Here is a 57,671-nt window from a genome sequence, read left to right as displayed (position 1 = left end):
GGCCGGGCTTGAATCCGGCAGTTTCCCCGCTTCTTCGTGCGGATGAGGACACGCCTTGCCGGAGGCCGGACCGCGTGGGATGGTAACGCCCTGATTTTTGGGACGTCCGTCCGGTTGAACTTCATCCATCGCAGGTCTGACTGATACTTAGGGGATCGTTTGCAATGCGTTCTTTCCACGCTGCTTTCGCAGTTCGGGCGCCGGAAACTGGCGGGGCCGCTGGTCATGACATGGACCGGACCTGCATCGACACCATTCGCACGCTGTCGATGGACGCCGTGCAGAAGGCCAATTCCGGTCATCCGGGCACGGCCATGGCGCTCGCCCCCGTGGCCTACACGATCTGGCAGGACGTGCTGAACTACGATCCGGCCAACCCGCTGTGGCCAGCGCGTGACCGCTTCGTGCTGTCAGTGGGTCATGCGTCAATGCTGCTGTATTCGTTGATCTGCCTGAGTGGCATCCGCGACGTGAAAGATGGCAAGGTGATGAACGCGCCGTCGCTCACGGTAGAAGACCTTGAGCAGTTCCGTCAGTTTGGCTCCAAGACGCCCGGTCATCCGGAATACCATCATACAGCGGGCGTCGAGACCACGACCGGCCCGCTTGGGCAGGGCTGTGGCAATTCGGTTGGCATGGCGATTGCCGAGAAGTGGCTGGCCGCGCGCTTCAACAAGCCCGGCTTCAAACTGTTCGACCACCATGTGTACACGCTCTGCGGCGATGGCGACATGATGGAGGGCGTGTCCAGTGAGGCGGCGTCCACGGCAGGACACCTCAAGCTGGGCAATTTGATCTGGCTGTATGATGCAAACCAGATTTCCATCGAAGGCTCGACGGACATTGCTTTCACGGAAAACGTGGGCAAGCGGTTCGAGGCATATGGCTGGCAGGTGCTCACGCTGGAAGACGCCAACGACACCACCGTGCTCAAGAAGCTGCTGGCGGAGGCGAAGGCCGAGACGCAGAAGCCGACGATGATCGTTGTGCACTCCGTCATTGCGTGGGGCGCACCGCACAAGGCCGGCACGGCGGCAGCGCATGGCGAACCGCTGGGTGTGGACGAGATCCGCGAGACCAAGCGCGCCTATGGCTGGCCGGAGGACAGGTCCTTCTATGTGCCCGAAGGCGTGATGGCGCATTTCCAGCAGGGTCTTGGCGCACGTGGTGCGGCGGCGAGCAAGGCGTGGAACGATCTGTTCGCGGCTTATCGCAAGGAATACCCCGATCTGGCGGCGGAGCTGGACCTGATCCTGTCCGGCAAGCTGCCTGAGGGTTGGGACGCGGACATCCCGAGCTATCCGGCGGATGCAAAAGGCATCGCGACCCGCGCCAGTTCGGGTGAGGTGGAGAATGCGGTTGCGAAAAACCTGCCATGGCTGATCGGTGGTTCGGCGGATCTTGCGCCCTCGACCAAGACGCTCATCAAGAATGGCGGTGCGTTTCAGCCGGAAGGGTGGGGCGGCTCGTATGCGGGGCGCAACTTCCATTTCGGCGTGCGCGAGCATGCGATGGGCGCCATCGTCAACGGCATGGCGCTTTCGGGCGTGCGGCCTTATGGCGCGGGCTTCCTGATCTTCTCGGATTACATGAAGGCGCCGATCCGCCTGTCGGCGCTGATGAAACTGCCTTCGATCTTTATCTTCACGCACGATTCCATCGGTGTGGGCGAAGACGGTCCGACGCATCAGCCCATCGAGCAGCTTGTGCAGCTTCGCGCGACGCCGGGCGTGGTCACGATCCGTCCGGGCGATGCCAACGAAGTGGCGGAGGCGTGGCGCACGCTGATTCCGTTCCGTGATCGTCCGGCGGTGCTTGCTCTGAGCCGCCAGAATCTGCCGACGCTGGATCGCAGTAAATATGCCTCTGCCGCTGGTCTGGCGAAGGGCGCGTATGTGCTGGCGGACAGCGGCAAGACGCCGGCCGTCATTCTGATTGCGACGGGCAGCGAGCTGTCGCTGGCAGTCGAAGCTTATGAGAAGCTGACCGCTGAGGGTGTGGCGGCGCGTGTGGTGTCCATGCCGTCGTGGGAACTGTTCGAAGAGCAGCCGCAATCCTACCGTGACGAGGTGTTGCCACCCTCCGTCACCGCCCGCGTGGCGGTGGAGGCGGCTTCTCCCATTGGCTGGCATCGTTATGTCGGTCTGACGGGTGAGGTCGTGTGCATGCACGGCTTCGGGGCATCCGCACCGGCGTCGGCCCTGATGAAAGCGTTCGGCTTTACGGTGGAGAATGTGCTGTCCGCCGCTCGCAGGCAGGCGGGCATCTAGGAGGCTTCAAGCTCCGCATTCCGACCGGGGTGCGGGGCTTATGCTTTGTTGAGTAAAATTGTTCGGCCCGGACCATGCGCCGAACCCTGAGGAGAGTTGGTCATGAATGCCTCGTCCGTTGCCGGGAAAAGCCCGTTATGTGCACTGGAGAAGTCTGGACAGTCTCCTTGGCTGGACTTCGTGCGCCGGGGCTACACGCGCGACGGGTCGATGGCGGCCCTGATCGAACATGACGGTGTGACGGGTGTGACGTCCAACCCGGCCATCTTCCAGAAGGCCATGGGCGAGGGCACGGATTATGACGCGCAGTTCCACGACATTCTCGCGCATGAGATTGTCTCGGCCGGTGCGTTGTATGAGCGTCTGGCCATCACCGATATCCGCGAAGTGGCCAAGCTGCTGCGTCCGGTATTCGACCGCACCAAAATGACGGACGGCTATGTCAGCCTGGAGGTTTCGCCCTATCTGGCACGCGACACCGAAGGCACGATCGAGGAGGCTGGACGCCTGTGGAGTGCCGTGGCTGAGCCGAATCTTATGATCAAGATTCCGGGCACGAAAGAGGGCCTGCCCGCGATTGAGCGCAAGATCGCGGACGGCGTGAACATCAACGTCACGCTGCTGTTCTCTCTGGAGCGCTACAAGGCGGTGGTGGAAGCGTGGCTTTCGGGGCTTGAAAAGCGCCACGCCGAAGGCAAGCCGGTGGCGGGTGTTGCCTCTGTGGCCTCGTTCTTTGTCAGCCGCGTGGATGGTAAGGTGGACGCGGAGATCGACCGCCGTGTGAAGGCGGGTGATGCGGAGGCTGAGGCGCTCAAGGCCCTGCGTGGCAAGGTGGCGATCGCCAACGCCAAGATGGCCTATCAGCACTGGCTGGATGTGATGAAAAGCCCGCGCTGGACGAAGCTGAAAGACGCTGGAGCCCAGCCGCAGCGCCTGCTCTGGGCCTCAACGGGTACCAAGGACAAGGCGTATAGCGATGTGCTGTATGTCGAAGAACTGATTGGCCCGGAGACGGTCAACACCATTCCGCCCGTGACGCTCGATGCCTTCCGCGATCATGGCAAAGTGCGCGAATCTCTGCTGGAAAACGTGGACGATGCCCACAAGGTGATGGCGGAGGTGGTGCGCCTGAAGATCGATCTGCCTGCGATCACCGCGCGTCTGGAAGATGAAGGCGTGGTGTCGTTCGAGGAAGCGTTCGACGGTCTTCTTGGCTCGGTGGCGAAGAAGCAGGCGGCGTTTCTTGGCAACAAGCTGACCGAAACGAAACTCTCGCTGCCAACCGAATTCGACGCGGCAGTGAAGGATGGTCTTGAGACGTGGCGTAAGGACGGCACGATCCGTAAGCTGTGGGCGCGCGATGCCTCGGTGTGGACCAGCACGACGGAAGCGAACTGGCTCAAATGGCTGGACATCGTGGATGATCGTCTGGAGCATCTGTCGGAACTGGAAACATTTCAGAACGAGGTGAAAGCGCGCGGCTTCAAGCAGGTGCTGCTGCTGGGCATGGGCGGTTCTAGCCTCGGGCCGGAAGTGCTGGCCATGACGTTCGGCAAGCATGAAGGCTTTGGGCATCTGTATGTGCTTGACAGCACAGACCCGCAGCAGGTCCGCACGTTTGAGGGCAAGATCGATCCGAAGGAGACGCTGTTCATCGTCTCGTCCAAATCCGGCAGCACGCTGGAGCCCAACATCATGCTGTCCTACTTCTTCGATGTGGCGAAGAAGGCGATTGGCGAGAACGCGGGCCATCATTTCGTCGCCGTGACCGATCCGGGATCGGCGCTGGAAGCGCGCGCAAAGAAGGACGGCTTCTGGAAAGTCTTCCACGGCGTCAAACAGATCGGTGGCCGATATTCCGTACTGTCGAATTTCGGCATGGTGCCGGCGGCGGCGTCCGGTGTGCCGCTCAGGCTGTTCCTTGAGGATGCGCTGCGGGGCGTGCGGGCGTGCGACGCAAGCGTGCCGCCCGCCGTCAATCCGGGCGTGTTGCTTGGCACCGTGTTCGGTGTGGGCGCGACAAAGTTCGGACGTGACAAGATCACCATTATTTCCACGAAGCAGGTGATGGATTTCGGCGCATGGGCCGAGCAGCTTGTCGCGGAATCCACCGGCAAGCAGGGCAAGGGGCTGATCCCCATCGATGACGAGACGCTGGCTGGGCCCGTGCACTACGGCACGGATCGCCTGTTCGTCTATTTCCGTCTGGCCACCGAGCATTCGCATGAGCAGGACGAGGCTGTGCGCACCCTGATCGACGCCGGTCAGCCGGTGGTGACGATCAACCTGCATGAGCGCCGCCAGATCGCGCAGGAGTTCTTCCGCTGGGAGATCGCGACCGCTGTTTCGGGTGCGTTCCTGCACATCAATCCATTCGATCAGCCGGATGTGGAAGCCAGCAAGATCGCCACCAAGAAGCTGACGGCAGCCTATAACGAGACCGGTGCGCTGCCTGCGGAAACGCCGTTTGCGGTCGATGGTGATCTGGCTTTCTTTGCAGATGCGAAGAACGCGGGCGCTGTGAAGGGCGCGGAGGCGAAAGCCATCCTGAAAGCGCATTTCGACCGTGTGAAGGCGGGCGATTACGTGGGGCTGCTGGCTTATATCGAGCGTGACCGGGCGAGCATCGAGTGGATTCAGCATCTGCGTCTGGCCATTCGAGATGCAAAGACCGTGGCCACGGCCGCCGAGTTCGGGCCGCGTTTCCTGCACTCCACCGGACAGGCCTACAAGGGAGGCCCTGACACGGGCGTGTTTCTTCAGATCACGGCGGATGATGCTCACGATCTGCCGGTACCGGGTGAGCGTTACAGCTTTGGCGTGGTGAAAGCGGCGCAGGCGCGTGGCGATTTCGACGTGCTGGCCGAACGCGGGCGTCGTGCGTTGCGGGTTCACATCAAGGGCGATCTGAAGGCGGGACTTGCGCGTCTGTCCACGCTCATCCGCGCCGCACTCTGAGAGACAAGAGGAAAGACAAGCACATGCAGATCGGAATCATCGGTCTTGGCCGCATGGGCGGCAACATCGCCGTCCGCCTGACCCGCCATGGGCATGATGTCGTGGTCTATGACCGTGATCCCGAGACCGTGCGTGCTGTCGTGGGGCGTGCGGAGGATGGACGTGCTGTCGGTGCATCCAGCGACACCGATCTGGTGAGCAAGCTTACGGGTGAGCGCAAGATCGTGTGGCTGATGTTGCCAGCGGGCGAGATCACGGAAGCCGCCGTAACATCGGTTGGCGCGTTGCTTGGGAAAGGCGACATCCTGATCGATGGCGGCAACACGTTCTACAAGGACGATATTCGCCGCGCGGCCGAGTTGCGGCAACGTGGTGTGGAATATGTCGATGTCGGCACGTCCGGCGGCGTGTGGGGGCTGGAGCGCGGCTACTGCATGATGTTCGGCGGCGAGAAGGACGTGGTCGAGCATATCGATCCGATCCTGCGTGCGCTGGCGCCGGGCATGGGCGATATCGCGCGTACGCCGGGACGTGATCGCGAAGGTCTCGATCCACGGGCCGAGCAGGGCTACCTTCACTGCGGTCCCGCAGGGTCGGGTCATTTCGTGAAGATGGTCCATAACGGCATCGAATACGGAATGATGCAGGCCTTTGCGGAAGGTTTTGACGTCATGAAGTGCAAGGACTCCCCGCTTCTGGCGGAGGATCAGCGCTATAGTCTGAACATGGCCGATATCGCGGAGGTCTGGCGTCGCGGCAGCGTTGTGTCATCGTGGCTGCTGGATCTGACGGCGGAAGCCATGGCGAAAAATGGCGAATTGTCGGAGTTCTCCGGTCAGGTGAAGGATTCGGGCGAGGGACGCTGGACGATCGAGGCGGCGATCGAGGAATCGGTGCCGGTGCCGGTAATGACGGCGGCGCTGTTCACGCGCTTTCGTTCGCGCTCGGGCAACACCTATGCCGAGAAAGTGCTATCCGCCATGCGGTTCGGATTTGGTGGCCATGTGGAAAAGGGAAACTGAGTGACGGCCTGAAAAGCCGCCTTCAGGGGAGAGTTGATGAGAACCGACGAAGAAGCCCGCCACGACGCCAAGGCCCCTCCGACGGACGTGGTCCGGCTGGTCGTCAGTGACATGGACGGCACACTGCTGACGCCTCACAAGCAGGTCACGCAGGCGACGGTAAAAGCCATTGCTCGTTTGCGTGAAGCGGGTGTGGCCGTGTGTCTGGTCAGCAGTCGCGCCATGCCGGGTGTGACGCGCTATCTGGATGCGCTCAAGCTCGAGACGCCCTGCGCGGCGCTGAACGGCGCGTTGATCCATGATGCGCAGGGTCGCACGCTCTCTTCCCTGACGCTTCCCAAAGATGCTGTACAGGAAACGCTGGATATGTTCAGCGTGCATGACGTCGAGCCGTGGCTGTTTGTCGGCACGGACTGGATCGTGCGGGATGCGACCACGGGGTATGCCCCGCAGGAAGCGAAAACGCTCGGTATTACGCCCAAAGTTGTGAGTGATTTCGGTCCGTTCGAAGATAAGGTGGGTAAACTTACCGGCTCCAGCGCGGATTATGATCTGCTGATCCGGCAGGAAGCCGAGATTGGAGAGTTGCTGGCGGGACGCGCCAGCGTGGCGCGGTCGGCGGATTATTACCTCGATATTACGCCGCTTGAGGCCAACAAGGGGCATGCCTTGCGTGAGTTGGGCAAGCTGATGGACGTGCCGTTGCACGAGATCGCGTGTCTGGGCGACATGCCCAACGACATTCCGATGCTCGACATCGCGGGGCTGGCGATTGCTATGGGCAATGCGACGGACGAGGTGGCGTCGCACGCGCATGTCATAACCGACACGAATGAGAACGAAGGTTGGGCCAAAGCGGTCGAGACCTTCATTCTGCCGCGTGTTCCGGGAGCCACCATGACATGAATGCCTCCCGCGTGCCCGCTGCTGATCCTGCCTCCGTCCGTCTCGTGCTGGCCGATGTGGACGGCACGCTGGTCACGCGGGAGAAAGTTCTGACCGAGCGCGCCATTGCAGCCGTGAAGGCGCTGCGTCGTTTGGGTATTCTGTTCGCCATCACGTCGGGCCGTCCGCCCAAAGGCATGGAAATGCTGTTCGGGCCGCTTGAACTGGACACACCGATTGCCGGATTTAATGGCGGCCTGATGGTGAAGCCCGATTTCTCGGTCATCCAGTCACTCACCTTGCCGCCGGATGTGGTGAAGCAGACGGTTGGGTTGATGCGTAAGCGTGGCGTGGATGTCTGGCTCTATCGTGGCAATGAGTGGCTGGTGCCCGATCTGAACCATCCGCATGTGGCGCGTGAACAGTGGACGGTGAAGTTTCCGCCCATCGTGTGTTCCGATCTGGATACGATCACGGACGGCATCGTGAAAATCACCGGTGTGAGCGATGATCTGTCCTTGATGAAAACGCTGGAAGGCGAAGTGCAGAAGGCACTGGGCAAGCAGGCGTCTGCGGCACTGTCGCAGCCCTATTACCTCGACGTGACGCATCCGGATGCCAATAAGGGCTGCGTGGTGCACACACTTTCGCGCCTGCTCGATGTGCCGCCTGCGCAGATCATGACGCTGGGCGACCAGCCCAATGATGTACCGATGTTCCATGCGTCCGGTGTTTCCGTAGCCATGGGGCAGGCGGTGGACAGTGTGAAGGCGGAGGCCACCTTCGTGACCGCGTCCAGCGAAGATGAAGGCTTTGCCCGTGCGTTGGAAGATCACATTTTGGGAGTAAGGTCATGAATGGGCATGACGTGATGTCGGCTCAGGAAGTCGTGTTGGAGAATGCGGATGCGGTGGCGCGGCATGTCGCCGCGTTTCTGCTGGAAAAAGCCTGTGAAGCACGTAGAACATTTCGCATTGCGCTCTCAGGAGGTTCCACGCCGAAGAAGCTCTACACGCTCATGGCCGCTCCATCTTACGCCAGCCTGTTTCCGTGGAAGAAGGTGCAGTTCTTCTTTGGCGATGACCGCTTTGTTCCGGCGGATTCCCCTGACAGCAACCGGGGCATGGCGCAGGACATTCTGTTCTCGAAAGTGAAAGTGCCAGCCGCTAATATTCATCCCATGCCCGATCGGGGCGATCCGGATGAGGCAGCACGGGCCTATGAAGCCGAGTTGAAGAAGGTTTATGGCGCAGACCGTCTCATGCCCAACAAACCGCTGTTTGACATGGTGCTGCTGGGACTGGGCGAGAATGGACATACGGCGTCCCTCTTTCCCCGCCAGCCGGTTCTGGAAGAGAAGACGCGCTGGGTGGCGCCGTGTGTGCCCGATGACGCACCGCATACGCGCCTGACATTGACCTATCCAGCCATTGCGTCGAGCCGCTATGTGCTGTTTCTCGTCACCGGCACCTCCAAGACGGAAGTGCTGGAGCGGGTGCGGGCAGGCGATCCGGCGGAACCGGCCAGCCGCATTCGTTCGGACGGACAGATCGAGTGGATTGTGGACAGGCAGGCGGCGGGCCAGCCGCAAGAGTGAGCAAGGATAAGAATAATGACAGCACTCACGTCGGAAATGGCAAAGGAACTGAAACGGCAAGCGGCTGAACAGGCGGCAGCACTGGTCGAGGATGGCATGGTCGTGGGGTTGGGCACTGGCAGCACGGCGGCGTTCGTGGTGGCCGCATTGGGACGGCGTCACGCGGAAGGGCTGCGCTTTCTCGGTATCCCGACATCGGTCGCGACCGAAACGCAGGCGCGGAGCCTTGGGATTCCGCTGACGACGTTTTCTGAACATGCGGTGGTGGATCTGACCATTGATGGCGCAGATGAGATCAAGCGTGGCTCGCTGGATCTCATCAAGGGACTTGGTGGGGCGCTGCTGCGTGAGAAGATCGTGGCTGCCGCTTCGAAGCGTCTGGTGATCGTAGCTGACGAAAGCAAGCTTGTGGATCATCTGGGCGCGCACACGCTTCTGCCGGTCGAGGTCACACCTTTCGGATGGGAAAGCACAGCGCGTCATCTGGAGAAATTCGGTGCGCGGATTTCGCCACGTCGCAATCGTGAGGGAGCGTTCTTCGTCAGTGATGGTGGCAACCTGATTCTCGATTGCACCTTTCCAGTGATCGACGATCCGGCGCAGATGGAGCGCGATATCCGCTCGGTGATCGGTGTGGTGGAGTGCGGTCTGTTTGTCGGACTTGCCACGGAGGCCATCGTGGCGGGTTCCGATGGTGTCACCCGGCTGGCGGTGGTCTGAGAACCGATCCAAAAAGGAAGAGAGGCCATCATGGAGCAGCCGGTAGCCCAGGGTATTACGCCGCGTATCGTGGTGTTGATGGGTGTGACCGCCAGCGGCAAGACCATGGTGGCCGAAGGGCTGCACAATCTACTCGGCTGGCCTTTTCAGGAAGGGGACGATCTGCATCCCAAAAGCAACATCGAGAAGATGGCGGCGGGTATTCCGCTGACGGATGAGGATCGTCTTCCGTGGCTTCAGGCCTGTCGTGCGTGGATCGACGCCCGTGCGCGGGAGGGCGGGGGCGGTATCATGTCCTGCTCGGCGCTCAAGCGGTCTTACCGGCAATTGCTGGCCGCAGACGGTGTGGACATCACGTTTCTGCTGCTGAACGTGCCGCGTGATGTGCTCGAACAGAGACTGAAGGGACGCAAGGGGCACTTCATGCCGGCAAGTCTTCTGGACAGCCAGCTTGCCACTCTGGAGCCGCCGGGCCCCGATGAGCATGTGTTGATTTTGAATGCGCTGTCTTCTCCAGCTAGGACGATTGCGCGTGCTTTGGAACTGCTCCGGGTGGATCAGGCTTAGTCTTGCGTGTTGATGTTATAATGTTGCGCTTTGACACACTATAATATTTTTTGTCGATTGCTTTGGTGTAAAAAAGAGAAGAAGTATTTCGGTTTTGGAATGTCCAAGTAAGTGCTTGGATATCTGAGGCTGGAATCGCGTATGGAATACCCGGATAAATCACTGAGTCGTAAAACGATTTTGGTCGGATCTGGCGTTCTTTTTGTTATTCTGACGGCTCTGGCTCGGTTTCATGTGGGATCGGGCGATTACGCCATTGTTAAAGCTTTAAATACGCTGGCAAACCGATCTTATATTATCGATGCACTCTTGTACTGGTTTACATCCGATGGTGTGACTGTGGCTATTGTTGTCGCGGTCCTATTCGGTCTGTGGTTTGCGCATCCCTCTCGGACAGACCGCGGCATCATTTTGTATGGGCTCGTTTTTTCCATGCTGGCCGGTATCCTAAGCCGGTTGGCGCAGCTTGCCGTGCGAGGTCATGTGCGGCCCTTGCATGATGCAGATATACATGTGGTGCTGCCTTTGCCGGTGGATCCGACATCCCTGACAGGTTGGGGATCGTTTCCCAGCGATCATGCCGCCTTGCTTGCCGGTCTCGTGCTGTCTGTATGGCTGATTTCACGTCGTATTGGTCTGGTGCTGATAGGCTTTGCCATTCTGGTCAATCTTTGCCGAGTCTATTTCTGCATACATTATCCTACCGATGTGCTGGCGGGTTCGGCATTGGGCGTTTTTGTTGTGGAATTAGGTCTGCCTCTGATCCGGTCATACCCTGTTCAGGCGGCTCTGGATTTTGAACAGCGTAGGCCTGGCGTTTTTTATGGCCTTTTCTTGTACGCTAGCTTCTCCGTTGCCAGCATGCTGCTCAGTGTGCGTGATGAAGCCCAGACCATCAAACACGCGATCAAAGCCACGCTTCATATTCCAAGGCATCATCATGGTGAGTTGGGCGGGAAAAGTGGCGGCTGCGAAGGTGTCATATCAGAGGAGAGATAGGGGACGTTTCTCAATCCGCTGATGGTCGTCTTTTCACCGCAAAGCCTAGCCTCGTCATCCTAGATTGTAGGTGTCTGCGTTGCTCTCGAGTATCGATTCAAGAATAGCAAATTATCGACAGTCCACCCCGAGTCCAATGCACATGATTACGGCTGTCATGTGCATTTTTTCATTCATCCTTCAATTTTAAAATTACATCATCTTCAGATAAGACAATAAAATCAACACATTATGGTAAAATATATTTTAGTTTCGGGATAAAAACATTTTTATGTTGCAATGGTCGGGATTCCACCGGAGAATGAGTAATACGATTTTCCTAATTCGTATTACCGGAGTCTGTCCATGCGCCTGCTCTCATCTCTTCGCAAAGCCCTGTTTGCTGGCGTCTGCGCTGTTGCGACTCTCGCCTCAGCGTCCGCCGCGACATTGAAGATCGGTTACAGCGATTGGCCGGGCTGGGTGGCATGGCAGGTGGCTATCGATAAGGGGTGGCTGAAAAATGCAGGTGTAGATGCGGACTTTCAGTGGTTCGATTACAGCGCTTCGCTCGATGCGTTTTCCGCGCACAAGCTGGATGCCGTCATGGCCACGAATGGCGACGCTCTGGTGACGGGCGCGAACGGCCATAAAGGCGAGATGATCCTCGTTACCGACTATTCCGACGGTAACGACATGGTGGTGGCCCAGCCAGGAATCACCGATATGCAGGGCCTTAAGGGTAAATCGATCGCGGTCGAAGAGGGCCTCGTCGACCATCTCCTTCTGCTTACGGGTCTGGAAAAGGCCGGTATGAGCGAGAAAGATGTGAAACTGGTCAACACCAAGACCAATGAGACACCGCAGGTTCTCGCTTCAGGCGAGGTTGCGGCAGTGGCTGCCTGGCAACCTAATGCCGGACAGGCCCTGCACATGGTGCCTGGCGCGCGTCCGGTGTTCACGTCGCACGAGGCGCCCGGTCTGATCTACGACACGATTGTCGTGGATCCACAGTCCTTGCATGACAACCGGGATCAGTGGCAGCGACTGGTCGGTGTATGGGATCATGTCGTGGCCTACATTAACGATCCGAAAACACAGCCTGAAGCCTTGCGTATCATGGCGGCCCGCACGGGTATCTCTCCTGATGCTTACAAGCGTTTTCTTAAGGGGACGCATCTGTTGACGATTGCGGATGATAAGACTGTTTTCACAAAGAAGGACGGTCTGGGTTCGCTCTATGGTTCCACAGCCGTCTCCGACTCCTTCAATGTTCGTTATGGTGTCTACAAGACGTCGCAAAATGTAGATAGTTACATCGACCCGTCCTTCGTAGAATCTGCGAAATAAGGCTGAGGCAGGAGACCGCCATGCAGGGCTTTTCCGCCTCGTGGAGATTGTATGGTCGGACCGATCGGACAGCGCGTGGCGTGTTCGGTGTTCTGGCGGTGCTCCTGCCTTTACTCGCCTGGAGCGCTGTGAGTTACCTGCCTTTCGTGTGGCATCCACAGGTGCTCATCACTGATCCCGGCGGCGAAGATTATCTCGAATCCGGCATGCGGATGAATCGTGCGGATTTCAGTCGTGCCGTGGGCGAGATGCGAACAAAAAACCTGCCTGTTCCGCAGGGAGTTGCGACAAATCCCGTCTATCTTCCTTCTCCGGGTGAGGTGCTGACGGCTTTTGGTCGCGCCTTCACGTCTTCGGCTCCAACGGGTGCGGAGCATTCCATCACGCAGGCCTTCGGGCACAGCATCCAGATCATTTTCTGGGGGTTCGTCATCTCTTCACTGATCGGTGTGCCGCTTGGAGTGCTTTGTGGCGCTTTGCCTGCCGTGGCGCGCCTTGTTGAGCCGTCGGTGGATTTTTTCCGTTATCTGCCAGCTCCCGCCTTCGGTGCGCTCGCAGTGGCTATTCTTGGTATCTATGACGCACCCAAAATCGCCATCATCGTTATCGGCACGCTGTTTCAGCAGATACTGGTCATTGCCAACACCACCCGTAAGCTGGATTTCGCGCTGATCGAAGCGTCTCGCACGCTCGGTGCGAAGGGCTTGAAACTGCTCTTTCGTGTGGTGATACCGGGCATTCTACCCGATCTTTACCGCGACCAGCGTATCCTTCTTGGCTGGGCATGGACATATCTGATTGTGGCGGAACTGATCGGCACGTCTTCGGGTATCACCTGGTTCATTACTCAGCAGGCACGTTACCAGCATTTCGACAATGTGTATGCCGCCATGGCCCTGATCGGCATTGTCGGGTTGGGCACGGACATGGTGCTTGGTTTGCTCGCCCGCAGACTGTTCACGTGGAAAAGGGAGAGTGACGGATGACTGAGCATTGTCTCCCTGACTATCGCGTGTTGCCAACGGATGTCGCCGAGCGCATGGCGCAGATCAGGCAGCGCGAATGTGTGCTGGAAATCGATCATGTTGGAAAAGTCTTTGCACAGAAGCGCAATAAGACCATAGCGCTTGAAGATATCGAGTTCGGTGTTCATCGGCGCGAATTTGTCTGTGTTGTCGGCCCCTCGGGTTGTGGCAAATCGACCTTGATCCGTATCCTTGCCGGACTGGAAGATGCTACCTCTGGCCGCATCCTCGTGGATGGAAAGCCAGTAAATGGCCCCGGCCCTGATCGGGGCATGGTGTTTCAGAAATACACGCTGTTTCCATGGTTGGATGTTTGCCGCAACGTGATGTTCGGCATCGAAATGGGCGGTACGGATCGTGTGGAAGCGCGACGTCAGGCCATGCAATGGCTTCAGATGGTGGGGCTGGAACAATTCGCCACGTCTTTCCCGCATCAGCTTTCTGGTGGGATGCAACAGCGTGTGGCCATTGCCCGTGCGCTGGCGGCACGCCCCCGCGTGCTGTTGATGGATGAATCGTTCAGCGCTCTGGATGCTCAGACGCGGCTAAAGATGCAGAACTATCTGATGGAGATTTGGCGCAAGATCGACATCACCATTGTTTTCATCACGCACGATCTGGACGAGGCCATTTATCTGGCGGACCGGATCCTTGTGCTCAAGCCCCGTCCCGGTCGGGTGGAGGAGGTTATCGAAGTACCGCTTTCACGCCCACGTCGAGCGGCGCAGATGACCTCGGACGAATTTCTCGCGACGAAAGCCCATCTGGAGGCGCTCATCCGATCCTTTGGTGATACCACCGAGGAAACGGATGAAGGAGGGGAAGATTTCGATATTCCGCTCCTCACCCTCGTGACAGACAAGGCGGAGTAGGAAGCGCAGCAATGAGCAGTCGGGAAACAAAAGAACAGGTCAGCCGTGTCAGCATTTCACTGCCGCCGGGGATCCTGCATGAACTGGACGCCATGGTGGCGGAGAAGGGCTATGCCAGCCGTTCACAGGCCATCCAGAACATCCTGCATCAGGAACTTATGGCGTCGCGTAAAGATAGTGCGGATGAACTGATGGCGGGTGTCATCATTCTCTTCTACAATAACGCGGCAACCGGACTTTCCCAGAAGCTTGCCGAACTGCAATACGAGAATCTGGCCGAGGTTATTAGCTCTCTGCACGTCAACCTTGTGCGTCGTCAGACGCTTGAAGTTCTTCTCGTGCAGGGAAAGGTGAGAAAACTTCAGGAAATCGCAGATCAGTTCATGACGCAGTCCGGCGTTATTTCGGGAAAGCTTCATCTGATTGCGTCCCTGATTCCACCTGTCCATGAGAAGGGGCGTGCGCCTGCCCTCGACATGACCCCGTTCTGACAAACGTGTTTTCAAATTACTCCGTAATATAGGAGCGTTCCATGCAAATCGACCAACAGACTCCCGAGTGGTATCGCGCCCGCTACAACCAGCTTCGCGATCAGGCGCTTCTTGCCGAGAGCAGCACACGTCCGGCCTTTACACCCATTGAGATGACGGAAAGCCGCGTTCTTCATCGCGAAACCATTCCGGGTGGGTGGTACTGGAGCACGATCCTGCCGCGTGGACAGGCTCTGCGCCTGATTAACACGTCTGGCAATAAGGGTGTGTCTGTCGCACTCTGGAATGCAGACGATCACAGTGAGCGATACAATGCGGGCGACACCATCAAGCTGCAATGGACCACCTGTCTGACGACAGGCCGTGTTCTGTTCTCGGACATGGGGCGTGTGCTGGCCTCCATCATTGGCGATTCCTGCGGATTCAGCGATACGCTGGTGGGGGGGAGCACCCCCCAGAGCAACGCACGGAACTTTGGCCATGCCGGTCTCCGCAACACGCGCAATAATCTGCGCTTGGTCGCGGGAAAGCACGACATGGCGCAACATGATGTCACCTCCTGCATCACCTTTTTTTCGCATATCAGCACGCAGGCGGATGGCAGTTTCCGTTGGATTGAAGGCGATGTGCGGGCGGGTGATCATGTCGATCTGCGTGCTGAGATGAATCTTCTCGTTGCTGTCTCGAACTGTCCGCATCCTTTGGCACCGGAAAAAGCGTTCGAGCCCGGTCCGATCGATGCCGTGCGCTGGCAGGCTCCTCCCTTCAAGCCGGATGATCTGTGCCGGACGTTTTGCGAGGAAGCCCGTCGCGGTTTCGAAAACACCGATCCTCTCTTTATTTGATCCGAAAGCCAGATCCATGCCCGAATATGACATCAGCAAGGTTTTCTCGACCGTCACTCTCGATCAGATTGTAGCGGCTCGTGTGCCGTGGTCAGGAGTGGTCCGCAAGGGACAGGTGCTGCGCATTATCGATCTTGAAAGCCAGCAGGCGGTGGACGCCTTGTTCTACAATGCTCACGCTTATCATGAACGGTACAGTGCGCAGGATACGCTGGTGAATCAGGGGGCTGCCTATATCGGAAAGGGTGGGCGTCTGTTTTCCAATGAGGGCAACGTCCTCATGACCGTTGTTGAAGATACCTGCGGGCGGCACGACACTCTGGCAGGAGCGTGCAGTTGTGAATCCAATACGGTACGCTTCGGTCATGAAACGAAATACATGCATGCCTGTCGTGAAAACTTCCTTCTGGAAGTAGAAAAATACGGTATGAGTAAGCGTGATATCGTCAACAACGTCAATTTCTTCATGAATGTTCCCATCATGCAGAATGGTGAACTTGTGATTGATGACGGTCTTTCCGCTCCCGGTGGTTTCGTTGATCTGCGCGCGGAAATGGACACGCTCGTGGTGCTGTCGAATTGCCCACAGGTAAACAATCCCTGCAACGGCTTCACGCCCACGCCCATCCGCGTGGTCATCGGTGATCCCGCTACCAACTGACACACCGGAAGATCCGCCATGTTCACCAAGGTTCTCATCGCCAATCGTGGAGAAATCGTCCGGCGGGTCAGCCGCACGCTTCGGCGCATGAACATCGCATCCGTCGCGGTGTGTTCGGAAGCCGACCGTTTCACGCCTCCCGTGCTGGAAGCCGATAACGCTGTGCTGATCGGGCCGTCTGCGGTGACGGACAGTTATCTGAACATGGACGCCATTCTGGATGCCTGTGCCAGCACGGGAGCGCAGGCAGTCCATCCCGGTTATGGTTTTCTGAGTGAGCGCGCGGAATTTGCCGAAAAACTGGCTGAGCGCGGTATCTGTTTCATGGGGCCGCGTCCGGAGCATATGCGCGCGTTTGGCCTCAAGCACACCGCGCGCGAACTGGCCCGCCAGAACAACGTGCCGCTTTTGCCGGGTTCCGATATTCTCGACACGGCCGATGAAGCCGTAACCGAGGCCGCGCGCATCGGGTATCCCGTCATGCTCAAGAGCACGGCAGGCGGTGGCGGCATCGGCATGCAGGTCTGTCACAATGAGGCTGAACTGCGTGACTGTTTCGCAGCTGTCTCGCGCATGGGGGGCAACAATTTTGGTGACGCCCGCGTCTTTCTGGAGAAATTCATAGCTTTTGCACGCCATGTCGAAGTGCAGATCTTCGGTGATGGAAAGGGGAATATTCTCACACTGGGTGAACGCGACTGTTCGCTTCAGCGCCGTAACCAAAAGGTCATTGAGGAAATTCCGGCGCCCGGTTTGTCGGATGCGACGCGCAAAGGGTTGCGTGAAGCCGCCCGCGCTCTCTGCGCTGCTGTTGCGTATGAATCCGCAGGCACGGTGGAGTTCATCTACGATACCGAAAGCGGGGAGTTCTATTTCCTTGAGGTGAATACGCGCCTTCAGGTCGAGCATTGCGTCACGGAAGAGGTGTTCGGGATCGATCTGGTGGAATGGATGGTGCGTCAGGCGGATGGCAGCTTGATCCTGCCATCGCAGGACAGCCTTATGCCGCAAGGTGCGGCGGTGGAGGCCCGCGTATATGCCGAGAACCCAGCGGAGAACTTCCGTCCGTCAACAGGCCGTTTGACAGAGGTACATTTCGCACAGGATGTGCGTGTGGACGGATGGATTGAGACCGGCACGGAAATTACGCCTTATTACGATCCGATGCTGGCCAAGGTCATTGCGCGTGGCGCTACACGCGAGGAAGCATTTCGCAAACTTAACGAGGCGCTCTCAGTCACCCGTATCGGTGGCCTGGAAAGCAATCTCGATTATCTGCGCGCCATCACTGCTGCTCCCGCCGTGCTTGAGGGTCACGTTTTCACCGGTCTGCTCAACAGTTTTTCTTATACGCCGACAACAATCGAAGTCATTGCTCCGGGTCTGCAATCCACCGTGCAGGATTGGCCGGGTCGTATCGGATATTGGGATGTGGGCGTTCCGCCCAGCGGACCGATGGACGATCGCAACTTTCGACTGGCCAATCGCATTGTGGGCAATGCAGATGGTGTGGCGGCGCTGGAGTTTACGGTTTCCGGACCGGTTCTGCGTTTTAATGCGCCTGCCACCATCGGTCTTGCGGGGGCGTTCATGCCCGCCACACTTGATGGACGGGAGTTGCCTTACTGGGAGCCGATTGAGGTTCTTGCCGGTCAGGTTCTGGCTTTGGGGCAGATCAAGGGTGCGGGACACCGCACTTATCTGGCCATTCGTGGTGGCATTGATGCGCCGCTTTATCTTGGATCGCGCGCTACGTTCATGCTCGGTCAGTTCGGTGGTCATGCGACCGGTCAGCTTCGCACGGGAGATGTCCTGCGGCTTGCGGCACCTCAGGCTGACGCTCTGCCAGTCACCACCATTCCGCTGGAAGACCGTCCGGAACTGACACGCACATGGGAACTGGGTGTGCTGTACGGCCCTCATGGCGCACCGGATTTTTTTCGTGATGAGGACATCGCGGAACTGTTTTCCAGCGCATACGAAGTTCATTTTAACAGTGCACGCACAGGGGTGCGGCTGATCGGTCCCAAGCCACGCTGGGCTCGCACGGATGGCGGTGAGGCAGGGCTGCATCCTTCGAACATTCACGATAATGCCTACGCTATCGGCGCAATCGACTTTACCGGTGATATGCCCATCCTGCTCGGTCCCGATGGTCCGAGCCTGGGTGGCTTTGTCTGCCCCGCCGTGCTCACGCGCGATGAGTTGTGGAAGATGGGGCAGCTTCATCCGGGCGACAAGGTGCGTTTCCGCCGAGTGCAGCCGCAGCCGGTGAGTGTCGCTTTTCTGTCCACGCCGATTGTGGGTGACAGTCCCATTCTGTTCCGCTCCAAGGGCGAGATTCCGGTTGTGTATCGTCGCGCGGGCGAGAACTATCTTCTGCTTGAATTCGGGCCGCCGGAACTTGACGTTACGTTGCGTCTGCGCGCCCAACTGGTGCTCGAACGCCTGAAAACCGAGGCGGTGAAAGGGATCATCGATCTGACGCCCGGTATCCGTTCGTTGCAGATTCACTATAACCCCGATGTCATCTCGTTGTCCTCGCTTCTGGAAATCCTGCACACCATCGAACAGGCACTTCCTTCCGGCGACGACGATATCGTGGTCCCAAGTCGTATCGTGCATTTGCCTGTCTCGTGGGATGATGAGCAGGCGCGACTGGCCATGCAGCGTTATCAGGAACTCGTGCGGCCCAATGCGCCGTGGTGTCCCTCCAACATCGAGTTCATCCGACGTATTAACGGATTGCCTTCCATTGAAGCGGTTAAAGAGATCATCTTTAACGCTTCTTATCTCGTGATGGGTCTTGGAGATGTTTATCTCGGCGCGCCTGTCGCCACACCGATCGATCCGCGCCATCGTCTGGTGACAACCAAATACAATCCGGCTCGTACATGGACGCCGGACAATGTGGTGGGCATTGGCGGTAGCTATATGTGCATCTATGGCATGGAAGGGCCGGGCGGTTACCAGCTTTTCGGCCGCACCACACAGGTCTGGAATACATGGCGCACGACCGATGTGTTTCACGAAGGTAAGCCGTGGCTACTGAGATTTTTCGATCAGATCCGTTTCTATCCTGTCTCGCATGATGAACTGATGGAGGCCCGCGCGGCGTTCCCATATGGCCGTTTTTCCGTAAAGATCGAGGAGACGCAGTTCAGCCTGCGCGATTATCGCGCTTTCCTTGAAGCTAACAAGGAGGAGATCGCCGCTGCTCGTGCCCGTCAGCAGGCGGCCTTCGAGGCGGAGCGACAGGACTGGATTGCGAAGGGACTCGATACCTTCGAGGAAGAAACGAACGACAATCAGGCGGATGAGTCCATCCTTCCTGAAGGGCATATGGGTGTGGACAGTCCGGTGCCCGGCAGCGTGTGGCAGCTTCCCGTAAACGTGGGAGACCATGTGAAGGTGGGGGACACGGTTGCAATCATCGAGTCCATGAAGACGGAGATGAAGATCGTCTCGCCGGCAACCGGCGTCGTGATCGAGATTCTCTGCCGTAAGGGGCGAGAAGTACGGGGCGGCGAACGGATCATGGTTGTCCGCACGAACTGACTTTCTATGAGTGGATCTGGGCTGAGAGAACAGGAAAACATCATGAACCTGCCAAACATGTTGCAGATAGAATCCCTTCTTTCCGCCTGTCGTGCTGGAACGCTTACGCCCACAGATATCGTGCGTGAAGTTGTTGCGCGTATCGATGCCTATGCCGTCAAGGATACCGCCGTCTGGATTAGTCGTGTTCCGACAGAACGGCTGTTGTCTCGTGCCGCCGAACTGGAAAGACAGTCTGCCGCTGATCTGCCGCTTTATGGCATCCCGTTTGCTGTGAAAGACAATATTGACGTTGCGGGTCTGCCGACAACGGCAGCCTGTCCTGCGTTCGCTTATGAGCCTAGTGAAAGTGCCGAGGTTGTGCGGCGCCTTGAAGCTGCCGGAGCCATTGTCATCGGCAAAACCAATCTTGACCAGTTTGCGACCGGTCTTGTTGGGATGCGTTCGCCTTATGGTCAACCGCATTCCGTGTTTAGTCCTGAATATGTCTCAGGTGGTTCAAGTTCCGGGTCAGCTGTGGCCGTTGCGGCCGGATTGGTGTCGTTTGCGCTTGGAACGGACACGGCGGGTTCGGGACGGGTTCCGGCGGCGTTCAACAACATCGTCGGACTCAAACCGTCACGCGGTATTCTCAGCACGTATGGACTCGTCCCCGCTTGTGAATCTCTTGATTGTATATCGGTTTTTTCGGGTTCTACGTCCGATGCATGGAAAGTGGAGCGGATTGCGGGAGCGCCAGACGAGCGGGCACCTTATTCACGTGCGCTGTGTTCGCGTCCTTTGCCGCTCACGACATTTCGTTTCGGGATTCTACGGAAAGAAGATCGCTTTTTTGATGGCAATGAGGCAAATGCCGTCCTCTACGCCCGGGCCATCAGTCTGCTTGAACAGCTTGGGGGCACGCATGTCGAACTGGATTTTGCGCCTCTCAAGGATACGGCAGCGCTGCTCTATAATGGACCTTTCGTCGTCGAACGACTTGCGGCCATAAAGGATTTTCATCGTACACATCGAAAGGATATGGATCCCACCGTTGGCACCATCATTGACGATGCTGAAAAATATACCGCCACAGATGTCTTTGATGGGATCTATCGTCAGCATGGTTTTCAGCAAGTGGCGCAGCGTATGTGGGCTGATTTTGACGTCATGCTGCTGCCGACCGCGCCGCGTATCGTCACGAAACAGGAAGTCATTGATCGGCCCATTGCGGCCAATAGTCTGCTTGGGGCTTACACGAATTTCGTGAATCTTCTCGATATGGCGGCCTGCGCTGTTCCTGCTGGCTTTGCGCCGGATGGCCTTCCTTTCGGTGTGACATTCGTGGCTCCGGCTTGCACGGACGAGGATCTGGCGGCACTGGCTGGACGTTTTCACGAAGCTTTGGGTGAAGCCGTTGGGGCAACGCGCACGGATCGCCCCATGGGGGAAAAAGCGGAGGATATCCCATCCCGCGAGCGTGTGCTTCTGGCTGTGGTTGGGGCTCATCTGAAAGGATTTCCCCTGCATTGGCAGCTTGAGCACGAGCACGCTGTCCTGCGAGCCACTACGCGCACTGCCCCGGACTACCGGCTTTTTGCGCTGCCCGAGACCACGCCACCCAAGCCCGGTCTGGTGCGGGAGCGAGGTTTTGCGGGGAAAGGGCTGGAAGTTGAGATCTATGAACTGGATGCCGCAGGCTTCGGACGTTTTGTCGCTTCCGTTCCGCAACCGATGTCCATCGGGCGGATTACCTTGGCGGATGGAAAGGAAGTCTGCGGGTTCCTCTGCAGCGAAGCCGTGGCTCGCAGTGGCACTGACATTACCGAGACGGGTGGCTGGCGGTATTACATGACGGAGCGGTGATCCTGCCGTGTGGTTTGAAGGGTTATCTGTGGTTTTGTGTCTGATTCATGAGATCAAGATGGATGATTGCCGCACGCGAACCGGATACGTTTGATCGCAGTGTCGATGATCCACATCGCCGTGGCAGGCGGTATGCTGCGGCGATATACTTTCATGGACTGATTCGAAGTTTCCTGCCTGTCAGGACGTCAGGACATCTTGATCGGCTGTAGTCCGCGTCACCAGAAGCTGGTTGATGCGAAAGCCTTCGACGTCCACAACTTCGAAACGGAAACCGGCCGCATCTGTATGATCGGCCTTTCGGGCCATACGCCGCAGGCGGTGCATGACGAAACCGGCGATGGTGTCGAAATTGGTGCTATCGGGCAGATCCGTCACACCAAGTTCGCGAATGACGTCTCCAATAGGAGCCGCGCCGTCGATCAGCCACGAGTTGTCATTGCGCCGGACGATGAGCTGTTCCTCGAACGGTGTGGCCAGACCGTCCGTCAGCGCTCCCATGATGTCCTTGTAGGTGATGAGACCCACGACGGTTCCGTATTCACTGATGATGAGCGCGAAGCCCGTGCCCAGTGTATCGAGTTGCGCCAGCGTATCCCACAGGTTGAGTGTTTCGGGCACGGACAGCACATCGCGGCGCAGACGGGTGAGAGGGGCAGCGTTGGCGTCGGTCGCGGCCGCAACGATGATGTCCTCGATACGGATGGAGCCGATGACGTGGTCCAGACCGCCTTTGCACAACGGGTAGCGTGAGTAGGGATGCTGGAGCGCCTTCGCGCGTTGGCTTTCCACGGATTCGAGAATGTCGAGATAGACGATTTCGTCACGTGGCGTCATCGCGGAGCTGACGGAGCGGTCCTGAAGTCCCAGCACGTTCTGGATCATCAGGTGCTCCTGTTCCAGCAGGACGCCCGAGGCGGTGCCGGCCGCAAGGATGGCGCGGAGATCTTCGGGCGTGACTGGCTCTACGGCAGACGCCGCGGGAATCTTGAGCGCCCGCAGTAGCGCGTCGGAGATTTTCGAGAAGACCCAGACGAACGGAAAAAGCAGATGCAGGGCTGTCGCGGGAAACCAGCCGATGGCCAGAGCAATGCGATCCGGTGCGTTCATGGCGATCCGCTTTGGTAGCAGATCGGCAAAGATGACGAAGGCGGCGGTGATGAAAATGAAGCTTGCGGTAGAGCCAAGACTGTCGGCGGTCGTGGCGGAGAGGCCCCAGCCGGAGAAGATCGCTGAAATGGCTGGGCTGAGCATATCCGAACTGATGATACCGCCCATGATGCCCACGGCATTGAGCAGGATCTGGAGCACTGTCATGACCTGACCGCTGTTGCGGCGCAGGGCGAGGAAGGCAGTTGCGCGTTCATCTCCCGCCTCGGAGCGGGATCGCAGTCGGACGTCGCGGGCGGCGGCGAACGAGATCTCGGAAAGCGAGATGAGGATGTTGATGGCAATGAGCAGGACGACAGCGAGGACGCCCATCAGAAGCAGGAGCAAGGGACACCGGTTTTGTTGGTGATCATACCCCTGTGGAGTGTGATCTGTGGGACACCCTATACTCTGTCACGAGCACAGATTTCCAGTTCTCCTTTTTGTGCCCGGTATTTTTTGCAGGAAGGTAAACGCGGGGTGCGTGTGGAAAGATAAGCCCGAGTGAAATGCGCGGTGCCGTGCGCCGGGCCATGGCAAAACGCCCGTCATGCTCCGTTGAGACGTTGCTGCTCTTTCTGCCGAGCGTGGACGAATGTTGGGGTGTGTTCGGTGACCATTTGAGGACGCGCGCGAGAAACCGGCTTTTTATCGAGACGGAAGCCCCGATGAACTGAGGTCGTGCAGGCCTCAGTTCATCCACCGTTTATGGCATCGCAAGTGGTAACTTTTTCGCAAAATATGCGCGTGTCACCACTGACCCAGAAGGGAGTTCGCCGAATCCCGGGTGGCCTTGAGCTGGTCTTTCTTCTGTTTCCATGCATCGGTTGCAGCCTGCTCACGGTTGGATACGCCGTCGCGATAGCTGTTGATGCGATTGTTCACGCTATCCTTGTCCTGCTGCCAGGAGTTGGTGGCCGACTGCTCACGCTGAATCAGACCGTTACGATAGTCGTTGATTCGATTGTCCACGCCCGAAGTGGTGTTCTGCAGATTCTGGCGCACCGCGTTTTCACCGGACTGACGCGCGGCATCGAACATGGATTGACCGATTGACTGCCAGCCACCTCCGCCATCCGAGGTCTGGGCGCGCAGATCGGTCGCTGTGACGGCCAGGGTCAAAAGGGTAAGGGTGGTGAGACCTATCTTTTTCATCAGCAACATCCTGCTGTTATTCCAAGGCATAGTTTGCGAGACCGTATCGGCTGGTAATACGGCATACCCGTTTCAAAGTGTAAGAATGAACCGTTTTTTGTTGGAAAAACGGCGACCTTGCGTTTCAGGGCACGTCCCGTGGAGCGGTAAGGGTGGAGATTACACGGGCATCGAGCTGCTGGTTCTGGGCCGCCCATTGCATGGAGGCGCCGGAGGCGTCGAAGGACGTGTCCACGCCATCTGGCGTCAGCAGTCCGAAGACCTGAAAATATTGCAATTTGTCAGGGCGGATGGGCTGACCGTTCCAGACCCAGGTTTCCGAACGCCCCACCATGGCCGCCACTGTCGCGCAGGGTTTTGCCTGCGTGAGAGAGGCAGGGGCGGTAGTGATGAACGCCTCGGTGCGTTTCTCGCCCTCGACCGTGTTGCTGGCCAAGGCAGTGGGCGGTCCTTTCGAATAGCCTGCGAATACGAAAATCGTATCAGCCGGAACTCCAATCGGTCCGTTGGCGAAAAGCTGATGCCACGCGGCCGCATCGATCGGATCCTGCTGGGCGCAGATACGGACCTGCTGCGCTGTGGCTGTGCCAGAGAGAACGAGCAATCCCACCATCGCTGTAACTGCTCGGTGCATGCCGCTTTTTCCTCCTCCGCTGCCCCTTGGGTTCCGCTGCAAGCAAGCATGATGAGACGTGTGCAGGAAGCGGCTGACGCACATGGCTGGTGGACGGGTGACCGAAGCTTGTCCGTTCAGCAGGAGGCGGAGTGAAGGAGGGAGAGAATGTCCGTGGCGGCGGCATCCGCCGGATCCAGATGGCCCGGTCCCTGAAGGCCGCGCAGAAGTTCGGTAAATCCCGCTTTCTGACGTGCGCGCTGGACGGGGTCCGTCATCAGTTGCACCACAGTTTCGGCCAGTCGGTCGGGACGGCAGTCCTGTTGCAGAAGTTCGGGCACAAGAGCGTGACCCGACAGCAGGTTCACCATCGCGACATAGGGCACGCGGATCAGCCGGCGGGCAAGAAAGGCGGTGAGGGGATTGACCCGATAGGTCACGGCCATGGGCACGCCCGCCAGCGCAAGTTCAAGAGTGGACGTGCCGGACTTGGTGAGAGCGGCGGCGGCGGCGGCGAAGGCGTCGTGCTTGTCTGCCAGATCGGTCACGATTATCGGACGGACGGGCCAGTCTGCCGTGGCCTTCAGCACCGTTTCGGCCACGACGGGCGAAACCGGAATGACCGGCACCACATCCGGCAGACGCCGGCGCAGAAGCGTGAGCATCGCGCCGAAGACCGGCAACAGGCGTGGCGCTTCCGAACGGCGGCTTCCGGGCATCAGCACCAGCACGGGCGCCTGTTCGGGAATGTGATGGCGGGCGCGAAAGCGGGCGGCGTCTCCCGTGTCTGCGCCGGACTGGAGTACGGGATGCCCCACGAAGCGGGCCGCGAGACCATGATGACGGAAGAAGTCTTCTTCAAACGGTAAAAGCACCAGAAGCCGATCCCACAGGCCGGGAAACTTTTTCACCCGGTGTTCGCGCCAAGCCCAGACCTGTGGGGCCACATAATGCACACGGGGGATGCCTAGATCCTTGATGCGGCGCAGCAGGCGCAGGGCGAAACCGGGACTGTCGATGGTCACGACAAGATCTGGACGTTGGCGCTCGATGTCGGTCACAGCCTGATCGAGGCGACGAGACAGATGACGGATGCGCGGCAGGATTTCGACCAGCCCCATCACGGCGAGGTCGCGCATGGGAAACAGGCTGTGCAACCCCGCCTGCTCCATGCGTGGACCGCCGATGCCTGTGAAGCGGGCCTGCGGGCAACGATGCCGGAGTGCTGCCATCAGGCGTGCGCCCAGCACGTCACCGCTGGCCTCCCCCGCGAGAAGCCAGATCAGTGGAGCCTCGGGGGGAGACATGGGGGTGGAAATCAGGGGCAGCGGGAAGCGGCGAAGGTGGTCTTGGACGGGCCAAGCACATGGAAGCGCAGGCGCGCGGCGGCGGCGGCCAGTCGTGCTCCGTGGCTTTTCACCTGAAGATGGATTTCAGTGCCGTCGCTGTTCTGCAGCGCCATGCGTCCGACGCCGCTGCCTGCTGTTGCCTCGGAGGCCACGGCCCAGAAAGTGGTGTCGAATTTATCCAGAGATCCCAGATCGCTGATGGTGCCTTCAGCACAAGCGCTGGAATAGCCGATGGCCGGCCCACCACCGCCTTCGACACGGATATCGTAATCCTTACCGCGATAGTGCAGCAGGCCGCGACCCCATGCGTAACCCGGTCCCAGATTGGCCTGACGAATGTTGAAAACGAGTTTGTCCTCGGAGTCGGTGGAGGCAAGAGTGCTGCCTGCATCCTGCGCGCCCGGCGTGGCGGCCAGAGCGGTGGTGTCCGCAAGGCCTGCAAGACCGCTGACGGTGATCGCAACGGTTGCGGCCAGAAACTGTCGGGTCAAGGCGGAACTCCTCATTTCGCATCGTCCGATGAAACGATGGTGGCCCGTCCGGACGCGTCCGACCGCAATGGTCGTGCCTGCCGATTTCGGGGAATCCTCTTGTTTCATCTCTTTCCTTCTCCTGCAAGAATGTCTGTGCGTGGAAGGGGTTCCTTGCACCGTCGCCATGGTGCTCTCGACAAACGTGGTCATGGAGGGCAGGGGAGGGAGAGACGATCACCCCTGCGGAGACGGCCATGCCTTGCGCCTATGATTTCAGCCTGCCTGCCCTGACGGGCGGAACCGTCGATTTCGCGGGCTGGAAAGGCAAACCTCTGCTGATCGTCAATACGGCATCCCGATGCGGTTTCACGCCGCAATACGAAGGCTTGCAGGCCCTGTGGCGGGAGATGGAGGGAGAACTGGTGGTCGTGGGGGTGCCCAGCAACGATTTCGGTGCGCAGGAGCCCGGCAGTGCTGCGGACATCGAGACGTTCTGTCATCGCAATTACGGCGTGAGTTTTCCCATGACGGAAAAATGCCATGTGCGTGGTCCGCAGGCCACGCCGCTCTTCCGGTGGTTGGCGGCGGAAGGCGGCTTTTTCGCTCGTCCGCGTTGGAACTTCTTCAAATATCTCATCAATCGCCAGGGTGAGCTGACAAACTGGTATTCCAGTCTCACCCCGCCATCCGCTTCCCGGCTGCGTGACGCCGTGGCGCGAGTGCTTCTGGAGGACTGACCGGCGGGAGTGCGCGGTCACAAAACCGCCATGAGGGGCGGTCAGAAAGGCCCGACACACAGGCTCCCTGATGGTTTTCCTCACACCGCCACAATCTGACGGACACCGCCCTTTCGGGGACGCCAACGGGGGCGACGCTGCCCCGCGACGATGCTAGAGAGCCGTTCATGACAGTCCGTTTGCCCTTCTTTCGTCCTGCCCTGTCCGTGGTAACGCCCGATATGGGTGTGTTTGCCGGTGTGCCTGCACTTGTTGGAGAGGGGGCCCAGACTATCTGGATGGCGGATTCCTTCGGCGGGGGAGATCTGCGGGCGACGGGATCGGACCGGCTGGACGGTGGTGGCCATGATGCCGGTGGCGGTTCCGGAGGAGGAGCGTCGGGCGGAGGAGGCTCCGGTGGGGGCTGGGGCGGACCGCCCCGTCGCCCGCGTTTTCGCATGTGGCGTCGTTTTCTCGGCTCCACCTTGGCGGTCCTGCTGCTTGGGACGGCCACGGCGGCTGTGGTGGTGTGGTATAAATACACCGGACTGGTTTCGGACTTGCCCACTGTGCAGGGGCTGCAATCCTATCAGCCGCCGGTGATGAGCCGCCTTTACTCCAACGATGACCGGCTGATCGCGGAACTGGCGTCCGAACGCCGTATTTTCGTGCCGTACTCCGCCATCCCCGATCGTGTGAAGAACGCTTTCCTCGCTGCGGAGGATCAGAAGTTCTGGACCCATAAGGGCGTCGATCCGGTGGCCATCCTGCGCGCGGGCCTGACCGATCTTGCGCGTGGTCATGGGCGGCGCCCGATCGGTGCGTCCACCATCACGCAGCAGGTGGCGCGCGTGATGCTGCTGGGGTCCAACGCCGTTTCGATCGAGCGCAAGGCCAAGGAGGCGTTCCTTGCCCTGCGTATTGAACAGGTGCTGCCCAAGGAGAAGATTCTCGAGATCTATCTCAACGAGATCTATCTCGGGAACGGTGCCTATGGCATCGGCGCGGCTTCGCAGGCCTATTTCGGCAAGCCGCTGGATCAGCTTGACGATGCCGAGGCCGCTTTCCTCGGCGCGCTGCCCAAATCCCCCACCAATTACAATCCGTGGCGCTTCCCCGATGCGGCGCGCGGGCGACGCAACTGGGTGCTGGAACGGATGGAGGAGCTTGGCTGGCTGCCGTCCGATGCCGCGCAGGCCGCCATGCAGGAACCGCTGGCCGCGCACAGTTTCCGTCGTCCGGGGCCGGAACCGGGGTCCGAGTGGTTCAGCGAGGAAGTGCGGCGCGAACTGATCGAGCGCTACGGCACGCAACAGACCATGCAGGGCGGACTGGACGTTCACACCAGCCTCGACCCGGCGCTCCAGACGACGGCCACCAACGTGCTGCGTGATGGTCTGATGGATTATGACCGCTCGCATGGCGGCTGGCGCGGACCGGTTCATCATTTCGAGGGCTTTACCCGGACCAGCGCGCAGGACGATGCGGCGTGGGTGCCTGCGCTGACGGCTCTGCCGCGTCCGGCAGGAATGCTCGATCGCTGGCGACTGGCTGTGGTTCTGGATGCCACGGGTGGCGTGGGCTGGATTGAGGGAGGGGCGCCGCGTCGCGCGACTCTTCTACCGCGTGATCTCGGCTGGATCCGTCGCTGGCGTTTGCCGCGCGTGGGGGATGTCGTGATGATCGAGCCGCAGGCCGAAGGTGGCCATGTGGCATTGCGGCAGGTGCCCAAGATCGAGGGCGCGATCGTCACGATGGATGTGCGCACCGGGCGCGTGCTGGCCATGGTGGGTGGCTGGTCTTTCGAGGCCTCGCAGTTCAATCGGGCGACACAGGCGCTTCGTCAGCCGGGATCGTCCTTCAAGCCGTTCGTCTATCTCGCGGCCATGCAGCAGGGCATTTCGCCCTCGCAGCAGTTTCAGGACTCCGCCGTCTCGTACGGTGACTGGCACCCGAACAATTATGAGAAGGATTTCTGGGGACCGACGACCCTGCATGACGCGCTGCGGGAATCGCGCAACCTCGTCACCATTCGTCTGGCCGCGCATATCGGCATGAAGACCGTCGCGCAGACGGCGCAGGACATCGGGCTGGTGCAGGACATGCCGCATGTGCTGCCTGCGGCCCTCGGTGCCGTGGAGACGACCGTGCTGCGTGAGACCGGAGCCTATGCCACTATTGCCAACGGTGGTCGCAAGGTCACGCCAACGCTGATCGATGATGTGCAGGACCGTGACGGTCACGTCATCTGGCGGCCCGAGGGGCTGACGCTCAGCGCCACCCGCGCGTCGGATTCGCAGGTGCCGGATGCGGGTGGTCCGAGCGCCGTGTTCCCGACGGCCGATTCCGGGGGCGCGGCCGGGCCTGCGGCACCCGCTGTTCCACCCGGAGCAGCTCCCCCGGCCGTGGCAGCACCGACCGGGCCGGGCAAGGACGATCTTCCCGTGCTCAACGACAGCCGACCGCGTGTGAGTGACGCCGCCAGCGCGTTCCAGATCACGACGATGATGCAGGACGTCATCCGGCGTGGCACCGGTGTGCAGGCGGGGAAAGGCATAGACGCGCCCATCGCGGGCAAAACCGGTACGAGCCAGAATTTCAACGATGCGTGGTTCGCCGGATATTCCGCCGATGTGGTGACAGTGGTGTGGATCGGTTTCGACTCACCCCAATCGCTGGGCAAGAATGAGACCGGCGGCGCGATTGCCGGGCCGCTGTGGAACCGGGTGATGAAAGTGGCGCTCGCGGATCGTCCCAAGGTGGATTTCCGTGTGCCCGATGGCGTGACATTGGTGCGCTATGACACCGGGCGCGGCATGGCGATTGACGCCTTCAAGGCCGATCAGGTGCCGGGTGAGAGCGCAAATCTCAATGGTTCGGCAGGCACAGGGGAACTGACAGCGGCGGATACGGGGGCTGAGAACCTGCCGGATTCCGAAACGGACATGTCCGAAGGTGGTGGAGCAGCGGCCGCAAACGGTGGGGCGTCATCCGGCGGAGGAGCGCCTGCCGCGGGTGCGGCACCATCCGGCCCTCCGCAGCCGGCCAGTGGCGATATTGGCATGGGTGGGCTTTACTAGTTCAGGCCAAAAAGGAATCGGGATGTGAATAAGAGTTTCCGGAATTTTCTGGGGTTATTCAAAAAAGATAGAACCCTTTCGCCCGTTCCTCCTGAATCTTCCGCACAATCCGTGGTGTTTTGCGGCAGGCGTTTTCAGTTTGATGAGTGTGGTGGTAGCGATCAGGTTGGGCGGGCCATTCGCAATGGTAGTTTTGAACCTCCTTTGCCACAGTTTATCCTGACCTGTCTTTCTGAAGCTCCCGGTGTTTTCATGGACGTTGGGGCGAATACCGGGATTTATTCAATTCTCGCCTGTGCGGCCGATCCCAGAGTTCATGTGAAAGCGTTCGAACCTTTTCCTGAAATTCTGAAAGTGTTGGAACACAACATTGCACTGAATGATTTCGGTGATCGGATTGCTGTCTATCCCGTGGCGCTGAGTGACCGCTCTGAGCAGGTTGCGTTGTATGTCCCGGAAAAGACGGAAGGTGTTCTGGAAACCAGTTGCTCTCTTGAGGCATCGTTCAAGGGTAACTGCCCGTCCCATGTGGACGTGATGGCGCAGACTCTGGACTCATTGAAGCTGAAAGAACCGATCTCCCTTGTGAAGGTGGACATAGAGGGGCATGAGCACGCCTTTCTGGCAGGCGGATACCAGACCATTCAGAAGGACCGTCCCATCCTTCTGGTGGAAGTGTTGCCTCCGGCGCAGTTTCAGGGATTGCAGGATTTTCTTTCGTCCAGTGGATATCGTGACTTCAGGCTGAGGCCACAGACGGTGATTGAAGCACAGGAAGTTACCTATGATGCAGAAGCTTGGAATCATGCGTTTGTGCCACCAGAGAGAATGTCGTTCTTTTTGAAATGTTGTGAAATCTGTGGATTGCAGGTGCAACGGATAGGTGCGTGATTTTTGAGCGCCGCCGGAACAAGGAGTATAGGTTTTTAAGGAGTGCCTCTGATCGACGCTTCGGAAGCGTGGCGTTCCAGTAAAACGATATTCTGATAAGATGAGTACCGGACAATCATGGGACACAACTACGCCAAACCCGCCACTCTCGCGCAACGCTTCGAGCGCGTGATGAGCCGTCTTCCTGAGCAGTGGGCGGTGAAGATCGAACGTGCGGAAGGTAGTGGAACATGGCGTGCTCTCGTTCATGCGCCGGGTGTCGAGGGCCGATGGGCCGAAGGTGACCCCGACGCGGTGACGGCGCTGGAAAACGCCTGGCGCCTCAACCGTCCGCCAGCGGGGTGAGTGCCGCTCAGAGCGCGGCGACGCCTTTCCAGATGATGAAGACGGCAACAGCGAAGATGATGCAGGCCAGAATGGTGGTCAGTCGTCCCGTTGTGCCGGCCAGACGGCAGGCCATGCGGCTTCCGGCCAGTGTGCCGATCAGGCCGCCCACGATGAACAGAACGGCAAGCTGCCAGTCCACATAGCCCGACATCATGTAACTAGCTGCCGTGCTCAACCCAAAGGCGGCGACGGCGACGAGCGATGTCCCGACGGCGTTGAGCACTGGCATGTGGGTGGACGCCATCAGGCCGGGCACAATGAGAAAACCGCCCCCGATCCCAAAAAAGCCTGACAGGGCACCGGTTCCGGTGCCGTAGAGCATCACCTTGCCGACATTCTCGCGGTTGCAGGAGGCGCCTTCGCAGCCGACATTGTGGCGGCCGCGCAGGGTGAGAACGCCCACGATGATCATCAGGCCCGCGAAGAGCAGAAGCAGTTTCTGTCCGTCCACGATCTTGCCCAGATGCGCCCCCAGCAACGCGCCCACGACGCCGCAGGAGGCATAGATGGCGGCGCACCGCCATTTCACCGTGTGGCTGCGGGCGTGTTGCACAAGGCCGCCCAGCGCGTTGACGGCCACTGTCAGGGCGCTGGTACCGATGGCCACATGCGGGTCGGGCACGCCCACGACATAGACCATCAGCGGCACGGCGAGAATAGACCCGCCGCCGCCGATCAGCCCGAGGGTGAAGCCGACCAGCCCGCCTGAAAGCAGTCCCAGAACGGTCTGGGCGAGATCGGGTGTCATGTCACGTCCTGGAGATTTTTTCCGGTTCCACCATGAACTCATGCCCGCGCAGCATCTCGCGGTAAAGCGGTGGCATGACATCCTTCTTGAGGAACCACGCCAGACGGGTGGCGTGCTGTCCATCGAGAATCCAGCGCGGGAGAGTCGGCATCAGCTTGCCGCCATAGCCGAACTCGGCCAGCACGATCTTGCCGCGCTCCACGGTGAGCGGGCATCCGCCATAGCCGTCATAAAGGGCCACAGGCGGCTTGCCGTCGAGGGCCGCTGCGACATTGAGCGCCACGACGGGCGCCTGCTTGCGCACGGCGGCTGCGGTTTTGGCGTTGCTGGTGCCCGCACTGTCGCCAATAGCGAAGACATTCTGCCGCGTGACATGTTGCAGCGTGCCTGGATCGACCGCAACGAAGCCGGAAGCGTCCCCCAGCCCACTCTCACGGATGAAGGCAGGGGCGATCTGTGGCGGCACGACGTGCAGCATCTCGAAGGATTGCTCCACACGCTCGGTCTTGTCACCTGTTGTGCGCTCAAAGGTGGCAATACGGCGTTCGCCGTCCACGGCCACGAGTTTGGAGTGGAACTGAAGCGCAATGCCGTAATCGCGCACATAGTTCATCAGGGCTGGCACGAAAGCCTGCACGCCGAACAGCGCGCCGCCCGCGTTGTCGAACTCCACGTTGATGGCGTCCAGCACGCCGCGTTTCCGCCAGGCATCGCAGGCGAGATACATGGCTTTCTGCGGCGCGCCCGCGCATTTGATGGGCATGGGAGGCTGCGTAAACAGCGCGTTGCCGCGCGAGACCTTTTCCACCAGCTCCCATGTGTAGGGAGCCAGATCGTAACGATAGTTCGACGTTACGCCGTTGCGCCCCAGCGTTTCGGGCAGACCTGCAATCGCGCCCCAGTTGAGCGTGATACCGGCCGCGATGACCAGAACCTCGTAGGAGAGCACGCCGCCATCCGCGACGGTGACTTCCCGCGTGTCGGGGTCGATATGGGTGACGGTGGAGCGGATCCAGTCTGCGTTCTTGGGCATGACGGAGGCTTCCGGCATGCGGGTCTTCTGGGCTTTGAACACACCGCCACCCACCAGTGTCCAGCCGGGCTGGTAATAGTGCGTGTCGGAGGGTTCCACGATGGCGATGGTCGTGCGCGGACGACGGCGCAGAAGGCTGGCTGCCGCCGACAGCCCGCCCGCGCCACCGCCGACGATCACGACGTCAAAGCGTCGGCCGGGACCGGCATGGCTGGTTGTGCTGGTTGCGGCTTCCTGCTTCAGCAGCGGGACGAGTGGTGAGAGATCGACGCCCGCCTTGTGGCCGGCAGCCAGGATGTCCTCGACGGGAAGCGTGCCTGCCTGCGCCAGCGCCCAGAGCTGGGCGGCGCGGTTGCCGCTGCGGCAATAGCCCAGCACGGGGCCGCCCGCGCCTTTGAGCACGACATTCAGACGATCCACGTCCACTTGCGGAGGTGTCGCTCCGGCCGCAAAGGGCACGGCCTCGAAAGTCAGCCCGACCTCGGCGGCTGCGCGTTCCATGTCCTTGATGGTGGGCTGGCCACGTTCCTCTCCATCGGGGCGGGCGCAGACGATGGCGCGGAAGCCCTGCCGCGCGGCGTCCGCCACGTCGGCGATGGAAAGCTGGGGGGCAATGGCAAAGGTGTCGGTGAGATAACGCGGTGTCATGGGATGTGTCGGCTCCTCGTGGAAAGGGTAGGGCAAAAGGGCTTACAGACGGTTGATGGGAATCTTGATGTAGCTGACGCCGTTGTCTTCGGGTTCGGGCATATGGCCGCCCCGCATGTTCACCTGCACGGACGGCATGATGAGGTGGGGCAGATCCAGCGTTTTGTCGCGGCTAGTGCGCATATTCACGAAATCGTCTTCCAAGACGCCTTCATGGACGTGGACATTGTGTTCCCGCTCTGCGCCCACGGTGGTTTCCCATGCGAAGGTGTCGCGTCCGGGCGCCTTGTAGTCATGGCACAGGAACAGCCGCGTCTCATCAGGCAGGGACAGCAGCCGCCGGATCGAGCGGTAGAGCCTGCGTGCGTCGCCGCCGGGGAAATCGGCGCGGGCGGTGCCGTAATCCGGCATGAACAGCGTGTCTCCGATGAAGGCGGCATCACCTATGATGAACGCCATGTCGGCCGGTGTGTGGCCCGGAACATGCAGCGCAATGGCGGGGATGTTGCCCAGCGAGAAGGTTTCGCCATCGTGGAACAGGCGATCGAACTGTGAGCCGTCACGGGCAAAGGCGGTTCCGGCGTTGAAGATTTTTCCGAAAACCTCCTGCACCCGCGTGATGTCGGCACCGATGGCAAGCTTGCCCCCCAACTGCTCCTGAAGCCATGGCGCGGCGGATAGGTGATCCGCGTGGGCATGGGTTTCGAGCTGCCATTCAACCTTCAGCTCATGTTCGCGCACATAGGCAACGACGGCCTCGGCAGAGGCGAAATTGGTGCGTCCGGAAGCGGCATCGTAATCCAGCACGCTGTCGATGACGGCCGCCGCGCGGGTGGCAGGATCGTGCGCGACATGTGTGGCCGTGAAGGTAGCTTCATCGAAGAATGTGCGAACGACTGGCCGCAGGGCTGGATCGGCTATGGCTGCGCGGATCTGCCGGGTGGCGGCTTCGAGAGCGGAATCGGGCATCTGCCCCTCCATTACTTTCATAGTTTAGTAATTTAATTAAATATGTGACTCCCTTCTCCGCCGAAAGTCAAGCTTTTCCCCTCAGCAGGTGGCGTCAGGCTCGATGCTTTCCCTTCTCCCCGCTCTCCCTTATGCAGAAGGGATGAGTGACGAAGACTGGACTCGCGAAGACCCGATCGATGCCGAAGCGGACGCATGGGCAGACTCTCTCGATGCGCGGACGGGCATTGCTGAACCAAAAGAGCCGCGCGGGAGTTTTCTTTCGACCGTTCTTTTCCCGCTGCTCATCGGCGGCGTCGTGCTTCTGTTCGGCTTCTGGTGGGCGTGCGGAAAACTCGGACTTTTCTGAGCGTCCAGCCAAAAATCCATGACATGACAACGCTACTTGGGAAGATTGGCTGCCCCGAGAAGTGACGGTTACGTGTGCATGGTTCACGGGTTTCTGTTTTGGGCGGCCGTGTTCCTTCGGCCACAATATGACGTGAAACATGCTCTGAAGACGGCGCCGAGGATTGGATTCAGACGGCGCGCTTGGTAACGCCGATGAGTCCCGAGTCGGAAAAAGACAATGAAAAAGAACAATATCCGCCGTACTCAGGTCAGCACGCGCATGTCCCGTCGTCTTCCGAAAGGAAGCGGTCGTGTCGTGACGCTTGCGGCCATGCCTCTTCTGTTCGCGTCTGTGGAGGCGCGCGCTCAAACCGCGCCTGTTGCGCAGGCTTCTCCCCAGTCAGGGTCCGTCAGCACGGTGAATGTGCGGCCCATTCTTCATTCGGCCGCCAATCCACCTAAACCCACCAAGATCCCTTCGGCGCAGACGCTGGAGACGCTCTTCAATACGGAGAGCATTTCGTCGCTGCTCAACAGTTCCGACGATGCGTTGCGTGAACGCGATCTCTCCGCCGGTTACTATGTGCCCGCGCAGACCTTCGGTAATCTCGTCCCGCAGCTTGCCGGTCCGCGTAAATGGCTGGCGGACAAGGGATTTAGCTTCCAGCTCTCCTACAAGGGAGAGGGGGTTGCCAATGTTGGGGGCGGCAAGCGCAAGGGCATGGATTATGCCCATGAAGTGACGCTCACCACACGGTTCGATCTGGGAAAGCTTATCGGCTGGCAAGGGTGGATGCTGCATGCCGTCATGATGGAGCGTGCCGGTCGGCAGGTTTCGCATGATTATGTGGGTGAGCAGCGCATCCTGCTGTCGGAGGTCTATAGCCTCAGCGGTGGTGCTGCGGCCCATCTTGCCGATATCTATCTGGAGAAAAACTTTTTCCACGATACGGTCAATCTCAATATTGGCCGCATTACACTGACACACACCTACGCCACGTCCGTGCTACTCTGTACCTTCATGATCCAGTGCTCCGCTCCTGTGGCGTTGAAATCGCAGCAGGGTTGGAGCGTGTATCCGAAAGCGACATGGGGTGGCACGATCCGTGTGCGTCCCACACGCGATTTGATCGTCACCACAGGCGTTTACCAGTCTGCGCCATTGACTGAGAACCCGTCAGGCTGGGCCTGGGGCGCGGAGCACGGCACGGGTGTCATGCTGCCTATCGAGGTGACGTGGCAGCCCTTCTTCGGCCCGAAGAAACTGCCGGGTCATTACAAGGTGGGTTTCGGTCACGACACCACCCATTATGATGACGTGATCGGCAGTGTGCCGGCGGCCTATCGCCATAGTGTAGGCAGCCATCTCGGTGGTGCGCGCGATACGTTCTATTTCGAAGCGGACCAGATGATCTACCGTAAGGGAGGTGATCACCAGATGGCAGGTGGTTACCTTATGGCGGGTTACATTCATAACACGCCTAGCACGTCGATCTTTTCGGATCAGGTGTATTTCGGCGCGTCGCTGCTGGGTATTTTCCCCGGTCGTCCGTTCGATCGTTTTGGTGTGATGTATTCCTATTACCAGATCAGTCACAATCTGACTCTGGGGCAAAGGCTGAAGGTGGATGCGGGCCTCTCGCTCGGGCCATTGGTCAATGGCCCACAAACGCATGCGGCCACATTGGAAGCGTATTACGGTATTCCGGTCATGCCGGGTCTCGTGATGCAGCCGGTGTTTGAATACATGATGCGGCCGGGCGAGACGTCCAAGATTCCCAACGCCATTCTGACGGGGCTGAAGGTTCTGGCGGCTCTTTAGAGTGGTATGCGGGTTCCTTTCATGAAAGTGATCGGAACCCGCAGGATGTTTCCGCTTTCCTTTTCGGAAGGGAGGCGCGGATGACTTTGTATCGTAGACTCGGCATTGAAGTGCCGATCATTCAGGCGCCCATGGCGGGGGTGGCGACACCGGCTCTGGCGGCGGCAGTCAGCAATGCAGGCGGTCTCGGCTCGTTGGGGCTGGGTGCATCCAGCGTTTCCGCTTCGGCAAAGATGATTCATGAGGTGAGGCAGGCCACAGACCATCCTGTCGGAGTCAATCTGTTCGTGCACGAAACACCCATGCGCGATGTGGTGCGCGAACGGGCATGGGTGGATGTTCTTGCGCCGTTCTTTGCCGAAAATGAAATGGCTACACCACAGCAACTGGGTGTGCCTTACACGAGTTTTCGTGATGATCCGGATATGTTGGCGATGCTGCTTGAGCTTCGTCCTCCCGTCATCAGTTTTCACTTCGGGCTGCCGTCAGCCGATATCGTATCGGCCCTGAAGGGCGTCGGGATTATGCTGTTGGCCACGGCCACCAACCCCGCTGAAGCACAAGCCATCACGGAGGCCGGGGTGGATATGGTGATCGCGCAGGGGATCGAGGCCGGTGGACATAGGGGAATGTTCGATCCTGACGCACCGGATGATGAACTGACCACCGCTGTGCTCACGCGGCGTCTGGTGCGTGAAGCGAGGATGCCGGTCATCGCGGCAGGCGGTGTGATGGATGGTGCGGGTGTCGTCGCGGTATTGAAACTTGGGGCCGTGGCGGCGCAACTGGGGACGGCTTTTATCGGTTGTGTGGAATCAGCGGCGGATGAGGGTTATCGGGCGGCTCTCGCGGGACCGGCGGCGGAACATACGCGGATGACACGTCTGATTTCCGGACGACCGGCCCGCGCGCTTGCGAACCGTTTCACGCAAATGGACACGAACGGTGTGTCTCCTCCAGTCTATCCGGTGGCCTACGATGCTGGAAAAGCCCTGCATGCGGCGGCAAGGAAACATCGTGAACAGGGATTTGGCGCCCACTGGGCGGGACAGGGTGCGCCCTTGTGTCGGTTTCAGCCTGCCGCGCAGCTCATGAAAACACTGATTGAAGAAATGCGTGCGGCAGGCTGGAAGGACGCTGTCGTCAGTTAATCGTCATTCCGATGTCGGTCTTGCCGTGCAGTTCGAAAGGCGCAGGCGGAGAAGAGGGCATCGTCTCCAGACGGTTCCCTGCCGCACGGGCGTTCAGGATGCGCACGGCCTTATCCACGATCACGCTGCCCGCTTCGATCGGTGGCAGGCCGCCGGCATGAATGTTGGAAACAACCGAGTATTCATAACGGATATTGGCGTTTCCACTGAAGATGGCGGCTTCCTGTCGCACGTCTTCATCGTCCAGACGATAGGCGAAATAGGCGGACAGACTGCGTGAGGCGTTGGCATCCCCGCCCGGTCGTTCGCCGATAAGGCTGATGATGAGACGCGGCATCAGTCTGTCGCCGATCTCTTCGGCTACTTTCACGCGCCCATGTGGCAGGAGGATGGGCTGCCCGATGCTCAGGCCATGTGCCTGCAATCCGTCCATGAGCACGGGCAGAAGGTCGGGCACGTTGTAATGAACGGCCTCGGCACTCAGTCCGTCTGACACGATGATCTGCACATCCATGCCTTCGGGCGTAAGCGCGCTGGTGCTGTCTTCGGCCAGCGCAGCCCCTGTGTCGGGATGGCCGAGATGGGTTTCCTTGTCGGGCGCGCGCGTGCGCAGATTGCGAAAAGACAGGCCGGGCAGGCGCTTTCTATCGAGTTCCGCCTGAATGGCCTGTCGCCCGATGGCGAGATTGGCGCGTACCTGTCGTGAGACGCTGTTGCTGGGGCGTGGGCCTGCGGAGTCCAGTCCGTAGGCTGCGGGAACGCGCTCAAGGAGTGTGAGCAATTCTTCTTTCGAGGACACGAAGAGACGCGGATTGCCCCAGTTCGGTCCACGTGTGATCTCACCTGTTTCATCCTGAGTGAAGATGCCACGTGCGAGCGCCCATTGCAGGTATTCCGGCGCGGGCTGGGCGTTGTGGATCTCGCGCAATGTCTGGTCATCATGACCGGAGGTGTCGAAATAGGCCAGCATCCGGTCCACTGTCAGGAACACATCCATGAAGTAATTCGCACCCGCCGCCGCCAGAAGCTCTGTTGCAATCTGATGGCCTTCCATGGAGATTTCGGAATGCAGGGTATAGCAGGGAGCCATGCCCATCGGCAGTCCCATCAGCTTGCCCATGAAATGATCCTGAAGGTTCGAGACGATCATCTCGAAATCACTGCGATGGGTTTCGGGGCCGATAAACCCGGTGACGTTGTTGACCATGAACGGGTCATAGCGGCGTGCCAGTCCATAACAGAGAGCCTCGCAGGTGGTCATGTCCATGCCCTCGTGCTTGGCATAAGTCAGTTCACTGCCCTGACCTGTTTCGAAATACATGAACTGCCGTGCCACATCGCGCAGCGGTCCTTTCTCCTGCATCAATCGATAAGCATCGTCGAGCACATCCACGGTCACATCAAACTCATCCGTCAATGTGCGCTCAGTGCCGGCGAGGCTCTGGAACATGATCTCCACAGGCGCGCCCGCCTTCAGGCAGGCCATCTGTGTCTTGACGTGCGCAAGGACACAGATCTGTGTCGGCACCTCTGTCTCGCGCCGCAAGCGGTCAAGATGGGTGAGCAAGGCGGAGACGTTCTCAATCGTGTCGATGGCGGGATTGATGCCTAGAAGCGCATCGCCCGAACCCATGGACAGCCCGGTATAGACCAGCGCCGAGACGCAGGAGAGATCGTCCGTCGGATGATTGGGCTGGAGGCGGGAAGAGAGGGTGCCGGTCTGGCCCACAAGCGTGCGGGCTTTGGCCGAACGCTTGGCCTTGCGCGCCACGAGGATCAACTCATGCACATCCATCAGCTTGGCAAGGGCAGCGGCCATCACACCTGTCAGACCGCGCCCAAGTCGCCGGACCTCCGCGGCTGGTGTGCGAAGCAGGTGATCCTTGAGGGCGCCAAGCGTCATATCCGCGATGGCGTCGAAAGCCACGTAGTCGATGTCGTAATTCACGCGCATGACGGCATCCACGCAGCCATCCTGGGTGGTTAGGGGACGATCATACAGATGCCGCACTGTCAGGCCTGAGAGGATGGCGCGCGCGGCTTCGCGTTCCATCTCGTCCGTCGCGGTGAGAGTGGCTACGCGATCACCGGCTTTCGAGATATCTGCTGCTGCGAGCAGGCGTTTCAGACCGTGGAAAGTGAAATCACGGTCCATCAGACGGAGCGTGTAGGATTCGTCCGGACGGGGAGCAGGGACAGTGATCTCGGCAAGCGGTGGCAAGGTGGCGGTCATGGTGATGGTTCCTCTCAACCGAGTGGGTGATTCATGCCGTAAAAAGACACGGGCAGGACGGTGTTGCGGGGGCGGCCTACGCGGACGAAGCGGGCGTCACGGCCCGGAACTTCATCCAGCACGATCAGGTTGACGGGCAGCGTGCGCCATCGTGTGGCGTAGTTGCCCAGCGTGCGGCCGATATTGCGGTTGGTCAGGATCACAACGGGCAGTTCGGGTGGCAGAGCGCTGGTTGTGAAAACATTGGCCAGACGACGACCGAAATCCCGCAACTGGGCCAGTGTCGGCGGGGCGGGGCCGTCGAGCCTCAGGCAGCCACCGGCCGGGTGGCGGGCAATCATGGCAAAGACGTCGGCAAGACGCCGGGGTGTCGTCTCGAAATCCACGCAGGCCAGCACGGGCAGGTCGCGCAACGGTAGGTGGCTCTGAGGGGACAGAAAGACGGTGGAGCCGGAAATATCGGTTCCATGCACGGTCAGGCCGCATACGGTGGCACGGCCCCGGTTGCGGGGAACAGTCGTCCGTAGATCGCGTGACAGAAGCGGCGAGGCCATGATTGCGCGCGCCAGATCGGTGCCCAGATCGCCATAGAGAGAACGAGGAGGCAGGGGGGTGCCGTCGAGTGCGGCATAGATCATCTCGCCCACGCCGCCCGAAAATGTGATGCGGGGTGGTGAGGGTAGAGCAGGTGTGAATGGCACCTGTTCGTGCATGCGACCGTAGGATTCGCGAAAAATCTCACGCTGGCCTTGAGCGATGGCTTCGAGTGCCTGCACGTACCATGCGATCACACGTGCGATCGCATCCGGCTCCATGCGTTCGCCGGGGCTGTGAGAAAGACCGAGATGGGACAGCAGAGCCTGACCAAACTCCGAGAAGCCCCTCAGCGTTTCGCCATCTGGTGCGAATTGCAGATGGCGCGCACCGATGAAGTGGCATCCAGCCGCGATGACCTGGCCTTCCACGCCCAGCGCGGCGTTGGTGGTGCCGCCTCCTATATCGAGATTGAGCACCGGCGGCTCACCGGGTCGCACGAGATCCGCACAACTGCCCATGAAGGCGAGCCATGATTCCAGCACCGGGTCACGGGCTGTGGCCATGACCATGTTTCCGATACGGCGTTCGACCAGTTCCGTCAGGGCGTGGGCGTTGTCGCGCTCCGCCGCCAGCCCGGTCACGATGGCGCCGCCGGAAAACAGAATGGTTGGGTCTATGTTGCCTTCAGTCAGCCACAGATCGAGCAGATTGGAGACGGCGTTGAGATCGAGGCGGCTGTCGTCCTGAAAGGGCGTAAAGCGCGGTTCCGAACGATAGAAGATATCGGGTTGGCCGAACTCCATGCGGCCAGTGACGCAGTTGAGATCCAACCGGGCGCGCGCAGCCATGGCGCTGCATGTGGTCGAGCCGAAATCGAATCCGGCGAGCAGCACGGTTTCGCCCGAAGGCGTCCTTCGTGCGCTGTCTGGGTGCATGGCCTGCGTCTCATCTCCCTGTCAGAAGGGAGGGTAAGGGTACCGTTTCGTAATCGCAACATTAAACAGGGCGCAGCGTTGACCGGATTTGAACTTCCCGATGGCAGTGGGGTAGGAAGTCCGCTCCCTTCAGAACAGTTCGCGTGGTTCATGGCTCTTCCTCTCTCTGCTCTTGCGTCCGATTCAGCCGGTGATGTCGCGCATCTCATCGAAACCGCGCTGACCCCGGTTTTCATGCTCTCAGGTGTCGGCACGCTGCTGAATCTGCTCAACACGCGCTCTGCACGGGTGGCGGACCAGATTGAGAAAGCTTCGGATCTGTTGGGCGATGAGAGCGATGAGGCCTCGCACAAGCATCTGGTGAGTTATGTGGAACGTCTGACCAAGCGCACGATGGTGCTCGACATTGCCATCATGTTCGGCGGGATGGCCGGGGCCATGACCTGCGGCGCGGCCTTCGTTCTGTTTCTTGGCAGCGTGCGGGACGCTTCGATCGCGTTGTGGCTGGTGGGATTGTTCGGGGCCGCGCTGCTGTGCACGGTGGCGTCTCTCGGCACGTTCCTATGTGACTGTTTTCTGTCGTGGAACACGCTGCGTCTGGAGGGGCCGCTCCCGCGCACGGTAAAACAGAGTACGAAGAGCGGCTGAAAGTAAAAAGGCCTTCATCCTGTTGAAATGAAGGCCCGTTCCGTCACTCGTAGCGATTGCCGTTCACGGTAATGGAGCCCGGCACATCCCATTTGCGGCTCGTGCCGCGATGGGTCCAGTCGATGCCCTGACGGCGCGGAGAGTCGTAGTAGTAACGCCCGATCACATCGGCTTCGTCACCCTTGTGGACCCACGGCCACGCGGGGGCGTTCATCTCATCGAGATTGGAGACGATGCGGATCGACACGCCCTGTCCGACATCGACATAGAAATAGCCATGCACGCCGCTGCGGGTGCGGTGTGCGCGAGGCGAGACGGCGATCACCCGGCCGCAGATATGTACGGCCCTGTCGCCATGCGCGCCGCCATTCTCGAAGTCGGATTGCGCGGCGAGAAAGCTCGCGTTGTCACAGCTTGCCGCAACCTCGCGCGCCTGAGCGGGAAGGGTGGGCGCAAGCGCAAATGCGGCCAGTGCGGGCAGCACGCGCAGGAAGAAACCTTTGACTCGGGTCATTCACTCTTTGTCCGGATTGGAAGGAAAACATAGGCCACAAAATCTCAGCCGATACCGGGCCCGGAGGCTGCGAAGTAGCGATCGATGGCGTCACGCATTGCCCCTGCCACCATGGCGCGGTGCCCGGCCTGCCGGAGAGCTGCCTCGTCTTGGCGGTTGGACATGAAGCCCATTTCCACAAGTACGGAGGGAATGTCGGCGGCCTTGAGCACGACGAAAGCAGCGTGACGATTGGGATGTTGCAGCAGAGCCACGCGCTGACGGAAGGAGGAGACGACGGCGTTGGCCATGTGTGCCGAGCCGCGCCGTGTTTCTTCCGAAACGAGGCTGGCGAGGATTTTCTGCACTTCGGGGGACGTGGCGTGGACATGCGGACCACCGAACAGGTCGGCGCTGTTCTCGCTGCTGGCAATAGTGGCGGTCTGGGCGTCGGACGCGGTGTTGGCCAGCGTATAGACGCTCGCTCCACGTACCGAAGGGTCGTGCAGGGCGTCCGCATGCATGGAAATGAAGAGCGCGGCCTTGCGGTTTTGGGCCATCTCCACACGTCCTTCGAGCGGGATGAAGCGATCCGCCGTGCGGGTCATGGCCACACGGTAGCGCCCTGATGAGAGCAGTTGCCGCTCCAGTTCGGCAGCGGCGGCTTCCGAGACGTGTTTTTCATACGTGCCCGACAGGCCGATGGCGCCGGGGTCTTTTCCCCCATGGCCGGGGTCGAGCATGACCAGCGGCGGCAGAGGGGCCGCTCCGCGGATGATGGCGGGAGCAGCCAGCGCGTGGTGGTGGGGCGCACTTTTCTTTGCTGTATGTGTTGGCGCGCGGGCAAGGGCGGAGGCGCTGATAAGCGGTGTGGCCAATCCGGCGAGCAGGAGATGGCGGCGCTGTGTGGTGCTGTAGAGCAACCCATCGGTCCCGTCCGAGGGAAGCGGTCCTGCGGTCTGTGTCACGTTTCCTTGTCGGAAAACCGCCCGCGATGGCGCGGCGATATGTTCTTTCGCGCTGTCCGCTTTCGGCTTCCGCGTCATGACCTCATCCTGTTGCCAGATCCTGCGGGCGCATCCTGACATGCAGTCGGTTGCAAGTCATTAACGCTTTGCTCTCCAACGCACTCTGGCTGTGGGCGCTTGCGCGGCGCGACTCTTTGCTCCATGTTCGCTACAACGTGGTCCGTCCGAAGACGACCGTCCACGTCGCCCGGGCGGAGCCGTGGCCGTGTTGCCTCAAGTCAGGGACGCGGGCGCGCTGCGGACGGAGCGCCACCTACGCTTGATCGACAGGGACGGATGAGAGCAGTTACGGCGACACGACAGAAAGCGAAGGCAGGCCAGTCAGGTCCGGCCCGTTTTGCTGTCATGTCCCCCTCATTCAGCCTGTGCCCTGTCGCGCTGCGGTGTGCGCTCATCTCCCCGGATCAAGCCATCAATTCGCCCGCAGCGTTCCCGCGTGGCGCCCGGACCGTCTGGGTCCGGCTGCGCCCGGCTGGACGAACGCCGGGGCGCCGGAGTTTTTTCCTTAATGACCAAACGCATGCTGATAGATGCGACACACGCGGAAGAAACGCGCGTCGTCGTGATGGACGGAAACCGTCTTGACGATTACGACGTCGAGGCCTCCAACCGGAAGCAGCTCAAGGGCAATATCTATCTTGCCAAGGTAATCCGCGTCGAGCCGAGCCTGCAGGCCGCGTTCGTCGATTACGGCGGCAACCGCCACGGTTTCCTCGCCTTCAGCGAAATCCATCCTGATTACTATCAGATCCCCGTCGCGGATCGCGAGAAGCTCCTCGCGCTGCAGGAAGAAGACGCCGAAAGCGCCGAGTCCGAGGAGGATACGGCAGCGGAAGGTGAGAGCGACGTGGCGGACGAGACAGTCGCGGACGACAATGGCGCGACCGAGGCCAAGGACAGCGCCCCCGAAAGCGTGGGGGGTGAGACGGATACGGGTGAAGAAGCCCTCGTCCAGAAGCGCATGGCCCGCTTCCTGCGCAGCTACAAGATTCAGGAAGTCATTCGTCGCCGACAGATTCTGCTGGTGCAGGTGGTCAAGGAAGAGCGCGGCAACAAGGGCGCGGCCCTGACCACTTATGTCTCGCTGGCGGGGCGTTACTGTGTGCTGATGCCCAACGCGCTGCGTGGTGGCGGCGTGTCGCGCAAGATCACGTCGGTCAACGACCGCAAGCGCCTGCGCGACATTATTTCCGAGCTTCAGCTTCCGCGCGGCATGGCCATGATCGTGCGGACCGCCGGCGCTCAGCGTCCGCGTCCGGAAGTCATGCGAGATTGCGAGTATCTCCTGCATCTGTGGGATGAAATTCGCGAGCACACACTGAAATCCGTCGCTCCGGCGCTGATTTACGAGGAGGCGAGCCTCGTCAAGCGCGCCATTCGTGATGTGTACAGTCGCGACATCGAGGAAATCATCGTCGATGGTGAGCCGGCGTGGCGTGGCGCGCGCGACTTCATGCGGATGCTCATGCCGCAGAATGCGGGCAAGGTCCGCCTGTGGCGCAAGGAAAGCCAGCCGCTGTTCAGCCACTACCATGTGGAGGGGCTGCTGGATGCGATGCTCTCGCCCACGGTGCAGCTCAAATCCGGTGGCTATCTCGTCATCAACCAGACCGAAGCGCTGGTTTCCATCGATGTGAACTCGGGCCGCGCGACGCGTGAGCGAAACATCGAGGAAACGGCGGTCCGCACCAATCTGGAGGCCGCCGATGAAGTGGCTCGCCAGTTGCGTCTGCGCGATCTGGCCGGTCTGATCGTCATCGACTTCATCGACATGGAGTCCCGCCGCCACAATACGCAGGTGGAGCGCCGTCTGAAGGACGCGCTGCGCAATGATCGCGCGCGTATTCAGGTGGGCGGAATCTCGCATTTCGGTCTGCTGGAGATGTCGCGTCAGCGGCTGCGCCCGTCCGTTGCGGAATCCGCCTTTGCCATGTGTCCGCACTGTCAGGGCACCGGCATCGTGCGCGGGATCGAAAGCTCGGCGCTGCATGTCCTGCGCGCCATCGAGGAAGAGGGGGGCAATCGCCGCGCGGCCGAAATCAACGTCCATGTCGCGGCCGAGATCGCTCTCTACATCCTCAACAACAAGCGCGACTGGCTCGATTCCATCGAGCGGCGGCACCACATGACCGTGATCTTCACGGCCGATGCGACGCTCCCTCCTCCCGAGATACGCATTGAGCGACGGCGTGCGCAGACGGTTCGTCGTGACGCGCCGGAGCCCGCGACCGTCACCAGCGATCTGCGGGTTGAGCCGGAAACGTCCAACAACGATGTGACGCCAGTTGTTGAGGATGAAGCCACGAACCGTCGTGTGATCGCCATTTCCGACACACCGCCAGAAACGGCGCGGGAAACCGGTAATGGCGATGAAGCGCCGGTGGAAACGCAGGATGAGGGCGAGAATGGCGTGCGTCGCCGCCGTCGCCGCCGTCGCCGTCGTGGCAACGGAAACGGGCAGCGCGAAGAAAATGGCATCGCCGCTGAGACCAACGGTAACGCCGATGGTGCTGCCGCTGCCGTGAACGGGCGGCCTTCTGCACCGGTGTCCGAAGAGGCTGCGGAAGAAAATCTTGTGCCGGGACGCACGCGCACCCGTCACTCGCGGAAGGTTCCGCAGACGGACCGGCAGGTGGCCTCTGCGCCAGCACAGGCAGCAGCGCCTGCGCCGACCCCGCGGGCGGCCCCTGCTCCGGCAGCGCGCGAATGGCGTGGTCCGACACCGGCCGATCCGTTTGGAGGCAGCTTCGATATCTTTGATATCATGGAGCAGGCAGACCTTCAGGCCGATCGCGGCGCGGTGTCCGCACCCGCCGGCACGGACCTTGTGGCCGAGCCGGATGAGGCAATTGCTACAGTTGCGGAAACCAGTGTGATGGCACCTGAAGCCGAAGCAACGGAGGAAAAGCCGTCACGGGGTCGTGGGCGCGGCCGCCGTCGCCGTCCGGCAGCAGAGGAGGCGGTTGCTCCCAGTGAGGAGACACCTGCCGTTAAAGCGGACGTGACGACATCGGAAGAGGCCGCTCCTGCACCGGAGGAGGAAGAGCCTGCAAAGCCGCGTCGCCGCACGCGCACCCGGCGTAAGGCCGCGGAACCGGAAGCGGAGGTAAGTCCGGCTGAGGAGGCTTCCGTGCCGGCGGAAAAGCCTGTTGAGGCGAAAGCTAAGGCTGGTTCCAAAATGGACAAAGGCAATGAGCGCAAGCCGGTCATCATGGTCGAGCCGACCGTGATCGAAGATGATGCGCCGCCCGCGGCCCCGCGTGCAGGGTGGTGGCGCCGCTGATCGACTGCACCGTCCGGGTGGCTTTATGCCATCCGGACGGGCTGCCGCTCTTGCGGTCTGACCTTCGACACGCCATTTCAGAATGATGGCATCCAGCGCACGTCCCGTTTCCGGCAGCACGCCGGCTCTCCTGTTCCAGCCCGAACGTCTTGCCCCGCGCGAGAAGAAGTTCCGCATGAAGGTGGTCTCGGAATACGAGCCCGCAGGAGATCAGCCGCAGGCCATTAAGGAACTTGTGGCGGGAGTGGAGCAGGGAGAGCGCGATCAGGTTCTCTTGGGCGTGACGGGTTCGGGCAAGACCTTCACCATGGCCAAGGTGATCGAGGCGACGCAGAAACCCACGCTCATTCTTGCTCCCAACAAGACGCTTGCAGCGCAGCTTTACGGAGAAATGAAGCAGTTCTTCCCTGAAAATGCGGTGGAATACTTCGTCAGTTACTACGATTATTATCAGCCTGAAGCGTATGTGCCGCGTTCGGACACCTATATCGAAAAAGACAGTCAGATCAACGAACAGATCGACCGCATGCGCCACGCCGCTACGCAGGCGCTTCTGGAGCGCAATGACGTCATCATCGTGGCGTCTGTCTCGTGCATTTACGGCATTGGTTCGGTCGAGACCTACTCACGCATGGTTGTGCGGCTGGAAGTGGGAGGCGAGATCGACCGCGACCGGCTCATTAAAGCGCTTGTGGAGTTGCAGTATCGCCGCAACGACGCGGCGTTCGCGCGTGGCGCGTTCCGTGTACGTGGCGAGAGCATCGATATCTTCCCTTCCCAGAACGAGGATCGGGCGTGGCGCATCTCCCTGTTCGGGGACGAGATCGACCAGATTATTGAGTTCGATCCGCTGACGGGCGAGAAAACCGCCGATCTGGCGGAAGTCGGCCTGTATGCCAACAGCCATTACGTCACACCACGTCCGACGCTCAATCAGGCCATCATCGGTATCAAGCAGGAACTGAAAACCCGGTTGGACCAGTTCGTGACGGACGGCAAGTTGCTGGAGGCCGAACGGCTGCAACAGCGCACGCAGTTCGATCTCGAAATGATGGAGACGACGGGCGTCTGTAAGGGGATCGAGAACTATTCACGCTATCTCTCGGGCCGCAAACCGGGCGAACCACCGCCGACGCTGTTTGAATATCTGCCTGAAGACGCGCTGCTGATTGTCGATGAGAGTCACGTCACCGTGCCGCAGATCGGCGGCATGGAGCGCGGGGATCACGCGCGCAAATCCGTGCTGTCAGAGTTCGGTTTTCGTCTGCCATCCTGCCTCGACAATCGTCCGCTCAAGTTTGGGGAGTGGGACGCTTACCGCCCGCAGAGTCTGTTTGTCAGCGCGACGCCCGGACCGTGGGAAATGGAGCGGACCGAGGGCGCGTTCAGCGAACAGGTAATCCGCCCGACCGGGTTGATCGATCCTGTGACGGAAGTGCGCCCTGTGGAACGGCAGGTCGATGACCTGCTGGCGGAGTGTCGCGAGACCATCGGCAAAGGTGGGCGTGTGCTGGTCACGGTGCTGACCAAGCGTATGGCTGAAGACCTGACGGAATATCTGGATGAGGCCGGTATCCGTGTGCGCTATCTGCACTCGGACATCGACACGCTGGAACGTATCGAGATCATTCGTGACCTGCGACTGGGCGCGTTCGATGTGCTGATCGGCATCAATCTGCTGCGTGAGGGACTGGATATTCCCGAATGTTCGCTCGTCGCCATTCTGGATGCGGACAAGGAAGGTTTCCTGCGTTCACGCACGTCACTGATCCAGACCATCGGACGTGCGGCGCGAAATGTGGACGGCCGCGTGCTGCTCTATGCCGACCGCATGACCGACAGCCTGAAATACGCCATCGAGGAAACCGCGCGGCGGCGTGAAAAACAGTCCGCGTGGAACGAGGCGCACGGCATCACGCCGCAGAGCGTGCGCAAGCAGATCGGCAACATCGTCGGCTCCGTGTTCGAGCAGGACTACGTCACCGTCACACCGACGGAAGGCGCGGAAGCCGACGAGTTCGTGGGCAAAAATCTGGATGCCACGATTGCGGAACTGGAAAAGAAGATGCGCGCTGCTGCGGCCGATCTGGAGTTCGAGACGGCGGCGCGTCTGCGCGACGAGGTGAAACGGCTGGAGGCGCTGCAACTCGGCATCGAGCCGCCACCGCCAACAGCGCCGCGTCAGGGTGGAGGCCCGGGACGTAAGCGCAACACGACACCCACACCGCTCGGGCCGGGCGGCGGTGGCTATGATCCGGACGCGAAGCGTGGTCGCGGGCGTGGCGGTAAGCCGGGCGCCGCGAAGGGTCGCACACGCTCCTGAAAGGGGCGCGTCAGCCCAGTTCGATCAGCACCATGACAAACGGCACGACCGCCAGCGCCACCCAAGCGCCCATGGCGCAGGTGGCGAGGGTGCGGGCCGTTGCGCGGCTCATGCGCTGCGTGACGGTGCGGGCGAAAATGGGGGCTTGGGGTCGATCCATGACACGCTCTCCGTGAGTGCTGTCTTGTGTGAGAGCCGCACTCGTGACGGAGGATCGTGGCGGGAGCATGGCGGGATGGTGTGAGTTTGTAATGGGAGGGGTGGCTTTTGGGGAAACCGGAATGTCTGTTGCTAAGGTGGGTAAAGAGGCAAGCCGCCATCCATGTGGTAGAGTGCTGGCGTAAGTCGAAGAATAGTTCAGCCGTGTTTATGGCTGTTACGGGCCGTTATGTTTAGCATTCTGACACATATAATGGATCGAGTGACGCAACTCGGAGCTACGTTTTGTCGGGATAGTGTTAATGGACATGCCGTCGAATATATTGGTGTTTTAAGCGCCTATTACTCTCGCTCTGAGGCGGCAATCTCACTACCACACGAAAGTAGCATGATAATAATATCGAATGAATAGATCAAATTTACCTCCGGCTTGAAAAAACACACTTGATTCTCGATGAGGATGCGACATGCGTAAAAATGATCATAATCCAGAGCTAAAGAATTTTGACGTCAAATTATATCACGATCAACTCGGACGACTAGGATCTGGGGTTCTATCTTTTGGAGGTAATCAATGGGCTTGCGTCGATCTCTTAATCTCAGATAATGCCTTAGAGTTACGCAGAGATAACGCGAAATTTGATCTCGTTAGGGCGGTAACGAACGAAGGAAGCGCATTTTGTCTCTGTGACTGCACGGCTAACGGCATTGTTCTTTACGCAGACTATGTGATCGACGGCGATTTAAAAGAAGTGGCGGTTGACTCAATTTCAGTGCGTTACAGTGACGTATCAGAATGGTTTCTCCACTGGCGGACGGTTGATGGTTCAGTTGGTAAAATGCTCAACTGGACACAAATTCCAAAGGATATCGATGTCAGCGTCGAAACAGATGAGGAGCACTTCGATCTACGAAGCGTGTATTGTAGCTCTCGCAGTCAATTGGGCGAGGATCTCGTACTACATGAGTATGTGGAGTTCATTTTTTCTACTAAAGCGAGCAAGTTCAGCCTTGCTGATGTGAAGGCAAAGCCCCATGAACTCTCATGCTTACTTTCTATTTTGCTAGCCTATCCAGCCACCATCATAAGCGTTGTTGTTTCACAGGGATGTGGTCGCCCCTATCGGATCTATTTTCCCACGTTTGAACGACCCAAACGGGCCAAAGATGATAGTAGCTTTTGGATTCGGTGCTTTATCCAACAGCCTGCGCTAGACGGACGGTGGCAGTCGATCTTCGACCACTATTACCAATCTAAGTACAGAAAGGTTTGTTGGGTACGTCTATCGGGCATGCAGAGATACGACGGATTCTGGGAATACAAAGCACTAGGTTATGTCAGTCTCTTAGATAGCTACTTGAACATTAGGTTTGATAGAGCCTCCCTCTCTGAATCTTTACCGCCTTCCTCGAAGAAAATAAGAAAATTCCGCCAAGATCTTACGAGAAAACTTCCAGCCATGCTCTCTGATGAGCGAGATAAAATCGTTGAGATCGCCAAGAAGGCATTTGTATCAAAAAAATTCAATTTCGAAAGTAAGTATAGATTGGCAATTAAAGAGACGGATACTGATATTACAAAAATTATCAATCTATCAGAGGAGGAGTTCTCACTGATCAAGAAAGTTCGCAACAGTGTCGCGCATGGAGATGACCATGGCTTAGAGCAGGAACAGTTTCCTGTCGTGATCCGTGCTGAGTCAAAGATCGCGTTGCTTCTGACCTACTGGGCATTTTTGGATTTCGGCCTCACGACACAGGAATTTATCACATGCTTGGAAAAGACGCATAGCAAGCTCAAACTCGCCGCCATGATCGATAGAGTTCATATGGACCGCGTTACCGGGGGTGCTGAATTTTTTTCAGTCACGATAGAAGAGCTTCGGTTACTTCAAAGAGCCAAGGGACTACGATTCAATGGTTGTTGCGTCGAGGATGATCATGGAAATATTATGTTTTCCGCAGAATATACCAAGATGTATAGAGATTGGATGCATGACCCAACCAAGACATCGAATATACAAGATCCTGAAAGAATTTTTGGTGTTTCTAAGAGCCGGGCGAGGCTCGTTAATAAAGGCTATTTTGAATGCGAGGAAGACCGGTTTCAAGTATATCATATGTGGATTATCAAGTAGGCCAATTTCGTCCCCAATATGCCCCCTATTCTGAGTTAGAGAACCTCTATTTTTTACATACCGCTCCAGAGTGTTAAGAAGAAATTTCTAACGTCATGCTGCTGTTTCTGGTATAGGGTTGATAGCTCGTCTTAGACATTAAGTATTTTATTTGTAGAGAGCAGGCAGCCACACCATGTCCGTCATACGGAAAGGTAGATTCAGGCACTGTATGTCTGCGAAGAGGCGAAACCCGCCACCTCTCACCTCCGCCCCAACTCCATAAACCTCGCCGCGTCCATCACGTCCTCGTTCATCGCCGCGATCCGGTCCAAGATCGCAGCATCCTCACCCCACCGTTCCATCTGCACGCGCTCATCCACTGAGGCCGCCGCCACCGCCTGAGCGGGCGTGATCGCGCCATCGGCCAGAGCCAGCCCAAGCACGAGGCTCCCCAGTGCGGGCACGGCCACACCGAGGGCGGCCAGATCAGCATCGTTGCGGGTGGCCAGAAGTGTGCGGAGGCGTTGCAGGGCGGGTTCGGGCTGTTTGATGGGCATCATCCCATGCGTGACGCGGAGCGTGATGCCGTGGCGCTCATTCAGCCAGTCCAGCCATGGCTGCCATTCCTCGGCCTGACGGACAGTTAGCGGGCCTTCGGTCTCGGCGCGGTAGCACAGCAGATCATGCGCGCCATAATCGGCCAGTGTCGCGATGATGTGCTCGCGCTCGGGGCGCACGCGCTCGATCTTGGTGCCTGCGATGCGTGTCAGCGGCAGATCGGCGGGGGTGAAGCGGCCTTTCGGGTCGTCCAGTCCGGCGGCGGCCCATTCGGCGGCCAGAGCCTCGGCCAGCGGACGGGCCGTCACGCACAGAGGATTGCCGCCCGGCAGACGCACTGATTTGCCGTCGAGCGTGATGGTGAAGCCGTCCGCGCGCTCCTGCACGCCTGCCTCTTTCCAGAAACGCTGGCGCGGGGCGGGACCGTCGGCGGAGAAGCGTTTCTTGTCTGTGCTCATCGCAACAATCCCTTGAGCAGATCCATCACGCCCCCCTTGCCCTTCGGAGGGGCTGCGGCCGCAGGGCCGGGACCACCTTCGCGGGCGGCGGAGAGCAGATCGGGGCAGGCATCGCTGCCGCCCGGTCCGCCGATGGAAATGGCAAAGCGTCCGTCGCTGCCCGGTTCCAGTCGGGGCTGTGGCGCGTCGATGGTGCCTTTCACCGCAACGGGTGAGGCCGCGGCGGCACTACCGATGCCGATGCGCGGTGCCAGATGCAGGTCAAGCTGCCCATTGGTCAGGTCCACGGTGCCGTGGCCGGACAGGGACAACCCATCGGCTTCCAGCCCAAGCTGGCCAAGGTCAGCATGACCATCGGCCAGTTGCATGTGGGTGCCAAAGCAGCGCAGGCCGATATTGCCATGCACCGGAATCCCGCGCCCGATGAGCGAGGCGAGAGTCTTGCCGCTCACACGACCGCCCACCATCGACAGGCCGACATGCCCCACGGCGCTCTGACGCCATGCGGCGAGGTCATCGCCATTCGCCGTGACGCTGCCCACGATCTGGAGCGAGCCGTTCACAAGCTGCGGCATGCCGATCCAGCCCTGCACCACCTGAGAAGGCAGGACCAGCGGCTGGGCGCTGATGTCCAGACGCGGGACAGAGCCGCTGGCGTCCAGCGCCACACGGCCCGACTGCGCAATGCCCTGCGCCGTGCCGGTTCCGTTGCCGTGCAGCGGGTCGATGGTGAGCTTGCCATCGTCGGCGGTGACGTGCGCTTCCACGTTCTCCCATGCAACGGACTGCCAGCTTGCGCGTGCTGCCACCACGGCCAGCGTTGCCGTGCTGCTGCGGAGCAGGGCCGGCAGATCCGGGCCATTGAAGCTGGAGACCGGGGCGGTCGAGGCCACATGGCCGTCCACCTTGAGGTCTTCAAATGCTGGACGGCCGGCGCCGAGTTCGAAGGTCGGCAGCGCGCCGTGGACTTCCAGAGAGGTCTTGCGACCGCCCACTTCCCCTGAAGCCTTGATCGAGGTGGCGCCATTCACCAGCGCGAGCGTGACGGGCAGGGGCACGGCATCCGGTTTACGCACGGCGTGCAGTGTCTGGTCAGGTGTGCCGAGCGTGCCGCGCAGAGCAACGGGAAGGTCGCGCAGGCGGCCATTGAGGGCCATATCCGTCAGGTCATCGGGGTGATCGGCGTCGATCGCCAGCGTGTCGGCGCGCAGGCCCGGCAGCACGCGCGAAAGATCCGTGCTTTGGGCACGCAGATGCACCATGCGCAGGGTCGGATCAGTCAGGCTACCCGCAAGTCCGGCCTGAAGCGTGAGGTTGGAGGCATCCGGCAGCCCGGCGCGGGGGAAAAGGGTTTCCAGATCGCGCAGATGATCCAGCGCGCCTTCAAGCTGAAGGTCCATGGCCGTCCCGCCCTGATCGGGGTCCGTCACCACGCCACCGACATGCAGACGGCCTGCCGGTTTGCCGCTGGCGGTGAAGGTCAGATCGGCGTTCAGCGGCCATGGCTGACCCTTTGTGGGGGGCAGAGGACCGGTCGTGCCGTTCAGCTTCACAGCGCCCGCGCCATGATGAACGCGGGCGTCGAGCGTGACGAGGGAGCCGTCCAGCCCCTTCGCGTTCACCCGATCGAGGGTGGCGGTGCCGCTCAGATTCTGCTTCGCGTCGTTCCAGATCAGACCGCCATCGCGCAGATGCAGGGACGCGACAGAGACGTTCCAGTGCTGGCCGGAGGTTGTGCCACCACTACCAGTGCTTTGATGCTCCAGCGGCGTGAAGTGCCAGTTGGCATGGCCGTCCACATCGCGCTCCAGATCGAGTTGGGGGGCGGACATCACCACATTGTCCAGCACTACGCGATGCTGGAACAGCGGGCCGAAGGCCACACGGGCGCGGATCTCGCGGGCGCTGAACATGTCTTTGCCCGTGGGTGTGCCGTCCGTCAGTCCTACGCCCTGCGCGCTGATCCACGGTGTAGGCAGCAGCCAGACATGCAGGCTGTCGATGCGCAGTGTGCGCCCTGTCTTCTCCGCCACGGCCTGCACCAGCCGTGTGCGCGCCCAGTTGGCGTCCATCAGGCCCGAGGCCAGCGTGGTGCCGCCCAGCAGGACCGCGCAACCGCCGAGGGTAAGGCCGAGCTTGGTGCGAAAGCGCATGGTCATCTCCTGCGGGGGGCGGGGGTGGAACCGGCAATGAAGCCGAGGCTGCGAAAAGTCTCGCGCATATGCGGCGGCAGTTCGGCGCTGACTTCCAGCGTCCCACCGGAGGGATGCGGCAGCATGAGGCTGCGGGCATGCAGGTGCAGCCGATCTTCAAAACCGTCCGGATGCGCCTTCTCTCCACCGTATTTCGGATCACCGAGAATGGGCGTGCCAAGCACCTCGCAATGCACGCGAAGCTGATGCGTGCGGCCCGTGAGCGGAGAGAGCGCGAGCCATGAGAACTTCTTGCCAGCGGAATCCAGCACTTCATAATCCGAGCGCGCGGATTGGGCATCTTCGTCGCTACGTTCCGCGGCGATGGTGATGGCGCCCGGTCCTCCGCCAAGCCGTGCCAGCGGCTGGTCGATCTCGCCCGAGAGTGGATCGGGGCGACCGACCACAACGGCCCAGTAGGTTTTCTTTACATCACGTCCACGGAAGGCGGCGGCGAGTTTGGCGGCCACGCCGGGCGTGCGGGCGAGCAGCAGCAGGCCGGAGGTGTCCTTGTCGATGCGATGCACGAGGCGTGGACGCGGATCATCGCCTTCGCGCAGGCCATCGAGCATCATGTCGATATGTTGCGTGATGCCGGGGCCGCCCTGTGTGGCGAGGCCGGACGGCTTGTTGAGCACGATCACCTTGTCGTCCGAGTAGACCACCATCTTGCGGATCTCGCGCGCCAGTCGTTCATCCAGCGGGCGAGGACCATCCTTGGCGTGTTTTTCGGATGCGGGAATGGGTGGTACGCGCACGGACTGACCGGGTTCGAGGCGTGTCTTTGCCTCTACCCGTTTGCCGTCCACGCGGATCTGTCCGGTGCGGCAGAGCTTCTGGAGCGCACCCTGTGTCAGATGCGGATAATGACGACGGAAATACCGGTCGAGGCGGATGTCCGCTTCGTCCTCGCTTACCGTCCGCATGGTCACACTCATCCGTTCCGCCCTGTGTCTTGCTTGCTCATGGACCGGTTCTGCTGGGTCCGCCTGTTGCGCGGCTTGCCCTCATTTTGGCCCATGTGTCCAGCCTGCGGCGGACTTCGTGTTCATATCCCCGGCCTGTCGGGTTGTAGAAGCGCTGCCGCTTCATGCCGTCGGGAAAATAATTCTGTCCGGAGAAGCCTTCCTCAGCATCGTGGTCATACTGATAGCCATCGCCATAGCCGATGTCCTGCATCAGCTTGGTGGGGGCGTTGAGAATATGGGCAGGGGGCATAAGGCTGCCAGTGGCTTTCGCCGCCCGACGTGCCGCGCCGTAAGCCTTGTAGACCGCATTGGACTTTGGCGCGGTGCCGAGATGCACCACAAGCTGCGCCAGCGCCAGTTCGCCTTCGGGAGAGCCGAGGCGCTCATACGTTTCCCATGCCGCGATGGCCAGCGGCAGGGCGGACGGATCGGCCATGCCCACGTCCTCGGCGGCGAAGCGTGTCAGGCGGCGGGCGAGGTAGCGCGGGTCTTCCCCGCCTTCGAGCATCCGGGCGAACCAGTAGAGCGCCGCGTCCGGGTCCGAGCCGCGCAGGGATTTATGCAGCGCCGAGATGAGGTTGTAGTGCTCCTCACGGTCCTTGTCGTACAGCACGGCGCGCTTGGCCAGCAGGCGGGCGAGTTCCTGCGGGTCGAGGGGTTTGGCGGTTTTCAGACTCAGGATCTGCTCGACCATGTTGAGCAGATAGCGCCCGTCGCCGTCTGCCATGGCGCGTAGCGTGGCGCGTCCGGCTTCCGTCAGCGGCAGGGTGCGGCCCGTTTCTTCTTCCGCGCGGACCAGAAGAGCTTCAAGCGCCGGATCGTCCAGACGACGCAGCACCATGACCTGACAGCGTGAAAGCAGCGCCGAATTCAGGGCAAAGGAGGGGTTTTCAGTCGTAGCGCCCACCAGCACGATGGTTCCATCCTCCACCACGGGCAGGAATCCGTCCTGCTGGGCGCGGTTGAAGCGATGGATCTCATCGACGAACAGGAGCGTGCCGCGTCCGGTCTGCGCATAGGCCCGCGCTTCCTCGAACACCTTTTTGAGGTCGGCCACGCCTGAGAACACCGCCGAGATCTGCGTGAAGCGAAGGTTTGCAGCTTTTGCCAGCAGCCGGGCGATGGTGGTCTTGCCCACGCCGGGACCGCCCCACAGAATGAGGCTGGCGAGCGAGCCACGCTCCAGCATGAGGGTCAGCGCGCCATTTGGACCAAGGAGCTGATCCTGTCCCACCACGTCTTCCAGCCGCGCGGGGCGCAGGCGGTCCGCCAGTGGCGGGGTGGGGGCGTGTGCGCCTGCGTTGCGGGCGGACTTTGGAATGTCCTGCGTGGGGCTGCCGAACAGGTCATCTCCCTGTCCGGGAGAGGTTTCACGTCGCGCGGCCATGACGGTCTCCCTTCCTGTTCATCCTTCGTTCATAGCGCGACGGTGAGCGGATGGCGACCTTTCGCGTGAAGATCAGTGCGACGTGGGAACCGCGGGATTTTTTGCAAGATCGGCTTTTTCACGTGCGAGGAACGTCGGAAGATCGATGGTGTGTGTGATGTAGTAGTCGCGATAGGTATCCGAGACGTGCG

Annotated in this window: 45 protein-coding genes; 28 read left to right on the top strand and 17 right to left on the bottom strand. The window is 60.1% G+C overall.

The window, feature by feature from the left end; genetic code table 11:
- The first annotated feature begins 164 nt into the window (after positions 1-164).
- The 17 genes from tkt (at position 165) to atzF (ending at position 21,644) form a co-directional block, all read left to right on the top strand.
- Positions 165-2,270: a transketolase gene (gene tkt, locus KUA11_RS12800; RefSeq protein ID WP_217410872.1), complete on the top strand. Its 2,106-nt coding sequence runs from the start codon at positions 165-167 to the stop codon at positions 2,268-2,270.
- Between the two features lie 102 nt (positions 2,271-2,372).
- On the top strand, positions 2,373-5,228 hold the full coding sequence (locus tag KUA11_RS12795) for a bifunctional transaldolase/phosoglucose isomerase (protein WP_217410870.1): 2,856 nt from the start codon (positions 2,373-2,375) through the stop codon (positions 5,226-5,228).
- A 23-nt stretch (positions 5,229-5,251) separates the two neighbouring features.
- The gene (gene gnd, locus KUA11_RS12790; RefSeq protein WP_217410868.1) at positions 5,252-6,250 is read left to right on the top strand and encodes a phosphogluconate dehydrogenase (NAD(+)-dependent, decarboxylating); all 999 of its coding nucleotides are present in this window, start codon (positions 5,252-5,254) and stop codon (positions 6,248-6,250) included.
- Positions 6,251-6,286: 36 nt separating this feature from the next.
- On the top strand, positions 6,287-7,156 hold the full coding sequence (locus tag KUA11_RS12785; RefSeq protein ID WP_217410862.1) for a Cof-type HAD-IIB family hydrolase: 870 nt from the start codon (positions 6,287-6,289) through the stop codon (positions 7,154-7,156).
- A complete protein-coding gene (locus tag KUA11_RS12780) occupies positions 7,153-7,992 on the top strand; it encodes a Cof-type HAD-IIB family hydrolase (RefSeq protein WP_217410860.1) in 840 nt (279 codons plus the stop codon). The genes KUA11_RS12785 and KUA11_RS12780 overlap by 4 nt, the downstream gene beginning before the upstream one ends.
- Positions 7,989-8,732, top strand: a complete 744-nt coding sequence (gene pgl, locus KUA11_RS12775) for a 6-phosphogluconolactonase (protein WP_217410858.1) — start codon at positions 7,989-7,991, stop codon at positions 8,730-8,732. Before KUA11_RS12780 ends, pgl begins: the two co-directional genes overlap by 4 nt.
- A gap of 15 nt (positions 8,733-8,747) precedes the next feature.
- A complete protein-coding gene (rpiA, locus tag KUA11_RS12770; protein WP_217410855.1) occupies positions 8,748-9,452 on the top strand; it encodes a ribose-5-phosphate isomerase RpiA in 705 nt (234 codons plus the stop codon).
- Positions 9,453-9,482: 30 nt separating this feature from the next.
- Complete coding sequence (locus tag KUA11_RS12765) at positions 9,483-10,019, top strand: gluconokinase (protein WP_217410854.1); 537 nt, start codon at positions 9,483-9,485, stop codon at positions 10,017-10,019.
- A gap of 141 nt (positions 10,020-10,160) precedes the next feature.
- Positions 10,161-11,018 (top strand): phosphatase PAP2 family protein, encoded by an 858-nt coding sequence (locus tag KUA11_RS12760; protein ID WP_217410847.1) that lies wholly within the window; start codon positions 10,161-10,163, stop codon positions 11,016-11,018.
- A 345-nt stretch (positions 11,019-11,363) separates the two neighbouring features.
- Positions 11,364-12,347: an ABC transporter substrate-binding protein gene (locus KUA11_RS12755; protein WP_217410835.1), complete on the top strand. Its 984-nt coding sequence runs from the start codon at positions 11,364-11,366 to the stop codon at positions 12,345-12,347.
- Between the two features lie 20 nt (positions 12,348-12,367).
- Complete coding sequence (locus KUA11_RS12750; RefSeq protein ID WP_217410833.1) at positions 12,368-13,333, top strand: ABC transporter permease; 966 nt, start codon at positions 12,368-12,370, stop codon at positions 13,331-13,333.
- Positions 13,330-14,244 (top strand): ABC transporter ATP-binding protein, encoded by a 915-nt coding sequence (locus tag KUA11_RS12745; protein WP_217410831.1) that lies wholly within the window; start codon positions 13,330-13,332, stop codon positions 14,242-14,244. The genes KUA11_RS12750 and KUA11_RS12745 overlap by 4 nt, the downstream gene beginning before the upstream one ends.
- 11 nt (positions 14,245-14,255) lie before the next feature.
- Positions 14,256-14,735 (top strand): nickel-responsive transcriptional regulator NikR, encoded by a 480-nt coding sequence (gene nikR / locus KUA11_RS12740; protein WP_217410829.1) that lies wholly within the window; start codon positions 14,256-14,258, stop codon positions 14,733-14,735.
- Between the two features lie 41 nt (positions 14,736-14,776).
- Positions 14,777-15,580, top strand: coding sequence for an urea amidolyase associated protein UAAP1 (locus KUA11_RS12735; RefSeq protein ID WP_217410827.1), 804 nt, complete (start codon positions 14,777-14,779; stop codon positions 15,578-15,580).
- 16 nt (positions 15,581-15,596) lie between these two features.
- Complete coding sequence (locus tag KUA11_RS12730) at positions 15,597-16,241, top strand: urea amidolyase associated protein UAAP2 (protein ID WP_217410826.1); 645 nt, start codon at positions 15,597-15,599, stop codon at positions 16,239-16,241.
- Between the two features lie 18 nt (positions 16,242-16,259).
- The gene (gene uca / locus KUA11_RS12725; RefSeq protein ID WP_217410820.1) at positions 16,260-19,799 is read left to right on the top strand and encodes an urea carboxylase; all 3,540 of its coding nucleotides are present in this window, start codon (positions 16,260-16,262) and stop codon (positions 19,797-19,799) included.
- A 42-nt stretch (positions 19,800-19,841) separates the two neighbouring features.
- On the top strand, positions 19,842-21,644 hold the full coding sequence (atzF, locus tag KUA11_RS12720; RefSeq protein WP_217410818.1) for an allophanate hydrolase: 1,803 nt from the start codon (positions 19,842-19,844) through the stop codon (positions 21,642-21,644).
- Positions 21,645-21,824: 180 nt separating this feature from the next.
- Here the strand turns inward: atzF and KUA11_RS12715 are convergent, their stop codons facing one another.
- From KUA11_RS12715 to KUA11_RS12695, 5 genes are all read right to left on the bottom strand, one after another.
- Complete coding sequence (locus tag KUA11_RS12715) at positions 21,825-23,141, bottom strand: hemolysin family protein (protein ID WP_217410816.1); 1,317 nt, start codon at positions 23,139-23,141, stop codon at positions 21,825-21,827.
- Positions 23,142-23,543: 402 nt separating this feature from the next.
- Positions 23,544-23,948 carry a hypothetical protein gene (locus KUA11_RS12710; RefSeq protein WP_217410814.1) on the bottom strand — a complete coding sequence of 135 codons (405 nt, stop codon included), beginning with the start codon at positions 23,946-23,948 and terminating at the stop codon, positions 23,544-23,546.
- 124 nt (positions 23,949-24,072) lie between these two features.
- The gene (locus KUA11_RS12705) at positions 24,073-24,582 is read right to left on the bottom strand and encodes a hypothetical protein (protein ID WP_217410808.1); all 510 of its coding nucleotides are present in this window, start codon (positions 24,580-24,582) and stop codon (positions 24,073-24,075) included.
- Between the two features lie 116 nt (positions 24,583-24,698).
- A complete protein-coding gene (gene lpxB, locus KUA11_RS12700) occupies positions 24,699-25,868 on the bottom strand; it encodes a lipid-A-disaccharide synthase (protein ID WP_217410806.1) in 1,170 nt (389 codons plus the stop codon).
- An 11-nt stretch (positions 25,869-25,879) separates the two neighbouring features.
- A complete protein-coding gene (locus KUA11_RS12695) occupies positions 25,880-26,401 on the bottom strand; it encodes a hypothetical protein (protein WP_217410804.1) in 522 nt (173 codons plus the stop codon).
- 236 nt (positions 26,402-26,637) lie between these two features.
- On the opposite strand from KUA11_RS12695, the gene KUA11_RS12690 reads away from it, so the two are divergent.
- The 4 genes from KUA11_RS12690 to KUA11_RS12675 all read left to right on the top strand — a co-directional run bounded on the left by KUA11_RS12690 (position 26,638) and on the right by KUA11_RS12675 (position 31,415).
- Positions 26,638-27,120 carry a glutathione peroxidase gene (locus KUA11_RS12690; RefSeq protein WP_166317525.1) on the top strand — a complete coding sequence of 161 codons (483 nt, stop codon included), beginning with the start codon at positions 26,638-26,640 and terminating at the stop codon, positions 27,118-27,120.
- Positions 27,121-27,557: 437 nt separating this feature from the next.
- Positions 27,558-30,179, top strand: coding sequence for a penicillin-binding protein 1A (locus KUA11_RS12685; RefSeq protein ID WP_254454924.1), 2,622 nt, complete (start codon positions 27,558-27,560; stop codon positions 30,177-30,179).
- Between the two features lie 24 nt (positions 30,180-30,203).
- Positions 30,204-31,070 carry an FkbM family methyltransferase gene (locus KUA11_RS12680; RefSeq protein ID WP_217410797.1) on the top strand — a complete coding sequence of 289 codons (867 nt, stop codon included), beginning with the start codon at positions 30,204-30,206 and terminating at the stop codon, positions 31,068-31,070.
- A 117-nt stretch (positions 31,071-31,187) separates the two neighbouring features.
- On the top strand, positions 31,188-31,415 hold the full coding sequence (locus KUA11_RS12675) for a hypothetical protein (protein WP_217410795.1): 228 nt from the start codon (positions 31,188-31,190) through the stop codon (positions 31,413-31,415).
- Between the two features lie 7 nt (positions 31,416-31,422).
- Here KUA11_RS12675 and KUA11_RS12670 read toward each other — a convergent pair whose 3' ends face one another.
- From KUA11_RS12670 to KUA11_RS12660, 3 genes are read right to left on the bottom strand one after another with little or no spacing between them, the layout of a single operon-like run.
- Positions 31,423-32,205: a sulfite exporter TauE/SafE family protein gene (locus KUA11_RS12670; protein ID WP_217410793.1), complete on the bottom strand. Its 783-nt coding sequence runs from the start codon at positions 32,203-32,205 to the stop codon at positions 31,423-31,425.
- 1 nt (position 32,206) lies between these two features.
- The gene (locus KUA11_RS12665) at positions 32,207-33,886 is read right to left on the bottom strand and encodes a bifunctional protein tyrosine phosphatase family protein/NAD(P)/FAD-dependent oxidoreductase (RefSeq protein WP_217410791.1); all 1,680 of its coding nucleotides are present in this window, start codon (positions 33,884-33,886) and stop codon (positions 32,207-32,209) included.
- Between the two features lie 42 nt (positions 33,887-33,928).
- Entirely contained in the window at positions 33,929-34,855 is a 927-nt protein-coding gene (locus tag KUA11_RS12660) for an MBL fold metallo-hydrolase (protein WP_217410782.1), read from the bottom strand.
- Positions 34,856-34,997: 142 nt separating this feature from the next.
- On the opposite strand from KUA11_RS12660, the gene KUA11_RS12655 reads away from it, so the two are divergent.
- The 3 genes from KUA11_RS12655 (at position 34,998) to KUA11_RS12645 (ending at position 38,158) form a co-directional block, all read left to right on the top strand.
- Positions 34,998-35,204 carry a hypothetical protein gene (locus KUA11_RS12655; protein ID WP_166317507.1) on the top strand — a complete coding sequence of 69 codons (207 nt, stop codon included), beginning with the start codon at positions 34,998-35,000 and terminating at the stop codon, positions 35,202-35,204.
- Positions 35,205-35,423: 219 nt separating this feature from the next.
- On the top strand, positions 35,424-37,007 hold the full coding sequence (locus KUA11_RS12650) for a carbohydrate porin (RefSeq protein ID WP_254454921.1): 1,584 nt from the start codon (positions 35,424-35,426) through the stop codon (positions 37,005-37,007).
- Positions 37,008-37,087: 80 nt separating this feature from the next.
- Positions 37,088-38,158: an NAD(P)H-dependent flavin oxidoreductase gene (locus KUA11_RS12645; protein ID WP_217410780.1), complete on the top strand. Its 1,071-nt coding sequence runs from the start codon at positions 37,088-37,090 to the stop codon at positions 38,156-38,158.
- Here KUA11_RS12645 and eutB read toward each other — a convergent pair.
- Together eutB and KUA11_RS12635 are read right to left on the bottom strand one after the other, a co-directional pair.
- Complete coding sequence (gene eutB / locus KUA11_RS12640; protein ID WP_217410778.1) at positions 38,151-40,391, bottom strand: ethanolamine ammonia-lyase subunit EutB; 2,241 nt, start codon at positions 40,389-40,391, stop codon at positions 38,151-38,153. The genes KUA11_RS12645 and eutB overlap by 8 nt on opposite strands.
- Before the next feature lie 14 nt (positions 40,392-40,405).
- Positions 40,406-41,863: an ethanolamine ammonia-lyase reactivating factor EutA gene (locus KUA11_RS12635; protein ID WP_217410776.1), complete on the bottom strand. Its 1,458-nt coding sequence runs from the start codon at positions 41,861-41,863 to the stop codon at positions 40,406-40,408.
- Between the two features lie 78 nt (positions 41,864-41,941).
- On the opposite strand from KUA11_RS12635, the gene KUA11_RS12630 reads away from it, so the two are divergent.
- Positions 41,942-42,511: a DUF2721 domain-containing protein gene (locus KUA11_RS12630; RefSeq protein WP_368041017.1), complete on the top strand. Its 570-nt coding sequence runs from the start codon at positions 41,942-41,944 to the stop codon at positions 42,509-42,511.
- A gap of 43 nt (positions 42,512-42,554) precedes the next feature.
- On the opposite strand, the gene KUA11_RS12625 is transcribed toward KUA11_RS12630, so the two are convergent.
- Positions 42,555-43,025, bottom strand: a complete 471-nt coding sequence (locus tag KUA11_RS12625; RefSeq protein WP_217410774.1) for a DUF3465 domain-containing protein — start codon at positions 43,023-43,025, stop codon at positions 42,555-42,557.
- Between the two features lie 44 nt (positions 43,026-43,069).
- Positions 43,070-44,050 (bottom strand): N-acetylmuramoyl-L-alanine amidase family protein, encoded by a 981-nt coding sequence (locus KUA11_RS12620; protein ID WP_217410768.1) that lies wholly within the window; start codon positions 44,048-44,050, stop codon positions 43,070-43,072.
- 490 nt (positions 44,051-44,540) lie between these two features.
- Here KUA11_RS12620 and KUA11_RS12615 point away from each other — a divergent pair, with 490 nt between their 5' ends.
- Both KUA11_RS12615 and uvrB read left to right on the top strand, forming a co-directional pair.
- Positions 44,541-47,315 (top strand): Rne/Rng family ribonuclease, encoded by a 2,775-nt coding sequence (locus KUA11_RS12615; protein WP_217410760.1) that lies wholly within the window; start codon positions 44,541-44,543, stop codon positions 47,313-47,315.
- Positions 47,316-47,397: 82 nt separating this feature from the next.
- The gene (uvrB, locus tag KUA11_RS12610; RefSeq protein ID WP_408744204.1) at positions 47,398-49,638 is read left to right on the top strand and encodes an excinuclease ABC subunit UvrB; all 2,241 of its coding nucleotides are present in this window, start codon (positions 47,398-47,400) and stop codon (positions 49,636-49,638) included.
- Between the two features lie 10 nt (positions 49,639-49,648).
- Here the strand turns inward: uvrB and KUA11_RS12605 are convergent, their stop codons facing one another.
- Positions 49,649-49,798, bottom strand: a complete 150-nt coding sequence (locus KUA11_RS12605; protein WP_166318982.1) for a hypothetical protein — start codon at positions 49,796-49,798, stop codon at positions 49,649-49,651.
- 466 nt (positions 49,799-50,264) lie between these two features.
- On the opposite strand from KUA11_RS12605, the gene KUA11_RS12600 reads away from it, so the two are divergent.
- Entirely contained in the window at positions 50,265-51,935 is a 1,671-nt protein-coding gene (locus KUA11_RS12600) for an ApeA N-terminal domain 1-containing protein (RefSeq protein WP_217410754.1), read from the top strand.
- Between the two features lie 242 nt (positions 51,936-52,177).
- Here the strand turns inward: KUA11_RS12600 and KUA11_RS12595 are convergent, their stop codons facing one another.
- The 4 genes from KUA11_RS12595 to KUA11_RS12580 are packed head-to-tail and all read right to left on the bottom strand — an operon-like array spanning position 52,178 to position 57,480.
- Entirely contained in the window at positions 52,178-52,933 is a 756-nt protein-coding gene (locus KUA11_RS12595) for an ATP12 family chaperone protein (protein WP_217410752.1), read from the bottom strand.
- On the bottom strand, positions 52,930-55,086 hold the full coding sequence (locus KUA11_RS12590) for an AsmA family protein (RefSeq protein WP_254454920.1): 2,157 nt from the start codon (positions 55,084-55,086) through the stop codon (positions 52,930-52,932). Before KUA11_RS12590 ends, KUA11_RS12595 begins: the two co-directional genes overlap by 4 nt.
- A 2-nt stretch (positions 55,087-55,088) precedes the next feature.
- Positions 55,089-56,063 (bottom strand): RluA family pseudouridine synthase, encoded by a 975-nt coding sequence (locus KUA11_RS12585; protein ID WP_217410742.1) that lies wholly within the window; start codon positions 56,061-56,063, stop codon positions 55,089-55,091.
- A gap of 25 nt (positions 56,064-56,088) precedes the next feature.
- A complete protein-coding gene (locus tag KUA11_RS12580) occupies positions 56,089-57,480 on the bottom strand; it encodes a replication-associated recombination protein A (RefSeq protein WP_217410735.1) in 1,392 nt (463 codons plus the stop codon).
- Between the last annotated feature and the right edge of the window lie 191 nt (positions 57,481-57,671).

It is taken from the genome of Acetobacter estunensis (genome assembly GCF_019083805.1).
Classification (GTDB): domain Bacteria; phylum Pseudomonadota; class Alphaproteobacteria; order Acetobacterales; family Acetobacteraceae; genus Acetobacter; species Acetobacter estunensis_A.
This window is presented reverse-complemented; position numbering and strand designations above follow the sequence as displayed.

Excerpts from the sequence above, each read along its gene's own strand:
- tkt (WP_217410872.1), top strand. The coding sequence starts at position 165 with ATGCGTTCTTTCCACGCTGCTTTCGCAGTTCGGGCGCCGGAAACTGGC.
- KUA11_RS12795 (WP_217410870.1), top strand. The coding sequence starts at position 2,373 with ATGAATGCCTCGTCCGTTGCCGGGAAAAGCCCGTTATGTGCACTGGAG.
- gnd (WP_217410868.1), top strand. The coding sequence starts at position 5,252 with ATGCAGATCGGAATCATCGGTCTTGGCCGCATGGGCGGCAACATCGCC.
- KUA11_RS12785 (WP_217410862.1), top strand. The coding sequence starts at position 6,287 with ATGAGAACCGACGAAGAAGCCCGCCACGACGCCAAGGCCCCTCCGACG.
- KUA11_RS12780 (WP_217410860.1), top strand. The coding sequence starts at position 7,153 with ATGAATGCCTCCCGCGTGCCCGCTGCTGATCCTGCCTCCGTCCGTCTC.
- pgl (WP_217410858.1), top strand. The coding sequence starts at position 7,989 with ATGAATGGGCATGACGTGATGTCGGCTCAGGAAGTCGTGTTGGAGAAT.
- rpiA (WP_217410855.1), top strand. The coding sequence starts at position 8,748 with ATGACAGCACTCACGTCGGAAATGGCAAAGGAACTGAAACGGCAAGCG.
- KUA11_RS12765 (WP_217410854.1), top strand. The coding sequence starts at position 9,483 with ATGGAGCAGCCGGTAGCCCAGGGTATTACGCCGCGTATCGTGGTGTTG.
- KUA11_RS12760 (WP_217410847.1), top strand. The coding sequence starts at position 10,161 with ATGGAATACCCGGATAAATCACTGAGTCGTAAAACGATTTTGGTCGGA.
- KUA11_RS12755 (WP_217410835.1), top strand. The coding sequence starts at position 11,364 with ATGCGCCTGCTCTCATCTCTTCGCAAAGCCCTGTTTGCTGGCGTCTGC.
- KUA11_RS12750 (WP_217410833.1), top strand. The coding sequence starts at position 12,368 with ATGCAGGGCTTTTCCGCCTCGTGGAGATTGTATGGTCGGACCGATCGG.
- KUA11_RS12745 (WP_217410831.1), top strand. The coding sequence starts at position 13,330 with ATGACTGAGCATTGTCTCCCTGACTATCGCGTGTTGCCAACGGATGTC.
- nikR (WP_217410829.1), top strand. The coding sequence starts at position 14,256 with ATGAGCAGTCGGGAAACAAAAGAACAGGTCAGCCGTGTCAGCATTTCA.
- KUA11_RS12735 (WP_217410827.1), top strand. The coding sequence starts at position 14,777 with ATGCAAATCGACCAACAGACTCCCGAGTGGTATCGCGCCCGCTACAAC.
- KUA11_RS12730 (WP_217410826.1), top strand. The coding sequence starts at position 15,597 with ATGCCCGAATATGACATCAGCAAGGTTTTCTCGACCGTCACTCTCGAT.
- uca (WP_217410820.1), top strand. The coding sequence starts at position 16,260 with ATGTTCACCAAGGTTCTCATCGCCAATCGTGGAGAAATCGTCCGGCGG.
- atzF (WP_217410818.1), top strand. The coding sequence starts at position 19,842 with ATGAACCTGCCAAACATGTTGCAGATAGAATCCCTTCTTTCCGCCTGT.
- KUA11_RS12710 (WP_217410814.1), bottom strand. The coding sequence starts at position 23,948 with ATGAAAAAGATAGGTCTCACCACCCTTACCCTTTTGACCCTGGCCGTC.
- KUA11_RS12705 (WP_217410808.1), bottom strand. The coding sequence starts at position 24,582 with ATGCACCGAGCAGTTACAGCGATGGTGGGATTGCTCGTTCTCTCTGGC.
- lpxB (WP_217410806.1), bottom strand. The coding sequence starts at position 25,868 with ATGTCTCCCCCCGAGGCTCCACTGATCTGGCTTCTCGCGGGGGAGGCC.
- KUA11_RS12690 (WP_166317525.1), top strand. The coding sequence starts at position 26,638 with ATGCCTTGCGCCTATGATTTCAGCCTGCCTGCCCTGACGGGCGGAACC.
- KUA11_RS12685 (WP_254454924.1), top strand. The coding sequence starts at position 27,558 with ATGTGGCGTCGTTTTCTCGGCTCCACCTTGGCGGTCCTGCTGCTTGGG.
- KUA11_RS12675 (WP_217410795.1), top strand. The coding sequence starts at position 31,188 with ATGGGACACAACTACGCCAAACCCGCCACTCTCGCGCAACGCTTCGAG.
- KUA11_RS12670 (WP_217410793.1), bottom strand. The coding sequence starts at position 32,205 with ATGACACCCGATCTCGCCCAGACCGTTCTGGGACTGCTTTCAGGCGGG.
- KUA11_RS12665 (WP_217410791.1), bottom strand. The coding sequence starts at position 33,886 with ATGACACCGCGTTATCTCACCGACACCTTTGCCATTGCCCCCCAGCTT.
- KUA11_RS12660 (WP_217410782.1), bottom strand. The coding sequence starts at position 34,855 with ATGCCCGATTCCGCTCTCGAAGCCGCCACCCGGCAGATCCGCGCAGCC.
- KUA11_RS12655 (WP_166317507.1), top strand. The coding sequence starts at position 34,998 with ATGAGTGACGAAGACTGGACTCGCGAAGACCCGATCGATGCCGAAGCG.
- KUA11_RS12650 (WP_254454921.1), top strand. The coding sequence starts at position 35,424 with ATGAAAAAGAACAATATCCGCCGTACTCAGGTCAGCACGCGCATGTCC.
- KUA11_RS12645 (WP_217410780.1), top strand. The coding sequence starts at position 37,088 with ATGACTTTGTATCGTAGACTCGGCATTGAAGTGCCGATCATTCAGGCG.
- eutB (WP_217410778.1), bottom strand. The coding sequence starts at position 40,391 with ATGACCGCCACCTTGCCACCGCTTGCCGAGATCACTGTCCCTGCTCCC.
- KUA11_RS12635 (WP_217410776.1), bottom strand. The coding sequence starts at position 41,863 with ATGCACCCAGACAGCGCACGAAGGACGCCTTCGGGCGAAACCGTGCTG.
- KUA11_RS12625 (WP_217410774.1), bottom strand. The coding sequence starts at position 43,025 with ATGACCCGAGTCAAAGGTTTCTTCCTGCGCGTGCTGCCCGCACTGGCC.
- KUA11_RS12620 (WP_217410768.1), bottom strand. The coding sequence starts at position 44,050 with ATGACGCGGAAGCCGAAAGCGGACAGCGCGAAAGAACATATCGCCGCG.
- KUA11_RS12615 (WP_217410760.1), top strand. The coding sequence starts at position 44,541 with ATGACCAAACGCATGCTGATAGATGCGACACACGCGGAAGAAACGCGC.
- uvrB (WP_408744204.1), top strand. The coding sequence starts at position 47,398 with ATGATGGCATCCAGCGCACGTCCCGTTTCCGGCAGCACGCCGGCTCTC.
- KUA11_RS12605 (WP_166318982.1), bottom strand. The coding sequence starts at position 49,798 with ATGGATCGACCCCAAGCCCCCATTTTCGCCCGCACCGTCACGCAGCGC.
- KUA11_RS12600 (WP_217410754.1), top strand. The coding sequence starts at position 50,265 with ATGCGTAAAAATGATCATAATCCAGAGCTAAAGAATTTTGACGTCAAA.
- KUA11_RS12595 (WP_217410752.1), bottom strand. The coding sequence starts at position 52,933 with ATGAGCACAGACAAGAAACGCTTCTCCGCCGACGGTCCCGCCCCGCGC.
- KUA11_RS12590 (WP_254454920.1), bottom strand. The coding sequence starts at position 55,086 with ATGCGCTTTCGCACCAAGCTCGGCCTTACCCTCGGCGGTTGCGCGGTC.
- KUA11_RS12585 (WP_217410742.1), bottom strand. The coding sequence starts at position 56,063 with ATGAGTGTGACCATGCGGACGGTAAGCGAGGACGAAGCGGACATCCGC.
- KUA11_RS12580 (WP_217410735.1), bottom strand. The coding sequence starts at position 57,480 with ATGGCCGCGCGACGTGAAACCTCTCCCGGACAGGGAGATGACCTGTTC.